We start from the raw sequence: 53,663 nt of genomic DNA on the forward strand, positions 1-53,663 counted from the left end.
GGGTGGGTTGGGTGCTGTCGCTGGTGAGGGCGAAGAAGACGTCGTCGAGGTCGGGCGTGTGCACGGTCAGCTCCTCCGCCTCGACACCGGCCGAGTCCAGCCAGTCCAGCAGGGAGCGCAGTTCACGCTGGCTGCCGTCACTGGGAATCCGCAGCGACAACGCCTCGCCGTCGGCAGCGGCCCCGGCCAGGGCCGCGGCGGCGCCCTGGTAGGCGGCAGGATCGGTGAACCGCAGCCGCACGTGCCCGCCGGGGACGAGCCGCTTGAGCTCCTCGGCACTCCCCTCCGCCACGATCCGTCCCCCATTGAGCACCGCGATACGGTCGGCCAGATCATCGGCCTCGTCCAGATACTGCGTGGTGAGGAAGACCGTCACCCCCTCGCCCACCAGATCCCGGATGATGCCCCACATGGTCTGCCGCGAACGCGGATCCAAACCCGTCGTCGGCTCGTCCAGGAAGATGATCCGCGGCCGGCCCACCAGCGTCATCGCGAGGTCCAGGCGCCGCTTCATGCCCCCCGAGTAGGTGGCCGCCGGCTTCTTCGCGGCCTCCACCAGAGCGAACCGCTCCAGCAGCTCGGCGGTCACCCGCCGCCCCTCACGCCGGGTCAGATGGTGCAGGTCCGCCATCAGCAGCATGTTCTCCTCCCCCGTGATCAACCCGTCCACAGCGGAGAACTGCCCCGTCACCCCGATCGCGGCACGCACCGCCCGCGCGTCGGCCACGACGTCGTGTCCCGCCACGCTGGCCCGGCCGCCGTCCGCGGCGACGAGCGTGGAGAGGATCTTCACGGCGGTGGTCTTGCCCGCGCCGTTCGGGCCGAGTAGGGAGAACACCGAGCCCTGTGGCACCGCCAGGTCGATGCCGTCGAGAACCTTCTTCTCGCCGAAGGACTTGCGCAGTCCGCTGGCTGCGATGGCGCATTGATGCGCTGCCGTTGTCATGCGGCACAGCCTGCGACGAGGCGGGTTCAGCGCGGTTTCAACCCGGTTTCAGCGCCTTGCGCCCTGCGGCCGTCGGCCGCAGGGCGGTCCCTCAGCGGCCCATCTCCTCACGCAGCGCGGCGACGAAACCGTCCACGTCCTGTTCGCTGGTGTCGAAGGAGCACATCCAGCGCACGTCTCCCGCCGCCTCGTCCCAGAAGTAGAAGCGGTAGCGCTTCTGGAGGCGTTCGCTCACGTCGTGCGGAAGGCGGGCGAAGACGGCGTTGGCCTGCACGGGGTAGAGGATCTCCACTCCCTCGACCCCCCTGACGCCCTCGGCCAGCCGCTGCGCCATCGCGTTGGAGTGCCGCGCGTTGCGCAGCCACAGGTCCCCGGCCAACAGCGCTTCCAACTGCACCGAGATGAAGCGCATCTTGGACGCGAGCTGCATCGACAGCTTGCGCAGGTGTTTCATGTGGCGCACCGCGTCGGGGTCGAGCACGACGACGGCCTCACCGAAGAGCATGCCGTTCTTGGTGCCCCCGTAGGAGAGGATGTCGACCCCGGCCGCGTTGGTGAAGGCGCGCATGGGCACGTCCAGCGCGGCTGCCGCGTTGGCGATGCGCGCGCCGTCCAGATGGACGCGCATGCCGCGCTCGTGCGCGTGGTCGCACAGCGCGCGTATCTCCTCCACCGTGTAGAGCGTGCCCAGTTCGGTGTTCTGGGCGATCGAGACGACCTGCGGCATGGCCCGGTGCTCGTCGTCCCAGCCGAACGCCTCCCGGTCGATCAGCTCGGGGGTGAGCTTGCCGTCCGGGGTGGGGACGGTCAGCAGCTTCAGTCCGCCGACCCGCTCGGGGGCGCCGCACTCGTCGACGTGGATGTGCGCGCTGTCGGCGCAGATCACCGCGCCCCAGCGGTCGGTCAGTGCCTGGAGCGCGACGACGTTGGCCCCGGTGCCGTTGAAGACCGGGAAGGCCTCGGCACGGCGCCCGAAGTGGCTGCGGACGATGTCCTGGAGGTGCCGGGTGTAGTCGTCCGCGCCGTAGGCGGACTGATGGCCGCCGTTGGCGAGCGCCAGTGCCGCCAGGATCTCCGGGTGCACGCCCGCGTAGTTGTCGCTGGCGAAGCCGCGGACATCCGGGTCGTGGCGGAGCCTGGCGTCGGTGGTGGGCCGCGCCGGGGGCTGGTCGGGGCGGTTCAGGTGCGGGGCGTCAGCCACAGGCGGGTTCCGTTCAGCTCTTCGGCGGGTTTGGTCCAGGTGTCGGCCACGGCCTTGGCGAGGTCGCCCACGTCCGTGAAGCCCGCGAACTTCGCGTTCGGCCGGTCGGCCCGCATCTGGTCGTTCACCAGCGCCTTCACCACCAGGATGGCAGCGGCGGCCGGCGGCGGGCTCTCGCCCCCCGCCTTGCGGAAGGCGTCACCGAGCGCGAGCGTCCACGCCTCTGCTGCCGCCTTGGACGCGGCGTAGGCGGCGTTGCCCGCCGTGGGCTTGCTGGCACCGAGTGCGCTGATCAGCAGGAACCGTCCGTCGCCCGCCCGCTTGAGCGGGGCCTCGAAGGCGAGGGAGGTGTGCTGGAGAGTGCGGATGAGGAGGCTGTGCAGGGTGTCCCAGTCCGCCAGGTCGGTCTCGGCGAACGAGGACGACCCCCGCCAGCCACCCACCAGGTGTACGAGACCGTCGACGCGGCCGTACTCCTTCTCGGTCTTGGCGGCCCAGGCACGGGTCTCCTCCAGGTCGAGCAGGTCCACGGTGTCGCCCGTGACCGTCGCTCCCCCGTGGGCGAAACGGGCGGCGTCCACGGCCTGTGCCAGGCGCCCGGCGTCCGCGTCGCAGCCCACGACCGTGGCGCCCTCCTCCGCGAGCCGCAGCAGCGTGGCCTGCCCCGCGGGGCCCGCCGCCCCGGCGACAGCGATCACCCGGCCGTGGAGGCTGCCCTCACCATTGCCCTCGTAACCGCGCCGTGTCGTCGTGTCCGTCATCTCCGTCGCCTCCTCGCGTTCCCGGCCTTCCGCCGCACCGCCCGGTCCACCGCTCACGCCGCGGTGGCCTGGATCCGACTGCCGGCGGTGATGCCCTGAGTCGATGCGATCACACTCCGCAGCTTCTTCGCGAGGGCCTCGTAGAACATGCTGAGCGGAAACTCGTCGGGCAGCACCTCGTCGACCAGCTTGCGCGGCGGCAGGCTCAGGTCGAGGGCGTCGGGCCCCTTGGCCCAGGTGGAGCCGGGGTGCGGGGCGAGGTAGCGGGAGACCAGCTCGTACGCCTTGAACCAGTGCACCAGCTTGGGGCGGTCGATCCCGGCGCGGTAGAGCGTCTCGATCTCCTCGCGGAGGGCGACGGTGACCCGGCGGGCGCGGTCCCAGTCGATGGCGAGCTTGTTGTCGGTCCAGCGCAGCGCGTCGTGCTGGTGGAGGTAGGCGAAGAGCAGCTGGCCGCCGAGGCCGTCGTAGTTGCGCTTGCGCTCGCCGGTGACGGGGAAGCGGAAAAGCCGCTCCAAGAGCATGGCGTACTGCACGTCGCGGCCCTGCGGCAGGCCGTCGGCCTCCAGTTTCACGCCCTCGTGGAAGGCGGTCAGGTCGCAGCGCAGCTCTTCGAGGCCGTACATCCAAAACGGCTGCCGCTGCTTGATCATGAAGGGGTCGAACGGCAGGTCGCCGTGGCTGTGGGTGCGGTCGTGGACCATGTCCCACAGCACGAACGTCTGCTGGCAGCGCTCCTGGTCGGCCAGGAGTTCGCGGGCCTCCTCGGGGAGTTCGAGGCTGGTGACGTCGCAGGCGGCCTGGACGACGCGGCGGAAGCGCGCGGCTTCGCGGTCGCAGAAGATGCCGCCCCAGCTGAAGCGCTCAGGGGCCTCGCGCACGGCGATGGTCTCCGGGAAGAGCACGGCGGAGTGAGTGTCGTAACCGGAGGTGAAGTCCTCGAAGGTGATGCCGCAGAAGAGCGGGTTGTCGTAGCGGGTGCGCTCCAGCTCGGCCAGCCAGTCGGGCCACACCATGCGCAGCACGACCGCCTCCAGGTTGCGGTCCGGGTTGCCGTTCTGCGTGTACATCGGGAAGACGACCAGGTGCTGGAGGCCGTCGGCGCGGCCCTGCGCGGGCTGGAAGGCGAGCAGGGAGTCGAGGAAGTCGGGCACCCCGAAGCCGCCGTCGGCCCAGCGGCGCAGGTCGGTGACCAGGGCCCGGTGGTAGCCCGCGTCGTGCGGCAGTAGCGGGGAGAGCTCCTCGACGGCGCTCACGACGCGCTCCAGGTGCTCCCTCACCGCCTCGGGTGCCGGGGCGTCCTCGGCGTCGAAGTCGATCGAGCCGTCCTTGGACTGGGCGGGTCGTACGGCCTCGACGGCCGTCTTCAGCGCGGCCCAGGCGGGGTGCGCGGCCACACTCTCGGCATCGGCGCTCGCGGACGGCGAAACGCCGCCACTGGAAGGCGCGGGCGAAAGGATTTCCGTCATGTTGACCCCTCCACAGGAGAAACTCGCGTAAGGAAACCGTATACGCGCCGCCATCTCCTCTCAAGGGGAGGGCGCAGAAGATTATCCTGTGCCACCGGGGGTACCACCGTCATTCTTGCGGCCAATGGCGAAGTGGGCGCACGCCTTTCCCAGAGCCGGTGGGGTCCCGCCGGCCTCCGGCAGGTGAGCGGCCGACCCCGCGGAAGACGAGAGGCGGGGGCGGCCACCCGGACGTCCGGTGCGCGGTCACCGGAAGGCGGGCCGACCGCTAATCTGGCCGCGGCGTCCGCACGCCACCGCCTTACGCCGCACGAAAGCGAGACCGCACCGTGCCACTGCTCACCGTCGGACACCGCGGAGTGATGGGCGTCGAGCCCGAGAACACCCTGCGCTCCTTCGTCCGCGCCGAACGCGAGGGACTCGACGTCATCGAGCTCGACCTGCACCTGAGCAAGGACGGCGCGCTGGTGGTGATGCACGACGCCGACGTGGCCCGCACGACGGACGGGACGGGCCCCATCGGCGAGCTCACCCTGGCCCAGCTGCGCGAGTTGGACGCGGGACAGGGCGAGCGGGTGCCGATTTTCGAAGAGGTCGTCGACGCGGTCCGCAGCCCGCTCCAGGCCGAGATCAAGGACCGTGCCGCCGCGCGCGTGCTGGCCGACACCATCCAGCGGCGCGGGCTGCACGACCGTGTGACGGTGATCTCCTTCCACGCCGAAGCGCTCCGCGAGACCCGCGAACACCTGCGCGACATCCCGCTCGTGCTGGTGGCGGGCCGCTCCTCCCCCACCGCGCCCGAGCGCGCCAGGGAACTGGGCGCGGGCATGGTCTCGCTGGAGCTGCGGCACGTCGACGCGGACATCGTCGGCCGCGCCCACGCCGCCGGGATCAAGGTGATCAGCTGGACCGTCAACACCGACGAGGACCTGGCCCGGGTCCGCGAGCTGGGGCTGGACGGCGTCGTCACGGACATGCCCGGCATCCGGGCGGCAGCCGGCGCACCGGCCTGACGTCGGGGCACACGGCCACGGCACACACGCCAGGGCACACGCCACACGCCACACGCCACACGCGCCAGGGCACACGGCAGGGGGCGGCGCACCGTCGCCGCGCCCCCGCCGGTGGTCGCCGCGCCCCCGCCGCCGGTGGTCACGTCACCCCAGCGGCTTGACCAGTTCCTCGAAGACGAGGTCGGGCCGCCGCGGGATGCCGAAGCGCTCGTCGCCGTAGGGGAAGGGGCTGAGCTCGCCGGTGCGGGCGTAGCCGCGCCGCTCGTACCAGGCGATCAGGTCCTCGCGCTGCCTGATGACCTGCATCCGCATCCGGGTGGCTCCCCACTGGCCGCGCACCGTCCGCTCGGCCTCCGCGAGCACGGCCCGGCCGACGCCGCCGCCCTGCAGGCCGGGGCTGACCGCGAACATGCCGAAGGACGCTTCCTCGCCCCGGTGCTCAAGCTGGCAGCAGGCGACGACGGCGCCCTCCCGCTCGACCACCAGCATGATGCTCTCCGGATCGCGGACGGCGGCGCCGACACCCTCGGGGTCGGTGCGCTGCCCCTCCAGCAGGTCGGCCTCGGTGGTCCAGCCCGCGCGGCTGGCGTCACCGCGGTAGGCGGACTCCACGAGCGCGGTGAGCAGGGGGGTGTCGGCGTCGACGGCGTGGCGGAAGGTGAGGGGCAGCTCGCCCCGTTGTGCGGTGTCGCTCATGTCGGCCGACCATATCCGGCACGCCGCGCGGGAGCGCCGCACCGGTCCGCTGCGGCACGGCGCGGCGCCGCACAGCCGCTCCCGGCGCGGGCGGGTCGGAACTACAGTGCCGTGGCATGGTGCATGTACTGAGCAGCCGGATCCTGCTGCGGCCCACCGATCCCGACAGGTCGCGGGCCTTCTACGGCGAGACGCTGGGGCTGGAGATCTCCCGCGAGTTCGGCACGGGCCCCGAGCGGGGCACCGTCTACTTCCTTGGCGGCGGTTTCCTGGAGGTCTCCGGGCGGAGCGAGGGGCCCGCCGGTGAGACGCTCCAGCTGTGGCTCCAGGTCGCCGACGTGGCGCAGGCGCACGAGGAGCTGCACCGGGCGGGGGCCGAGGTGCTGCGGCCACCGCTGCGGGAGCCCTGGGGCCTGGTCGAGATGTGGATCGCCGACCCCGACGGGCACCGCATCGTGCTCGTCCAGGTCCCCGACGACCACCCGCTGCGCTACCGGCCGGGGATCTGAGGGCCCGGCCGCCCGGCCGTCCCCGGGTCCGCTGCACAGCCCGCCGGTCTCACGCCCCGGACGTCCGCAGCAGTGCCCCCGTCACCTGCCACCCCCACCGCGACCGCGTTGGGAGTGGCAGGTGACGGGTGGCCGCGAACGGCATGGATCATGGCGTCGCGCCGGCCCGGCACCCGGTGCGTGACCCCGGCCGTCAGCGGATCGGCATGCCGGACAGGGTGCGGGCGATGACCAGGCGCTGGATCTCGCTCGTGCCCTCGAAGATGGAGTAGATCGCGGCGTCGCGGTGCATACGCTCCACCGGGTACTCACGGGTGTAGCCGTTGCCGCCGAGGATCTGGATGGCCTGCGCGGTGACCTTCTTGGCCGTCTCGCTGGCGAACAGCTTGGACATGGAGCCCTCGGCCGACTCGAACTTGCGGCCGCTCACGCCCATCCAGGAGGCGCGCCACACCAGCAGGCGGGCGGCGTCGACGCTGGTGCGCATGTCGGCGAGCTGGAAGGCGACGCCCTGGTTGTCGATGATCGGGCGGCCGAACTGCTCCCGCGTCTTCGCGTAGTCGAGCGCGACCTCGTACGCGGCGCGCGCGGTGCCGACGGCCATCGCGCCGACGGCCGGGCGGGAGGCCTCGAAGGTCGCCATGGCGGCGTTCTTCACTCTCCCCCAGCCTCCGGCCGGGGGGACCCCCACGCCCCCCTTCTTGGCGCGCTCCTTGGCGCGGGCCAGGCGCTCGTCCAGCTTCTCCTTGCCGCCGAGCAGGCAGTGTCCGGGCACACGCACGTCGTCCAGGACGACCTCGGCGGTGTGCGAGGCGCGGATGCCGTGCTTGAGGAACTTCTGTCCCTGGGACAGGCCCGGGGTGCCGGGCGGGACGATGAAGGAGGCGTGGCCCTTGGAGCCGAGCTCCGGGTCGACGCTGGCCACGACGACGTGCACGTTGGCGATGCCGCCGTTGGTGGCCCAGGTCTTGGTGCCGTTGAGCACCCACTCGTCCGTGGCCTCGTCGTAGACGGCGCGGGTGCGCATGGCCGCGACGTCGGATCCCGCGTCCGGCTCGGAGGAGCAGAAGGCGGCGACCTTCACGTCACTGGCGTCGCCGTACATCTGGGGCACCCAGGTGCCGATCTGCTCCTCGGTGCCGTTGGCCAGGACGCCGACGGCGGCCAGGCCCGTGCCGACGATCGACAGGGCGATGCCCGCGTCGCCCCAGAACAGCTCCTCCATCGTCATGGGAATGCCGAGCCCTGTCGGGTCGAAGAACTGCTGGGCGTAGAAGTCGAGCGAGTAGAGGCCTATCTTGGCGGCCTCCTGGATGATCGGCCAGGGGGTCTCCTCGCGCTCGTCCCACTCTGCTGCCGCGGGGCGCATCACGTCGGCGGCGAATCCGTGGAGCCAGTCGCGGACTTCCTTCTGGTCGTCGTTGAGGTCCAGTGCGAACTCGGTTTCGGCCATCGTCGGGTCCTCCGCCAGTCTCAATCGGTCGTTACCATCGGTAATCCTCAGTCTGTTACCCGCCAGTAGCCGATGTCAACTCCCGCTCATCGCCCCGGTGCGCACCTCATCCGCGCACGTGAGCGCCGTCGGAGGGTGTTACGTTGCGGCGTTGGGAGCACGCACGAGGGGGCGGGAGACGCACATGGAGACCACACGCCAGGACGACCGGGTCAACCCCACCGAACAGCGGCGCAGGGAACTGCTCGAAGCCGCCGACCGGGTCGTGCTACGGGATGGCCCCGGCGCCTCCATGAACGCGATCGCCGCCGAGGCCGGCATCACCAAACCCATCCTCTACCGGCACTTCGGCGACAAGGGCGGCCTCTACCGCGCCCTCGCCGTCCGGCACACCGACGCCCTGCTGGCCTCACTGCGCGCCGCTCTGGACGCACCCAGCGAACGGCGCGAGCGCGTCGAGGCGACGCTGGAGACGTATCTGACCGCCATCGAGGCCCACCCGCAGGTCTACCGCTTTCTGATGCACCCGGCGGAGGACTCCCCCGGCAGTGAACGGGGCTTCGACGTGGGACAGCACTCGGCCCCCCTGCTGCGCCGGCTGGGCGAGGAGCTGGCCACGGTCATCGCCGAGCGGCTCGACCTGGGGCCGGAGAGCGACGAGTTGGCCCGGGTGTGGGGACACGGCATCGTCGGAATGATGCATGCGGCCGGCGACTGGTGGCTGCGCGAGAAGCCGTGCGCGCGCAAGCAGTTGGTGCGTCACCTGGCCGACCTGCTGTGGGGCAGGCTGGCCGCCGCGGGCGACCGCGTGGGCGGTCCGGGCTTCTGAGGCCCGGCTGCCGTGCTATCCGTCATCCGTCCGCGCGCCGCACCGCCACCCGTCGGCGGGCGACCACTACCCCTCCGCGGGCAGCGGTGCGGACCACTCCGCCCTGCGGACGGCGCGCAGGGTGCGCCACCGCGCCAGCCCGCCGAGCCGGTCGGTGTAGAGGCCACCGGAGAGGTGGTCGTGCTCGTGCTGGAGGCACCGCGCGAAGAAGCCGGTGCCCTCGATCCGCACCGGGCTCCCCGTCACGTCCTCCCCCTCGACGACCGCCACGTCCAAGCGCGGCGTCGGGGCCTCGAGCCCGGGCAGCGACAGACAGCCCTCCGGCCCCCGGACGGTCGGCCCCTCCGTGTGCACCAGCCGCGGATTGACGACATGGCCCCGGTGGCGGCGGTCCTCGTCGTCCGGGCAGTCGAAGACGAACACCCGCAGCGGAACACCGACCTGGCAGGCCGCCAGTCCGACACCGCGGGCCGCGTACATCGAGGCGAACAGGTCCTCCACCAGCGCGTCCAACGGCCCCTCCGCCTCGGTGACAGGGCGGCTGGCGGCGTGCAGCACCGGATCGCCGTACGTCCGCAGCGGGCGTACGGCGCCACCAGAGCCCGGGATACGGCCGCGTCGCATGGCCGACACCCTACGTGGGGCGCCAGACCGGTGATCTTCGCAGGGTGGCGCGGTCCTGACCCCGCCCGTATCTCGGTAGGCTTCTCCTCTACGCGAGGGGCAAGGAGGTTCAAGGACGATGGCAGGCAATGCGGAGCCACTGTCGCCGCGGTCCAAGCTGGCCGTGACGGCGGGCAAGGCGGCCGCGGCGGTGTCGCGGGCCGCGGGCCGCGGCAGCGGGTCGGTGATCGGCGGCAAGGTCGCGCTCAGACTCGACCCGGACCTGTTGCAGCGGCTGGCCCAGCACCTGGACGTGGTGCTGGTGTCCGCCACCAACGGCAAGACGACGACCACCAGGCTGATCGCCGAGGCGCTGCGCGCCAACGGCGAGGTGGTCTCCAACGCGCTGGGCGCCAACATGCCTGCCGGCATCACCTCGGCACTGGCCGGCGGATCAAGCGCCCGATACGGCGTGATCGAGGTGGACGAGAAGTACCTGTCCGGCGTGGCCCGGGACGTGACGCCCAAGGCCATAGCGCTGCTGAACCTCTCGCGTGACCAGCTCGACCGCGCGGCCGAGACCCGGATGCTGGCCGAGCGGTGGCGCGAGGGCCTCTCGGGCCAGAAGGCCGTCATCATCGCCAACGCCGACGACCCGCTCGTGGTCTGGGCCGCCTCCTCCTCCCCGAACGTGGTGTGGGTGGCCGCGGGACAGGAGTGGAAGGACGACGCCTGGTCCTGCCCGGCCTGCGGCGGCGTGATGCAGCGCCCCGGCGACGACTGGTTCTGCGCCGAGTGCGGCTTCCGCCGCCCGACGCCGACCTGGGCGCTGTCGGGTGACCACGTCCTCGACCCGCACGGCTCCGCCTGGCCGATCCACCTGCAACTGCCCGGCCGCGCGAACAAGGCGAACGCGGCGACCTCGGCCGCCGTCGCCGCCGCCTTCGGGGTGCCGCCGCAGACGGCGCTGGAGCGGATGTACGCGGTCAAGGCCGTCGCGGGCCGGTACGACGTGGTGCAGTACCAGGACCGCGACATCCGGCTGCTCCTGGCGAAGAACCCCGCCGGATGGCTGGAGACCTTCTCCCTGATCGACCCGCCGCCCGCCCCGGTGATCCTGGCGGTGAACGCCCGCAGCGCGGACGGCACCGACACCTCCTGGCTGTGGGACGTCGACTACGGGCGCCTCGCCGGGCACCCGATCTGCGTGATCGGCGACCGCAAGCTGGACCTCGCGGTGCGGCTGGAGGTCGCGGGCGTGCAGTTCCAGGTGTGCGAGGACGCCGCGGACGCGGTGCGCAGGTGCCCGCCGGGACGGATCGAGGCCATCGCGAACTACACCGCGTTCCAGGACCTGCGCCGCGCCGTCGGCAACTGATCACCCGTATCTTGGGAGTCCGGACGGCCACTCGCGCCGACCCCCGGCCGTCCGGCCCCTTCGACCCCGCGCAAGGAGAATCGGCGGCATGAGTGACACGAGTCTGCGTCTGGTGTGGGTCTATCCCGACCTGCTGAGCACGTACGGCGACCAGGGCAACGCGCTCGTGGTGGAGCGGCGGGCGCGGCAGCGGGGGCTGGACGTCCAGCGGCTGGACGTCCGCTCCGACCAGCCGATCCCCACCTCAGGGGACATCTACCTGATCGGCGGCGGCGAGGACAGGCCGCAGCGGCTGGCCGCCGAGCGGCTGCTGCGCGACGGCGGGCTGAACCGGGCGGTGGACAACGGCGCCATCGTCTTCGCCGTGTGCGCCGGCTACCAGATCATGGGCCACGAGTTCGTCAACGACCTCGGTGAGCGGTCGGCCGGGCTCGGGCTCCTCGATGTGACCAGCAGCCGCGGCGAGGCCGCTCGCTGTGTCGGCGACGTCCTCGGGGACTCCGACGAGTACCTGGGCCTCCCCCAGCTGACCGGCTTCGAGAACCACCAGGGCATCACCCACCTCGGCCCCGGGGTGCGCCCGCTGGCCCGGGTGCGGCTCGGCAACGGCAACGGAACGGGCGACGGCACCGAGGGCGCCTGGCGGGACACGGTCTTCGGTACGTACCTGCACGGTCCCGTGCTGGCCCGCAACCCGCTGATCGCGGACATGTTGATCAAGCTGTCGCTGGACGTGAACGCGCTGACGCCCGTCGACGACACGTGGTACGACGCGCTGCGCCAGGAGCGGATCGCCGCGGCGACCCAGCCGGCCTGAGCGCCCCAGCCGGCCTTGAGCAACCCCGGCCGGCCTGAGCGCCCCCGGCCGGCCTGCGAGAGGCACCGGGCTGGGCGCCCCGGCCGGTCAGGGCCCTGGGCCCAGGCCCCGGGGCCCAGGGCCCTGACGAGGCCGGTTTCCCACGACACCGCCCGTGGTGGGTGCCCCGCCGAGGGTGTCCACCACGGGCGGTTCTAGTCTGGTGCGGGCGTATCGGTCGGTTGCGGGAGAGTTCGGATGGATCACGGCGGACACGGCATGACGATGGATCTGCCGCCGTTCACGGTCGCGCGGGGACTCGCGTTCACGGGTGAGCCGTTCTTCCTGGTGGGGTGCCTGCTGGCGCTGGCCCTCTACGGCTGGGGAGTGGTGCGGCTGCGGCGGCGGGGCGACGCGTGGCCGGTGGGCCGCACCATCGGCTTCGTCACCGGCGTGCTGACCGTGGCCCTGGTGATGTGCACGGGGCTGAACGAGTACGGCATGGTGCTCTTCAGCGTGCACATGGTGCAGCACATGGTGATCAGCATGCTGTCGCCGATCCTGCTGCTGCTGGGCGCCCCGGTGACGCTGACACTGCGGGCACTGCCGTCCGCCGGGCGGGGCCGCAAGGGGCCGCGGGAACTGCTCGTGGCGCTGCTGCACAGCCGCTACCTGCGGGTGATCACCCACCCCGCCTTCACGATCCCGCTGTTCATCGCGAGCCTGTACGCCCTCTACTTCACCCCGCTCTTCGACTTCCTGATGGGCTCCATGGTCGGGCACCTCGCGATGATGGTGCACTTCCTGGCCGTGGGCCTGGTGTTCTTCTGGCCGATCATGGGCGTGGACCCGGGACCGCACCGGCCCGGCTTCGTGATGCGGATCCTGGAGCTGTTCGCGGGCATGCCCTTCCACGCGTTCTTCGGCATCGCGCTGATGATGGCGTCGGAGCCGATGATCGAGACGTATGCCGACCCGCCCGCCTCCCTGGGCGTCAGCGCGCTGTCGGACCAGTCGGCCGCGGGCGGCATCGCCTGGGCGTTCAGCGAGATCCCCTCGGTGATGGTGCTGGTTGCCCTGGTGTTCCAGTGGTACGTCACCGAGCAGCGCCACGCCCGGCGCCGGGACCGCAGGGCGGACCGGGACGGCGACCGGGAGCTGGCGGCCTACAACGCCTACCTGGCCTCCCTCAGGACCCGGGAGCAGTGAGAACGGCCGAGGCCGGTACGCCGCCGTTCAGGCGGGCACCTCGGGGGCGCGCCGCAAGGGATCTACGGGAGCGTTGAGGCGCGCAGTGGCGCACGGGGCCGCGGACGGGCGACCATGGTGGCCTGGCCGCGGCCCCGGTGCGTGCGCGACCCGTACACCGCGGGGCCGCCGGGAGGAGGACAGTGCTGTGATGGCTGGTCTGACGCGGGTGCCGGCGTCCGCGAAGGCGATGACCGTGTGCACGGTCGTGGGCCTGGTGGTGGTCACGGCGTACACGGTGGCCCTGGGAAGCAGCGGGTGGCTCTGGTTCTGCTGGGTGGTGCTGGCCCTGGTCACGCTGGGCGTGTACGCGACCCGGAACTGAGAGCCCCCGCCGACGGGGAACGCGTCGGCGGGGCAGGACCGAGGAAACGCGCCACACACGTCGCGCCGGGCTCCGGCGGCCCCGCGAGGCCGCCGGAGCCCGGCGCGGAGGTCTCCCCGAAGGGAGCACGGCCCGGCGGGTCAGCCGCCGGCGCCGAACTCGGCCAGGAACGCCTTGTCGAACGCCTTCAGATCGTCGGGCTTACGGCTTGTGATCAGCTTGTTGTTTCCGCCGTCGCAGACCTTGACCTGCTCGTCGACCCAGTTGCCGCCCGCGTTGCGGATGTCGGTGCGCAGGCTCGGGTACGAGGTCAGTGTCCGGCCCCGCACCACGTCGGCCTCGACCAGGGTCCACGGCGCGTGGCAGATCGCGGCGACCGGGAGCCCCGCCTCGAAGAACCCCTTAACGAACGCGACGGCCTTCTGATCCGTGCGCAAGAGGTCGGGGTTGGCCACACCGCCCGGCAGGACGAGTCCGTCGAAGTCGGAGGGATCGGCCTGGGCGACGAGCTGGTCGACGGGGAAGGTGTCGCCCCGGTCCAGATGGTTGAAGGCCTGGACGGGCCCGGCACTGGTGGACAGCAGGATGGGCGTGCCGCCTGCCTCCTTGACTGCGTCCCATGGGTCGGTCAGCTCGATCTGTTCTGCGCCCTCGGGCGCGACGAGAAAGGCAACACGCACGTGACCTCACGTCCTTTCCGTCATCTCGCGTGCGTCCCTGCGGGTCCCCGCTGGGCGCGGACGTATGCGTGAGACCGGCACGCCGAGTAGGGGTGTGACCGAGACACGCGCCACGGAGGCAACGGGATGGTCTTGAAGCCCTGATGCGCTCGGATTTACGTGCGGCGACGTCCAGCGGTGTCTCGCTCGGCGACGTACCGGGCGACGGAGTCGACGCCGGGCCGTGCGTATCGCTCCAGGGGGCGGACGGAGGCGTGGCGGGAGCGGGCCGCTGCCGCAGTAAATCCGGCATCTACTGCGGCACCACCCTGGCGAGCCGACCGGGCACAGCGCGAGCAGGGAGCCCAGGCGGTAGCGGCGGCCCCGGATACGGCGCGGATCGGGTAGTTGGCCCAACACGTCCGCCAGGCAGGCGAGCTGTGACGGTTCCGGTTTGGGGAAGGCGGAATCAGTGCCTGCGCGGTGGTGCTGCAGGACACGGATCAGGGGGGGACGGCACGCGAACGCGACCTCTGTTCGTGAGCAAAGGCTTGGCCAATGGCTCTGCGCATCGGACGTGGCTGTCTTCGCAGGCCACGTGCCATCGGCCTGGTGGGTCGATGCGGTGACCAACAAGGAAGGCGGCGGTGCCGCTTTCTGTGGCGTCGAAAGGTCAGGCGTGGAGCAGGTCGGTTGAGACCGTCCAGAGGCGCTTGGCGGTGGCGGGATCGAGCGCCCATTCCTTGACGCCGTGCGGATACTGCGCGAGGTCAGCGTTGTTCGTCACGGTGTGGGCCTCTTGTGCATCGTCGAGGTAGTGGCCTCCGGAGTGTGCGAACTCCGGGGCGACGGCCGCGACGATGCTGGTGGCAGCCCCCTGCTCGACCGTTTTGTAGGTGAAGACTCCGGCGGCTTCGGCCGCGTCGAGCGACTCCTTCTGTTGCGTTGTGAAGTTCCGCTGCAGTCCCGTCGCGACACCACCGGGGTTCACCGCATTGGCAATGATGCCGTCGGACGCCCAGCGGCGACTCGCCTCGACAGCGAATAGAGAGTTCGCCGTCTTCGACTGGGCGTAGGCAATCTGCGGATCGTAGCTGCGACGCTCGAAGTGGAGGTCGTCGAAGTCGATGCCGGCACGCATGTGCGCCGTCGAACTGACCGAGACGATCCGTGCTCCGTCGCGGTCGGCCGCTCCCCAGAGCCAGGGCGCCATGAAGACCGGTGGTCAGGGCGAAGTGCCCAAGATGGTTCGTCGCGAATTGCAGCTCCCAGCCCTCACGTGTGCGTTCGAGGCCGCCAGTGACTACGCCCGCGTTGTTGATCAGCAAGTGCAGCGGGCCGCCCCACGCGTCTACAAATCGCGTGATGGTGGTCCGGTCGGCAAGGTCGAGCCGGACGACACGGGGCCGTATGCCCCCGGTCGACTTCTCGATCGTCTCGGCAACGGCGTCCCCCGCCGTCGCGTTCCGGACAGCGAGCGTCACCTCCGCCCCGGCAGCGGTCAACGCGCGAGCCGTCTCGATTCCGATTCCGGAGGAAGCTCCCGTCACGACCGCGCGGACGCCGGTGAGGTCGACGCCCCGCAGTACCTCGTCCGCAGTGCTGGAGGCGGTGAAGGGCGTGGAGATGGGTTCGCGAGTAGTCATGGCGGCGACTATACGCACTAGTCTTGATTTGTATAGTTCGATTCCCGCTCGTATACTCGGCCCCATGAACAGTCCCGATGCCGGTAAATCGCCGTCGACAGTCGCCGACACCGGCCGTCGGACCATGGTTCTGGACTCCGCCCTGGCCACGTTCGCGCGATTCGGTTACCGGAAGACCTCGATGGAGGAGGTGGCGCGGGCGGCGGACATTTCCCGGCCCGGGCTGTACTTTCTCTTCTCCTCGAAGGAGAGCCTGTTCCGCGCCGCCGTCACCCAGGCGTTGGAGCGCGACATCACAGCGGTCGAACACGTCCTGGCCGACACCGGCCGCCCGCTTGCGGAGCGCCTTCTCGATGCGTTCGACCAGTGGGCGGGCCGCTATATCGGCCCACTGACGCGCGATGCGGCGGTGGTCATCGAGGACAATCCAGGCCTCCTGGGGAAGATCATCGAGACCACGCCGCAACGTTTCGAGCAACTGATCACAGACGCGATCGCCGTCGAGGCAGGACAAGCGGCGGCCCGCCCAGTCGCCCAGACGATGATCAGCGCATCGACCGGCCTCAAGCACCAGGTCGCATCGCGGGAGTTCTACCTCGAACGCCTGAAGGTCGCCATCGATCTCCTGACGCGCTGAAGACGCTTACCGAAGCCGCGGTAGAGAGCCCGGCCGAACAGCCAGGTTGGCGCGCCCCGCCAGAAATGGGGCACCGGTCACATGCTCAGTGCGACAGGACAGCGGCCTCCGGGCCGGCGGACCGCGTGTCTCCCGTCTCCACGCGGAAGGGGTATGTCCCGGCTGCGGTGAACGCGTCGTGGATCGGCCTGATGAGCGAGGTGAGGCGACGGACGCCGGCGTCGCCGATCGGCGTCCACAGCGCCGCGCAGTGCTCGTCGGTCTCGACCTCGATCTGCTCGCGCGCCGCGATGCCGGCATCGGTAGCGGTGCCGTCGGCGTCGAGCCAGCCGCGTGCGACGAGGCGTTCCGTTGCCGCGGCCACCTCCTCGTCGTCCCACAGCCGGGTGGCACGCGCGATGGCTTCCGGGAAGTGACCTGTCGCGGTTTGCAGCACGTTGCAGTCACACGGCCCGAGGCCGCCCGCTGCGAGCACGGTGAAATGCGCGTCGCCGCGCCACTCGCGCAGCACCGTGATGTGCTGCCACAGCGCGACGAGCGGATCGCCCGGGAGGGGGACCGAGGCGTTGGCGGCGGCCATCGTCTTCCCGGCGTAGTCGGCGCTCGCGACGACCGGGTCGATCAGCGAGCGTGCCTCGGCGATCTGGTCGGCGGTGAGGCTCACGCCGACGCGCCGCAACGCACGACCGACGGCTGTGAAGCGAGCGGCCTGCCACTCCTGTGGCGACGCTGCGTCCCAGACGCCTGCCATGGCCCGCACCGACCGCGGGCTGAAGTTGTAGAAGGCCGCGAGCGTGACCTGCCATGGGACTGCGCCCATGGGGGCTGACCGGAACGCGAAGTACGCCGGTCCGTACTCGGTCACGCCCAGCTTGGCGGCCTCTTCCGGTGCCTCGGGGATGAAGTAGACGAACAGGTGGGCCGCGTTGACGGTGAGGCTGACCTCCCGAACGGCGTTCAGGTCCATGTCGGCGCGAGCGAAGGTGTTGGCGTGATGCATCGTGGTGGTCTCCCGGCAAGTGGAATGATCAAGGTCGTTCGTGGTGCGTCCGGTAGGTCAGGACGGCTCCGTCGCGGTGATCCGTGCGGAGATCGCGCCGAGTTCCTGCACTTCGATCCGGACCGTGTCTCCGGGTGCCAGATAGGGGCGGCGGCCGGACATCTCCTGGATGCAGCCGGTGCCCACAGGGCCGCTGGCGATGATGTCACCGGCTCGCAGTGAGGTGCCGCGCGACGCGTGCGCCAGCATCTCGCCGAACGACCAGTGGATCTCGTCCCAGCTGCCGCCGCCGTAATGCTCATCGTTGACGTACCCGTCCATCCGCAACGCATAGCCTTGGCCCGAGCGGTAGGGCTCCAGTTCGTCGGGGGTGACGAGGAACGGGCCGAGGCTGGTCGAGGCGTCCTTGCTCTTGGACGGGCCGTACACGAACCCCATCTCGCTCGCGGAGATGTCGCGTGCGCTCCAGTCGCAGTAGACCAGGTAGCCGGCGATGTGATTCTCCGCCGTGGCGGCGTCGAGGTCCGAGCAGTCCCCGGCGATCACCGCGGCGACCTCGACCTCGTAGTCCCACAGCTGAGCGCCCGGGGCGATGGCGACCTCGTCGTGCGGTCCCTTGATCGCCGCCGGGTTGGAGAAGTAGAAGAGCGGATACTCGTACCAGACCGGGCTGACCCTGCCGTCGCCGACGGCTGCCTTCCCCGCGTTACTGATGTGACGTTCGAACGCGGCGAAGTCCCGGACCGCCGGGGGTACCGGTATCGGTGCCAGCAGGTCGGCGGTGGCCGGCTCGACGATTTCGGTCGGTTCCCTGGTTGCGGCGGCCTCCAGCCCGCCTTCGGCGCGCAGCACCTCCAACAGGCCCGTACCCACGGCGTGGATCTTGTTGTCGCGCATCACGCCGCAGCGCGTGGAGCCGTCGGCGGAACGGTAGCTGACCCACTTCATCGGGCAAGCACCTCCCGCGTGCGGTCGTGGAGGCGTCGTGCGTCGGCGCGGGAGGATGCCTGGAAGTCCGGGATCTCCTTGACGGCGGTCTCCGTACGCCTGGGGCGCTGGAACCGGGCGCCGGACACGGCCTCGGCCCTGTCGGTCCCGACGGCCACGACCCGGCCCCCACGCCCGGTGCCGTCCGTGCCCCCGCTCGTCATCACGCGGCCACCGTCCGCGCGAACTTGACGATCTCCTCGACGAACAGCTCAGGCTGCTCCAGGGCGGCGAAGTGGCCGCCCGCGGGGATGTCGTCGTTGAAGTAGCGCAGGTCGCGATAGGCGCGCTCGGCCCAGATGCGCGGGGTACGCGTCAGTTCGTCCGGGAAGACGCTGACCCCGACGGGAAGGTCCAGCTCGGTCGGAGCGAGCGGCTGCCGGGCGTACTCCCAGTACAGGCGGGCGGAGGAAGCAGCGGTGCCGGTGAACCAGTACAGGGAGATGTGGTCGAGGATCTCGTCGGGGGTGAGGGCGTCGGGCCGGGCCCAGTCGAGGAACTTTTCGTAGATCCAGGCGGCCTGCCCGGCCGGGGAGTCGGTCAGGGCGTAGCCGATGGTCTGCGGCCGGGTGCGCTGCACGACGTGGTATCCGGCATGGACGGCAAAGAAGCGGCTGCCCTGTTCGAGTGCGGCCTTCTCCTCAGGGGCCGGGTCGTCGCCGACCGGCGGTGCGGCGAGGAACTCGGGGAAGTTGACGTGGATCGCACGCAGGCCCGTCAGGCGCTGCGCCCCCATGCGGGTCGCGACGACACCGCCCCAGTCGCCTCCCTGGGCCAGGTAGGAGTCATAGCCGAGGCGCCGCATGAGCACGCCGTACGCGCGGGCGATCCGGTCCGGGTCCCAGCCTGTCGAGGCGGGTTGGTCGGAAAAGCCGTAGCCGGGCATCGAGGGGACGACGAGGTGGAAGCCGTGCTCGGTGAGCGGGCCGACGGTCTTGAGGAACTCCAGAAACGAGCCCGGCCATCCGTGCAGCAGCAACAGGGGGGTGGCGTCGGGGCGGGGTGAGCGTACGTGCATGAAGTGGAGGCCCAGACCGTCGATGGTCGTGCGGAACTGGCCCTGCTCGTTGAGCCGCCGCTCCAGATCGCGCCAGTCGTACCCGGCGGCCCAGTACTCCAGCAGCTCCTCCAGGCGCTCCCGCCGCACCCCCTGGCTGCTGTCCGGCACTGTCTCCCGGCCGGCGAGGCGTACCCGGTGGAGCCGGTCCTTCAGATCCTCCAGGGCACTGTCCGCGATGTCGATACGAAACGGTGTCACGCTGTCCGATGTCATGGTCACCACGGTGCGGCGGCCACGAGCGCGCAGTCCAATGATTGTTCCGGTACAGGTAATACGATCCGCGTATAAGGCCAGTTAGAGTGGGGTGGTGTCCGAACACTTCCCGGCCCCCGTGGATCTCGATCTCCGGCTGGTGCAGTGCTTCACGGTGGTCGCCGAGTACCAGCACTTCGGCCGTGCCGCCGAGGCGCTGCACACCACCCAGCCGTCGCTGAGCCGGCAGATCCGCCGCCTCGAACAGCAAGTGGGCGTCCGCCTGCTCGACCGCACCACGCGCGGCACCCGGCTGAGCGAGGCCGGCGAGGTTTTCCTGTCCCAGGCCCAGGGGCTGCTGCGCGCCGCGGCCGAGGCGATGGCCCGCACCCGGGCCGTGGCCCGGCCCAGCAGCATCACCGTCGGCTACACCAAGGGGCTGGTCATCACCGCGGCCGTGCGGGCCCTGCGGGACCGCGATCCCGATGCCGAGGTCCACACCCGCCTGCTCGCCTGGAACGACTCGCGCGGCGCGCTGCTGGAGCACCGCGTCGACGCGGTGGTGACGCGTCTGCCGTTCCCCACCGACCGGCTGCGCGTCACCGTCCTCTACGACGAACCGCGCGTGCTGGTCGTGTCCCGGGACCACCGTCTGGCCGGCCAGGAGTCGGTCACCCTCGGCGACATCGCCGACGAGCCGATCCCCCACGTACGCCAGTCCGACCCGTTGCTGAACGCCTACTGGCGGCTCGATCCCCGGCCCGACGGGCGGCCCGCGCCCGACGGCCCCCTGGTCGAAGCCCTTGAGGACAAACACGAACTCATCGCCGCCGGGCAGGCCGTGGCCATCGGGCCGCCCCTCGACCACGCGACCGGCCTGCATCCCAGCCTCACCACCGTCCCGTTGCGCGGGGTCGAACCGAGCCAGGTCGTACTCGCCACGCGCTCCGGGGACCGCGGCCGTCTGGTCACCGCTTTCCGTAAGCATGCCGAAGCTCTGCTGACCGGAGTCCTGCGGCGGTCAGATCATGGTCGCGCGGCGGGCTGAAACCGACGTCGAGTTGCGGGTCGTACGCCTCGGGCTGGATGCCGAGTCCGTGGGTGCCGTACGCGCCGAACCGGTTGATGTGCTCGGTCAGGTGCGGCGAGATGTGCGCCAGGACTTCCGGGTCGCTCTCCCCTCCCTCCTCCAGCAGCTGCCGCACGATCTCCGCGATGTCCAGGGCGTTGCGGAAGATCACCGCGTTGCCCCTTTGGCGCGTATCCCGGTCGCGCACCGAGTACGCCAAGCGGCCGGTCAGCCCTGGGAGCGGCCCGTGTGCCGGAAGAGCCGGGCGGCGCCCGCCAGGCACAGGGCCGCGCATCCGACGGTGACGGCGGCCCCCACCGCGACCTCGCCCGTGGAGAAGTCGCCGTGGAAGACGTCACGGACGGCCTCGACGGTGTAGCGGAAGGGGACGGCGCGCGAGACGCCGTCCAGCCAGCCGGGGGCCAGGTCCATGGGCAGCAGCAGGCCGGAGAGCAGCATCAAAGGGAGCACGGTCGTGTTGGCGATGGCGGCGAACTCGGGCGTCGTCCTCACGCGCATGCCCAGGCCGTGGGAGAGCGCCGCGAGCGCGGCGGACAGCACGGCGACGAAGGCGAGGCCCGCCGCGATCCCCCACAGCGGGGCCCGCAGTCCGAAGGCCAGCCCGAGGAGCACGAGCAGCACGGACTGTGCCACCAACTGCACGACGTCCCGCAGGGTGCGGCCGAGCAGCATGGCGAGCGGGCTGACGGGGGTGACCCGCATCCGGTCGACGACGCCGGTGGTGCGCTCGACCAGCTGCCCCATGCCCACGTAGGAGCCGCCCAGCAACGCGAGCTGGATGAGGACGCCGGGCACGAGCGTCTGCCACGACGAGCCCTCCCGTCCCAGGTCGAGGTGTGTCAGCAGCGGCCCGAAGAGGGCGAGGAAGAGCAACGGCTGGAGCATCCCGAAGTACAGGCTGGTCTTCGAGCGCAGGGTCGCGCGCAGGCAGCGGCCGAAGACGAGGCCGGTGTCGGCCCAGAGGTGTCCGCCCTCTCGTGGCGCGAGGGCAGCGGGTGGCGAAGTGGCGGTCTGGGTGGCCATGGCGATGAGTGCTTCCGTCGGTGAGGCGACCGCGGTCGGTGTGTGAGACGCGTCGGGGCCGCTGGGGCGGGCGGGGGTCAGATGGCGACGGGTTCCCGGCTGGGGCCGCGTCCCGTGAGGGCGAGAAAGGCGTCCTGGAGGGAGGCGCCGGGCCCGGGCCCGTGGTCGCGCTTGAGCGCCTCGGGTGTGCCCTCGGCGACGGTGCGGCCGGCGTCCACGACGACGACCCGGTCGGCGAGCGCGTCGGCCTCGTCCAGGTAGTGGGTGGTCAAGAAGACGGTGGTGCCGTGGTCGCGACGGATGCGGCGCACCAGGTCCCACAGTTCGGCGCGGGCCCCCGGGTCGAGTCCGGTGGTGGGCTCGTCGAGGAAGAGGATCTCGGGGCGGTTGACCAGGCCGAGGGCGATCTCCAGCCGGCGCCGCTGGCCACCGGAGAGAGCCGTCGTCGGCCGGTCGAGCAGGTCCGTCAGGCCCAGGTCTTCGGCGAGTTCGGCGGCGCGGCGCCGCGCCTCGGGTTTGGCTGCGCGGTGCAGCCGGGCCTGGGTGACCAGTTCTTCGCGGACGCCGCAGCCCGGGTCGAGACCGCCTGCCTGGGCCACGTAGCCGATCCGGTACCGCACGGCGGCCGGCTCGGTGAGCAGGTCGTGACCGGCGACGCGGGCCGTACCGCCGGTGGGCCGCAGGAGCGTGGTGAGCATGCGCAGCGTGCTGGTCTTGCCCGCGCCGTTGGGGCCGAGGAATCCGATGATCTCCCCGCGCCGCACCGTGAGGTCGAGGCCCCGCACGGCATGCACAGGGCCGGACCCGAGGGCGTAGGTGAGGGCGAGCCCGCGGACGTCGAGAGCGGGCCGGTCGGAAGGGCTGGTGGGTGCCATACGAGGAGAGAAACACAGTCGACTGCGAAACTGCAACCCAATTCAGTTTTGCAGTTGAGTTAGACTTCTTCCATGAGTGAGGGCCTGCGGGAACGCAAGAAGCGGCAGACACGGCGGCGCATCCGCGAGGTCGCCATGCGGCAGTTCGTGGAGCGGGGCTTCGACAAGGTGACCATCGCTCAGGTCGCGGCCGAGGCCGAGGTGTCCGTGAACACCCTCTACAACTACTTCGAGGCCAAGGAGGACCTGGTCCTGCCGCCCGACGAAGCCTCCCCCCGGCGGCTGGCCGAGATCGTCCGCGAGCGGCCACCCGGCGCGTCCCCCGCCCGCGCGGTGCTCACCCGGCTCCGCGAGGAGGTACGCGGCCGGGAGCGGCAGCTCGGCCTCACGGACGGCTTCGGGCAGGTCTTCGAGATGATGCGGGCCGCCCCCACCCTCACCGCCCGCCTGGAGGACCTGGGCCACGAGATGACCGAGGCGCTGGCCGCCCAGCTCGCCACCGAGACCGGCACCGACAGGGACGATCCCGCGCTGTGCGCCGCCGCCGGGCAGATCGGATGGTTCCACTCGATGGTCTTCGCCGAAATCGGGCGCCGCCTGGTCGCTGGGCGCACACCCGACGAGATCGCCACCGACGTCCTCCTGCTCCTCGACGCCGTCGAGGAACTGCTGGGCGAACGCGCCTTCACCTACGCCGTACGCGGCGACACCCCGCGAGACGGCACCCCGCGCGACGACGCTCCACACCACGGCACTCCACGCCACGACACTCCACGAGAGGACCGACCGTGTTCCGGGTGACCATCCGAGGAACCTTCACCGGCCTCGACGGCAACTCCCGCGCTGCTCTGCGGGAGACGGCCGAGAGCTTCGGCACGTCGTTCACCGAAGCCGGCACCTTCACCTGCGACAGCAGCCTGACGGCCTTCACCTTCCGCTGCCAGGTCCCACCGCCCCCCGAGGGAGAGGAACCAGACGAGGGGTCCTGGGCCGCCCTCCGCGCCACGGAAGCCCTCGAAGCCCACGGTCACCCTTACCGGGTCCTGCGCATGGCGGTCACGGACATGCGCGACATCAAGGTCCGCCGCAAGGGAGGCAGGGGCGCCGGAGGCGCGCGCGATCCCCGCCGATGACCGAGACCGGCACCGAGCCGAACGAGGCGGAAGCGGAAGCCGCCCCGCTTCGCCTGGCTGCCGGACACAAGGCGGATGAATCGGCATCTGCGCAGGTCATAGCCTGCGTGTGCCAGCTGCGGACGATCGGCGGCAGATTTTTTCCCCGGATGCGGAATCCATCTGTTTGAGGCGGACGCCTCGGGTACCCGCCGCCTCAGACAGAGAGCACAACCGAATTCCACGAGGAGGGATTCATCATGGCCGAGAACCAGGGCAACTTCGCGAACGACCGTCAGCGCGCCTCCGAAGCCGGCCAGAAGGGCGGCCACGAGAGCAGCGGCAACTTCGCCAACGCCCCCCAGCGCGCCTCCGAAGCCGGCCAAAAGGGCGGCCACGAGAGCAGCGGCAACTTCGCCAACGACCCCCAGCGCGCCTCCGAAGCCGGCCAAAAGGGCGGCCACGAGAGCAGCGGCAACTTCGCCAACGACCCCCAGCGCGCCTCCGAAGCCGGCCAAAAGGGCGGCCAGCACAGCGGGGGCGGCCAGGGCGGCAGCTGAGTCGCTGGACAGGCGGAGAAGAGCAGGGGCCAACCCTCCTGCCGTGCCTCCTGGGACCGGTGGGGCCACGGCGTTCGGCCCACCGGTCCCCTTGTGTGTCGGCTGTGTGTCGGCACGCCTCGACGCCCGCTTCGGCATCCGCACCGACTCCGTTCCGCGCTGCCCGAACCGGGCGGACCCGTCCGCTTCAGCGCTGGTAACGGCCGACGAGCGTGCCGCTGGCGAGCTGCTGCTGTTCCGCCACCCGGCGGACCTCGTCGGCGTCGGCACCGTCGGCCGACGAGAGCGGCAGCGGGCCGGGAAGCGCGTAGACGCGGAAGAAGTACCGGTGTGCGGAGTCACCGACCGGCGGCTGCGGCCCGCCCCACCCGGTCTCACCGAATCCGTTCGTGTGCGCCGTCCCGCCGGAAGGGACCTGACCGCTCTCGCATCCCGTACTGCTCGGATCGATGCCGGTGACCAGCCAGTGGAGGAAGGTCCCGGTCGGCGCGTCGGGGTCCTCGCACAGCAGGACCAGCTCTGTCGCACCGTCCGGAACACCCGACCAGGACAGTGGTGGAGAGACGTTCTCCCCCGCCTTGGCGAAGCGGTCGGAAAGGTACGCGTGGTCGTTGAACGCCGCGCTTCTCAGCTCGATACCAGCCATGCGCTCGGCGGTACCCGCGCGGCGACGGCGGCTACCCGATTCCGGCGCGCCCCACCGAAACGGCCTCACGGGGTCGGCCGGGCGTCGGGCACCCGCCAGGGGCACGGGCGCGAAAGGGACGCGAAAAGGGAGGAGTGTGGGAACGCGGTACGGGAAACCGTCAGAGTCCGACGGCAACCCGCATACCGGCACCGGGCCGCGCTTCCTAGCGTTGTCGAGGTACCGCGGGGTGTGCCCGCGGTGCTCCGCCCACCACCGAGGGAGACACGATGGCCTCCATATCCATGCCACTGCAGCTGGCGCTGTCCAAGGAGCCCGCGGGCGGCATCGCGGGGTGGGCCGCAGGGCTGGTGGAGACCATGGGCGGCCCCGGAGCGGGTCTGGCCATCGCGCTGGAGAACCTCTTCCCTCCGTTGCCCAGCGAAGTCATCCTGCCGTTGACCGGCTTCGCCGCGGGGCAGGGCGTCCTCAGTCTGACCTCCGCGCTGCTGTGGACGACGCTGGGTTCGACCCTGGGCGCCCTCGTCCTCTACTGGATCGGCAGGCTCATCGGCCGGGAGCGGATGCACGCGCTGTGGGCGAGGCTTCCGCTGGTGAAGGCCTCCGATCTGGAGCGCACGGAGGCCTGGTTCGCCAGGCACGGCACGAAGGCCGTCTTCTTCGGGCGGATGGTGCCGATCTTCCGGAGTCTCATCTCCGTGCCCGCCGGTCTGGAACGCATGCGCATGCCGGTGTTCGTGCTGCTGACCACGCTGGGCAGCCTGGTGTGGAACGCGGTGCTCGTCCTGGCCGGTTACTGGCTGGGGGATCAGTGGGATCTCGTCGAGACGTACGTCGGAGCGGTGTCCAAGGCGGTCGCCGTCCTGGTCGTCGCTGCCCTGGTGCTCTACGCCGTCGTCCGCTTCCGTTCCCGCGGCCGTCATGCCGCCCGCTCCCGCAGTGGGAACACCCAGTGATCGATCTTGTCCCAGGCCTGCCGCCCGGCTACTCTCAGCGCCCGTGACAACGGGGGACGCGGGGGACGCGGGAGACGCAAGGTACGCGGCACAGACGCGGGACGCGACGTCCGCCGCAGCAGCCGGAAGCCGCGCGGAACCGACGACTCCGAGCCTGCCGCGCCGCACCGTCGGCGTGCTGGCGGGCTGCGCCAGCGCACTGCCCGGGCTGGGGTATCTCCTGCTCGCGGGCGTCCCCCTCGGCCCCCTGCTGCTGTGGCCCCGCACCCGGCGGCGTGCCCTGGCCGCCTTCGCCGCCGGGGCCCGACGGCTGGCCGCCGTCGAGCGGCGACGCCGGTCGCTGTTCTTCGCCGACCGCTTCCCCGACGACGACGTGCCCGACGAGCGGATCGTGCGCTACCTCGTGGCCCGTACGAGCACGGGCCTGCTGACCTGTGTGGTGATCGCCCTCCTCGGCGTCGGGGCGACGCTGGCGGCGTTCCTCGTCGTCGGCCTGGTGCGGGGCACACTCGAAGGGTGGGAACTGGCCGGCCAGTGCGTCCTCGGAGGGGTACTGCTCTTCCTCGACATCCAGGGCCTGCTCCGGCTGGACACCGCCGACGGACACCTGGCACGCGCCTGTTTCGGCCCCTCGGAGCGGGATCTCCTGCGACGGCGCATCGACGAACTGGCCGCCAGCCGCGCCGCGGTGCTGCGGGCCGTCGACACCGAGCGCCGCCGCATCGAACGCGATCTGCACGACGGTGTGCAGCAGCGGCTGGTGGCGTTGGCCATGCTGCTGGGCCGCGCCCGGCGCAGCAGTGCCCCCGAGCGGTCCGGCGAACTGCTCCACCAGGCCCACGTGGAGTCGCGGGAGGTCCTGCGGGAACTGCGGGAGGTCGCCTGGCGGGTCTACCCGACCGCGCTGGACGAGCTCGGGCTGCGAGAAGCCCTCGCCTCGGTCACCGAACGGTGCGGGCTGCCCGTGCGCACGGAATTCCACCTGAGCGGTCCCCTGCCCGCCTCCGTGGAGACAGCCGCCTACTTCCTCGTATCGGAATGCGTGACCAACGCCGCCAAGCACTCGGCCGCCACCGGCGTTCTGATCACCGTGCGACAGGAGCAGGAGGGAGCGCTTCTGCTCGTCCGGGTCGAGGACGACGGCGTCGGCGGTGCCGATCCGGCAGGCAGTGGTCTGACCGGGCTGCGCAGCCGGGTGGACGCCCTCGACGGACGACTGCACCTGCACAGTCCCTCCGGGGGACCCACTCTCGTCACAGCGGAGCTGCCGTGCGCGTAATGCTGGCCGAGGATTCGACCCTCCTGCGGGAAGGGCTGGTGCGGCTGCTCACCGAAGAAGGCCACGAGGTTCCCGCCGCGGCGGCAGACGCCGCCGGCCTGCTGCGCGCTGTCGAGGCCGCGCCGCCGGACCTCGTCGTCGTGGACATCCGGATGCCGCCGACCCACACCGACGAGGGACTGCGCGCCGCCGTGGAGATCCGCGAACGGTGGCCCGGGGTCGGCGTCCTGGTACTGAGCCAGCACCTGGAACGGCACTACGCGGCGCAGCTGCTGACCGCCGGCGCCGAGCGGATCGGCTACCTGCTCAAGGACCGGGTCGCGCAGGTCGAGGAGTTCCTCGACGCGCTGGAGCGGATTCACGCGGGCGGTGCCGCCATCGACCCGGAAGTCGTACGGCAACTCGTGCTCCGCTCCACGCACACCGACCCGCTGGCGCGGCTGACCCCGCGCGAGCGCGCCGTGCTCGAAGCGCTGGCCGAGGGGCACACCAACGCGGCGATCGCCGAGCACCTGCACCTTTCCCTGAGCGCGGTGGAGAAGAGCCTGGGCGCCGTCTTCGACAAGCTCGGCCTGCGGCACGCCTCGGGATACAACCGCAGGATTCTCGCGGTTCTCCGCTACCTGGAGTCGTGAGCGTCCGCTGCCGCTGCCGCTGCCTCCGCCGGCCGCCTCCGCTGTCGCCGCCGTCGCTGCCGTCGCCGCCGTCAGGGGCCGGGGGTCAGTCAGTCCCGCGTCGCCGGCGGATCGGCGTAGACGCCCCGCAGCATGCCCGTCGCCTGCCCGACCTCGATGAGGTAGCCGTCCGGGTCACGCAGGTAGCACCGCAGCTCGGCCTTGCGGTCGATCGGCGGTGTCAGGAACTTGGCCCCCTTGGCGCTCCACTCGCGGTGGCAGGCGTCGATGTCGGCCACACGAATGTTCAGGAAGCAGTCGGCCGCCCCCCGGTCGGCGGGCGGTCGCAGTGTGACACCGGGCTTGTCCGGCGTGGGGCCGCCACCGGGGTTCATGATGATCCATCCGTTGGCCAGTTTGACGATGCACGGGTTCTCGGCCAGCACCACCTCACCGCCCAGGACGTCGCTGTAGAACGTCCGCGAGCGGGCTACGTTTGACACCGTGAGGAAATGAGTGAGGACCAGCCCGGTGTCCGGAGCGGGGAGGTCACTGGAAGCCATACGGACTCCGATGCGCGTCGGGGCAGGTCTTTCCATGGTGCGGGCGGCCCGCCCCGGCGCACCGGAAGGACACGTCCCGGGACAACACACCTAGACCATCTGCTGGAACGGCTCACCGACATCTCCGCACCAGCCGGGCCCCCGGCAGACCGGTGCCCCGGCCCAGGCCGCCCTGCTGCCGGTCGCCCAGATCCCCGGGAAACCCACCGAGCAGCGAGCAGCAGGTGCTCAGCGGCCCAGCCTGTGCCGAAGGTAATCCGGGTGGGCCGCACCAACCTCGATGCGGTTCTCGTCGAGGCCGTTGACGATCCGCAGACAGCCGTTGGCGAAGGTGAATTCCACCGCCACGGTTCCAGCCGCCAGGTCATGGTCGGCCGGCCGCCATTCGAGGAGCGCGACCTCGCACAATGCCTGCCCGACGAACGGTTCGAGACGTTCATCGCTATGAGACCACTGGGGCGTGAAATCGACGTACTCCCAGCCCGTGATGGTTGCCGCGGTGTCGATCGTGTCCCAGCCGATCGAGAGTTCGTCGAGCTTCCAGTGGCAGACCTCCACCTGGACACCGTCGAGGTCCAAGACCACCGGGCAGTCGGCGTTCCAGTCCCCGTCCTCGGCGAACCGCACCAGCGCGAACCGCGTCAACCGTCTGCCGGTGAGCGCCGCCAGGCGTGATCCGTGCTCCTGCCGAATCGCGTCGACTCCGCTCAGGAAGGACGGCTCGAAACCAGAGATCCCCATGCGCACAGCATCTGAGTCTCCCGGACCTCGACCCACCTGATCAACTGCTGCCGGGGGCAGAAAGCCGCACCGAGGATCGACGAGCCGGTGGAAGAAGCCCACCCCAGCCCTACGCTGCCGGCGCCGCGCAGCACGCTGCGCGGCAACACTGCGGGATTTTCGCGATCGATCTCGACGGGAGGACGATCGGCACGGTCATGCTCGACCCGCACGCAGAGCGCCCCGGGCACGTCCGTCCGGACGTCGGGCAGACCGAGATCGGCTACCTGTTCCTGCCGCAGGTGTGGGGACATGGGTACGCCACCGAGGCGTGCACAGCAGCACTCGGCTGGTTCGCCGACGTGCTCCCCGGCGAAGTTGTGGTGCTTCGCACCCAGACCGCCAACGAGCGCTCGATGCGCCTCGCCGAAAAGCTGGGATTCACCGAGGTGGAGCGGTACGAGGAATACGGCGCCGAGCAGTGGTTCGGCATGTGGAGGCCGAACACGCCGTCCGACCGAGCGCCTGCTCGATGACGCGGTCCCGCAATGCGGCAACACCGCTCGCCCGAGCCCAGCGCTGTCGCCGCTCGTGAACATCTCATCAGGCGGGGACTGCCGAACGCCTTTGGAAACCCCGTCGAAGCGCCGGCCGTTCTCGTGCACGCCAGCGTCGGGGCTCGAAGGCCTGCCCGCATCCCCGAGGTCCTGAGGCGGGGCGTGCCACAGGCCGCGCGGCAGCTCTTTCGGCGGGGCGGTCTCGCCTGTCTGTTCCGAACCGGAGGAAGGGCCGCTCCGGCCTCACCTGGGCTGGGGCGGCCCCAAGGGACGGTGCCGTTAGCTCAGCTCCTTGGCTGTGCCTGGCGGCGCCAGGTGGCCCCGTATTCGTCGGTCTGTTTGTAGACAGTGTCGCTCCGGGGTGGGGCGGGCCAGACGGTGAGGAGGTAGTCCTCAAGGGGCTCCTCGGCGACCCCGTCCGGGGCGGTGTCCCGGCCGCGGGCATGCACACGCACCCGGTAGGAGCCCGGGCCCGCCGGAGTGAGTACCGGCAGGTCGGGCGGATCGTCCATCAGGGCCCGGAATTTTGCACCAGCCAAAGGCACGGCGTCCCCGGTTGGGGGCGGCTGCCGAACGTCGGGCTGAAATACCGGAGCCGGTCGCGCTGGCCACGGAAGCGGCCGGGGGTCTGGCCCCGGCGCGCCGGGTCGAGGCCGGCGCCTGGGGCTTCAGATGGCCAGCGCCACCAGGAAGCGCGAGACCATGTTGTAGGCCGATACCGTGGCGACCGCTTCCACTGTCTGCGTTTGCCCGAACAGGCGCTTCAGTTCTTCGATGACCGCAGCATCCACCTCGACCCGTTTCGTGGACTGGTCGGTGAGGGCGATCAGGGCGCGCTCTTCTTCGTTGAAGAGGTCGTTCTCTCCGCTGGGTTCCTTGAGGGCTCGACACTTTTCTTCCGTGCCGCCCGCCTGCAGGTACGCCGGGTAGTGCACCCCCCATTCGAAGTCGGCGCCGTTCAGCACCGCCACCCTGAGCATGATCAGTTCGCGGTATTCCAACGCCAGGTCGAATGCGGCGCGAACCCGGCCCAGCAGCTCGTTCCAGCCGGTTGCGAGCGGGAAGCTTTTCAGCAGGACGCGGTCGATCCCGATGAGTTCGCCGTCGGGTCGGCGAGCCTTCATTCCCGCAAGGAGTTCGGGCGGAGGGGAGGGGAGGGATGTGTCGTGCCACGGGGTGACGCGCACACCGTTCATGTTGCGCTCCTGGAAGGTGAAGGGCGCCCGCCGAGAGGGGCGGGCGGCTGTCGATGAGGCGGGCGGCTCGTGGCCGAAACCGCTGGGCGGCGTACGGACCTGTTCCGGGGCGCGAAGCGAGCGGTCAGGTCCGCGCACCGCATGACGGCTCAGGCGGCCTCGTAGACCCGAACGTCGGGTTCCGTCCGCAGCAGTGGTGCGAGTTCGCCCACGACGTCCCGCGTGAACAGCTCACTGTCCAGGTACGCCTTGGCATCCGCCACGGACCGGAAGCCGTGGAGCACCTGTACGTCCTCGTCGCGGACGAGCAGTTCCTTGCTGGTGGCTCCGGCGATGGTGCCCAGGAACGGCTGCCTGTACTTCTCGTACACACCGGCAGCGGCGGCACGGTTGGCAGGGGCCACCTGGAGGGTGATTTCGAGATACGCCATGGTTATGCCTCACTCACTGACGAGGGGTGGACCGAAGCGATGGTTACCGCAACGTGCGTGCCACGTTAGGCACCGCCGGCGAAGCCCGGTAGAGGAGTCCACTGAACCAGGGCATAAGCAGTCCGTATACCTAGAGACGGGTGGCCGCGAGGCTGTCGGCCAGGCTCAGCAGATCCGCCGCGAGCGGGGAGCCGGAGCTCCAGACCGCTTCGAAGGAGATCTGCACCTCGCGCCCTTCGTCCATCAGGGGACGGTGGGGTCCGTCGGGTGAGGCCAGCTTGGAGCGGGGGACCATGGCCGAGCCCAGTCCGAGCTTCGCCCAGTCCTCCAGGACCCGGTAGCTGGCCGCTTCTCCCGGATAGGTGTGCAGGGGCATCCCGTGGGCCTGGAAGAGCTGGGTGGTGAACGTGGTCAGGCCGCAGGTGTCCGGAACGAGGATGAACTGCTCCTTGCCGGCCTCTTCGAGCTCGACAGGTTCCGGTTCGACGGTTTCGGGGCTGACGACGACGACCGGTTCGACGTCGATGACCCGGTGCTCGTAGCGCGGCATCGCGGCCACCGCCGGAATGAGGATGATGTCGAGTTCGCCGGCGCGCAGCTCGGCGCGCAGGGTGTCCATGTCTGCCTCGCGCAGTACCAGATCGCGGGTCGCGGGAAACTCGCGGACGATCCCGAAGGACCGCGCGACCAGGTCAGCGGCGATCAGCGGCGACACCCCCATCCGGATCTTCCGCTCGCCGGGTTCGGTCAGCCGCCGCGCTTCCGCCGCCACGGCGTCCAAGGCGGCCAGTGCGGAGGAGATCAGCGGCAGCATCCGCGCACCGAAGGCGGTCGGGGTCACCCCGCGCGGAGAGCGGTCGAACAGTTTGCCTCCCAGCCGCTCCTCCAGCTTGGCGATCCCGTTCGACAGCGCGGGCTGCGTCACCCCGTACGCTCGGGCGGCGGCGCTGAACGACTTGGTCTCGCCGACCGCGTGCGCATACCGCAGCCCCTCGGGGTTCAGCCGGTCGGTCATAGCCATCGTCTATCCCCACATTCACCGTTCTGCCCTACCCTGCGCGCTGCCCTCTGCCTACGGTGGGCCACCGTCCACCCAACATAACCAGAACCTATGTGTGAGGTGTCCACTCGGCGTCCGAAGCCGGGGCCGTGCGCCACCAGGTGGCACCGGAAGGAGTGCCGGTACGTGACCGCGCCGCAAGAAGTACGTGCCGTGCCCTGGCAGGCCGAGGCGCGGGTGAGCGCCGTACAGAAGCGCACCGTCCGGCTCCTGGCGGCGGCCCAGGTCGTCGGTGGAGTCGGTATCGGGGTGTCGGTGTCCATCGGCTCGCTGCTGGCCGAGTCCGTTGCCCGCAGCGAGGCCTACGCAGGCCTGGCCCGCACCGCCATGACGGCGGGCGCCGCCGCGGTCGGTATCCCCCTGGCGCTCCTCGCCCAACGGCGGGGGCGTCGGGCCGCCCTGAGTACCGGGTGGCTCACGGCTGCTGTCGGCGGCGGCCTTCTCATCGCCTCTGCGGTGCTCACGTCCATATCCCTGCTGGTCGTGGGGATGCTGCTCTTCGGTGTCGGGAGCGCGACGAACCAGCAGAGCCGCTACGCGGCTGCCGACCTGGCCGCCCCGCTGCACCGTGCCCGGGCCCTGTCCATCGTGGTGTGGGCAACCACGCTCGGTTCCCTCATCGGCCCGAACCTCGCCGATCCAGGCGCCTGGGTGGCCTCCGTCCTGCGCCTTCCCCCGCTGACCGGGGCGTTCGTTCTGGCCGCCCTCTGCATGGCGTTGGCCTCGCTGCTGCTGTGGGCCGGGCTTCGCCCCGATCCGCTGGTGCTCGCCCGGCGGCAAGCGAACGCCGCGGGACAAGCGAACGCGGCAGGACAAGCGAACGCCGCAGGACCAGCGAACGCGGCAGGACAAGGGAACGCCGCAGGGCCGCCTGGGGCCGGGTCGCGCGTCCACGCCGCACCGCGCGGACCGGCCGAGGCGCGGGACCCGCGAAGCGGAACGGTGCGTACGGCCTTGCGCCACCTGCGGCGCTCGCCGCGCGCCGCCTTCGCGTTCGTGAGCATCGTCGTGGCCCACACCACCATGGGGGTCATCATGACCATGACCCCCGTCAGCATGTCCGAGGACGGAGCCGCGCTCACCGTCGTCGGCATCACCATCAGCGGGCACCTGCTGGGAATGTACGCACTGTCGCCCGTCGTCGGCTGGCTGGCCGACAGGGTGGGCCACCTGCCGGTCGCGGTCGCCGGGCAGGCCGTGTTCCTCACCTCCGCGCTGCTGTCGGGCCTGAGCCACGGCTCGGTTGCCCTGATGATGACAGGGCTGTTCCTGCTGGGCCTGGGATGGTCCTTCAGCTTGGTAGCGGGCTCCGCGATGCTGACCGAGGCCACGCCCACCGCTGACCGGCCGAGCGTGCAAGGCACCACGGACACCGCGATGTACGTCGTCGCGGCCATGGGCGCGGGCCTGGCCGGGCCCCTGATGCACAGCTTCGGCTTCGGCGGACTCAACGCCGCCGCGGCGGCTCTCGTCCTCCCCGTGATGCTCTTCTGGCTCCGCCTGGCCCGGTCCCGTTGACCGATGACCACCCGTGAACGCAGCGCTGCCGCGGTCGGACGCCCCGTCCGGCCGGACAGGTGAGCGGGGCGGCGAGGGCGTGCGCGTGCCAGTGGGTACGGGCGCCGGGGATGCAGCGCACCAGAGCGGCGGTGGGCCGCGGGAGGGGAGGGCGCGGTGCGGCGGTGTACCGGCAGTACACCCCTCGCCTGGGCCCCGGGGTCGTACGGTCGAAGGGCGGACGGCCGGCGAGAGGGCCGCGGCATCCGACGGCCGGCCTTCTCACCGCGCCGGCGCGTGGTGTGGGACACATTTTCCGGTCCGACTTTGGTGTGGTCTCGTCCGGGTGATACGCAGGATCCACGTGCTTAGGCCTCAGGCACACCCACGGGAGCGGACCGACGGTGGTCGGCGCTCTTGGCGTGTGCCCTCTTCCCTCCCGTGATCCCGCCAGCACTGCCCACGGGAGTGGCCGATGTTCTTGCGCTCCACTCGCGCACGTCCCCATGAAGACCCCCATTGCCGGCATCGCCGTGCCGGCCCGGTGGCAGCCGCTTCGTGGAACGATGCGGCGATGCGGGCGTGTTGAGGCCGGCGCGGCTCGCTCAGCACACCCCGCACCCCTTCTGGCGGCTCGTCGGCGGGCGTCTTGGCCCAGCGCCGCGAGGCCGTCCGGCAGCAGGAGGTGTCGGCCGAGCCGGGCTCGGCGGTTTCGGCATCAGGTCAGGAAACGCAGGAGAGGGAAGGACTGTTGATGAGTGTGACCGAGGCTGCCGTGCGGGAGCGTCTTTGTGAGCTCTTGGCGCAGCGGGGGAACGACATCGCCGACCGGTGGGTGCAGTTGCAGACGCAGCGGGCGTCGCTGAGCGAGGGGCTCGTGCAGGAGGAGTTGCACGAGGACGCGGACGCGCTGGTCGCGGCGTTGAGAGGCGGCATGGCCAGTGACCTGCCGGTGGAGCAGGTGGTGACCTCGCATCGTGAGCTGCGCGAGACGGTGACCGACCTGTCGCTGCGGCGTGCTCGTGCGGGCGGGACGCCGACGGCGACGTCGTTGTCGGTGCTGGCGCTCAAGGAGGCGCTGCTGGAAACGGTGCAGGACGAGGCGCTCTCCACTGGTGAGATGTTCGCGGCCGCGCTGTTGCTCAACCGGCTGCTGGACTCCGCCGGCGCGCTGTCGTTCGAGACGTATGTGGAAGGCCGGGAGGAGATCATCCGCCGGCAGAGCCGTCAGCTGCTGGAGGTCTCCACACCGGTGGTGCAGCTGTGGCGGCAGGTGCTCGCTGTTCCGCTGGTCGGCACGCTGGACACGGCACGCAGTCAGGTGGTGATGGAGGCGTTGCTGGAGGCGATCCAAAAGCACGAGGCGACGGTGGCCATCGTCGACATCACCGGGGTGCCGACGGTGGACACCTCCGTGGCGCAGCATCTGATGCAGACGGTGCAGGCCGTGCGGATGATGGGGGCCGACTGCGTCATCAGCGGTATCCGTCCTGCCATCGCCCAGACGATCGTCCAGTTGGGCATCGACCTGTCGGACATCCTCACCCGCGCCAACCTCGCTGACGCGCTGGCGACCGCGATGCACCTGACGGGTGAGAAGTCGGCCGCGCACGCCTCACCCTCCCGGACGGACCAGGGCCCGGCGGGCTCGCGGGCGGCGCTGTGATGGGAGGTCCGGTACCGATCCTGCGGCTGGGCAACACGCTGGTCACCGGCCTGCTCAGCGAACTCGACGACACCTCGGCCGTCGCGCTCGCCGAGGAGTTGACGGCCCGCATCGTCTCCGACAGCGCACGGGGGGTGCTGATCGACATCTCCCGGGTGGAGATCATCGACTCCTTCGTGGCGCGGGCGCTGATGGAACTGTCGACAATGGCGCAGCTGCTGGGAGCGCGGGTGATCGTGGCGGGGATGCGTCCGGCGGTGGCCATCACCCTGGTGGAACTGGGCATCGAGCTGAGCGGTGTGGAGACGGCGTTGAACGCGGAGCAGGGCATGGCGGCCCTCGGCTGGCACCAGTTGCCCTCCGAGACACGGGAGCCGTCGGCGTGAAGACCTTCCGTGGTGAGGAAGCCGAGCGGCCACGGCCTGCCGAACACGTCTCCGTACCGGGCGAGTCGGCCGGCCCGCCGGCCGTCCGGGGGCGGGCCACATCGCAGGAGGGCCCCTCGGCGCACCGGGGCCGGGCGCGCGCCGCGGACGCGGAGGATGCCGCGACCTACCCGGTGCGTACCGAGGAGGATCTGCTGTCGGTGCGTCATGCCGTGCGCGCCGCCACGCTGGAGGCCGGTTTCGGTCTGGTCGACCAGACGCGGGTCGTCACCGCCGCCAGCGAACTCGCCCGCAACGCCTACATTCACGGAGGCGGTGGTGCGCTGACCATCGAGTTGCTGCACCGCGCGGGCAGGAAGGGGGTGCGGTTGACGGTGCGGGACGAGGGCCCCGGCATCGACGACCTACAGGGCGCCCTGGTGGACGGTTTCACCACCGGGTCGGGGCTGGGGCACGGCCTGGGAGGAGCACGTCGGCTCATGCACGAGTTCGACGTGCGCTCCGAACCCGGGCACGGTGCGGCGATCACTGCTGTCCGCTGGATCGAGCAATGACGCGGCCCGCACCCGACCATCCGCCGACCGCGCAGGTACGCATCGACCACTACAGCGCCGTCCACCTGACCGCCGACCTGGCCCGGCAGACGGCACGGCGGTGCGGCCTGGGCGGGTCGCTGCCGGACCGGGCCGCCGCCGTCGCCAGCGAACTGGCCAGCAATCTGGACAAGCACGCCACCGACGGCATCGTCTACCTCCAGCCCCTCCCCCGGGCCGAAGGGCTGGAGGTCGTGGCAGTCGACCGCGGGCCGGGGATGCGCCATCTGCAACGGTGCCTCACCGACGGCTACACCACGACCAACACGCTCGGCACGGGCCTGGGAGCGGTCAGGAGAGTCGCGGACACGTTCGTGATCCGCACACAGGTGCCGGACGGCACAGCGGCCTCCGCCCGGCTGACCGCTCCAGGCCGGCCGGCGCGGCAGCCGACGGCGGAGGCGGGCCGGGAAGGCCGGTTTCCCGAAGGGGAGATCGGCTGGGTGTGCCTGCCCGCGGAGAGGGAGGAAGCCTGTGGTGACGGCGTAGCCGTCGAGGCCACCGCGGAGGGACTGACGGCGGTGGTCGTCGACGGGCTGGGGCACGGGGAGGCCGCCGCACGTGCCACCCGCGCCGCGCTGCGCACGTTCCGCGGCGCCCCGGGCCGGCCGCTGACCGCCCTCATGGAAGAGACGCACCGTGCCTTGCGGCACACCCGCGGCGCCGCCGTCGGTCTGGTCCGTCTCGAATCGGGGCGCCTCCACTTCTGCGGCGTGGGCAACATACGCGTGGTCGTGCTCGACCCCGGCCTGCCGCCGCGCCGGATCGAGAGCCGCCCGGGGATCGTCGGATGGAATCTGCCCACCCCGCGGACCAGCACCGCGGAACTGGGAGCCGGCCGGCTCGCCCTGCTCCACTCCGACGGCATCGAGGCGCGCTGGTCGCACGCTCCCTCCCCCTTCGTCACGCGACTGCCCGCCCCGCTGCTGCCGGCCGTCCTGGCTCACCGGCACCGCCGCCTGAGGGACGACGCCAGCGCACTGGCACTGACAGGAATGCGATGATGCGAGAAAGCCGACCTCTGACCACGGTGGGCGGCGTACGGCGTGCCGTGCGCCGCCTCGCCCGCCGCCACGGGCTTCCGGCCGAGACACGCGCCCGGCTGACGGTTTCCGTCGCCACCGTCGCCCGCACCGAACTGGCCAAAGGCCGCCGCGTCCGCATCAGGGTGGCGCCGGCCCGCCAGGCGGACGCGCGGGAGAGCGACGGGGCGGTGTCGGTCGCGTCGGTCGCGCTGGTCTCGACAGGCGTGTGCGAGACCAGCCGGCAGGACCTCGACCGACTGCCACTGCCCGCCACGGCGGACGCGGCAGGCGCCGTCACATGGCTCCTCCCCCTGGCCGCAGCGCCGCACGAGCTTCCGGCAGCGCCGCACGAGCCCCCGGCAGCGCCGCACGAGCTTCCCACGGCGCCGCGGGAGGCCGGGCAGCACACGGACGGTGACGCGGCCGAGGAGGAACTGCGCACGGTGCTGGAACGCCGGGACGCGCTGGAGGCGGAGCACCGGCGGCTCAAGGACGAGTTGGAGGAGACCAACAGCGGTGTGCTCGCCCTCTACGTCCAGCTGGAGGAGCGCGACGAGCAACTGCGCCGGGCCCACGGCAAGATGCTCCGCGAGCTGGAGGACGCGCTGCGGCCCGCGCCGCTGACCGTCCCCGGTCTTGAGCTGGCCGTCCACTACGCTCCCGCCGACGCCGACGCGCCCACCGGCGGCGACCTGTACGACTGGTTCCGCCTCCCCGACGGCACCATCCACATCACCGTCGTCGACGCCCTGGGCCACGGTGTCCGCAGTACCGGAGCCGCCCTGAGCGTCACCCACACCGTGCGGACCCTCGCGCTGGAGGGCCACCAGCCGCACACCATCGTCCAACGAGCGAGTGAAATACTGGCCGGGATCGACGCCCGGCTGATGGCCACCCTCCTCCTGGCCCGTGTCAACCCGGACACGGGGGAACTATTGCTGGCCAACGGCAGCCATCCTCCGGCACTGGTCGTCCGGGAAGACGGCACGACCGCGTACCTCCACATTCCCGGCCGCGGCGTGGGCTTCCCCCTGCCCGGCAGCGAAGACGTCCTGCGCACCCGCCTCGCCCCGGGCGACCTCCTCGTCCTCTACACCGACGGGCTGACCGAGAGCCGCAGGGATCCGCTGGAGGGCGAACGCCGTCTGGCCGCCTCGGCGGCACAGCACGCGCACAGACCGATCGGAGAGATCCCCGAGGCGATCGCCGACGACATGCACACCGTCATACTCCACCCGGACGACACCCTTGCCCTGACTGTGCGGACCTCGTCCTGAGCGAGCCGGCCGGCCCGTTGTCCGGGCGCACGTCTCTCCACCCTCACAGGGACGCGTGCGCCACACGGCGGGCGGGCACACACAGGGAGTAAGTGAGTGAAGGAGGCGTTTTCCGTGTTGTCAGTGCGGTCGGACGAGGCAACCGTCGCGGACGCGCGTGACCTTGCCGGGGCCTTCGTCGCGGGACACTCCGGCCATGTCGACAGGACAGCGGTGGAGACCGTCGTCAGCGAACTGGTCACCAACGCCGTCCGCCACACCGCCGGCTGGTGGTCCCTGACTCTCAGCCTGCGCAACGGGGTACTGACGGCCGCGGTCCATGACACGAGCCGCACACCGCCGGCCGTGCGGGAAGGCGCGCTGGACGGATCGGGCGGGTGGGGCCTGCACCTGGTGCGCCGCCTGGCCGGCGCCGTGGAGACCCGCATCGAGCCCGAAGGCAAGACGGTGACGGCCCGCTGGCCCGCGTTGGCCCCGCAAGCGCGCTGACACCGACGTGCGGGCCCGGGTGCCGGGGCTGCCGGACCGCGTGCGCGTCAGTGATCGATCAGTCTCTTGCCACGACTGATCCGGAATCGTAAGTTCTCCTCTCGAAGCCGAACGTTGGCAGGCGCACCAGCGCCGCCAGGGCGCCGAACGCTGCCCGGTCGCGTGGAAACGCGTCCCAGGAGCCGACGACGCCGGGGCCTGCGGGCCGTGGCCGTAGGAGGAACCGCACCGTGCCGGACATATCCAGAAGGGGCTTCACCGCCCTGTCGCTCGTGCCGGTCGGTGCCTCGGCGCTGAGCGCGGCGCCCGCGCACGCCGCATCCCACGCGACGGGCACGGACACCCCGAAGCCGCGGGAAGCGGCCGGGAATCCGCACGGTGGCGGGAATCCGCACGGTGGCGGGCCGCACGGTGACCTGACCGACCTGCTGGACCTGCGTGGCTTTCCGGCTGCGGCCAAGCCGCCGGAGAACAACCCGCTCAACGCGTTCGCCGATCTGGGCGCCTGGCACGCGTACGGCCTGCCGGACACCGGGGGCCGACGGCACCTGGGTACGGGACTCGCCTTCAGCGGGCCGCTGTACCTGGCGGAGGAGTACCCCTGGTACCTCAGTCGGGCCTTCACCCGGTTCGGGCTCACCGACGAGCGCACCGGGAAGCGGGTGGACCTGCGCGACGATCCCACACCCAGCGCGTACAGCGCCCCCGGACGGCTCACGCAGCAGCGCACCGTCTCGGAGTTGGAGATCACCCTCACCCTGCGCTACGCCAGCGACCGCACCGCATCGGTCACCGCCGAGGTGCGCAACCACGGCACCGGACCGCGCACCGTACGGGCCGACTGGTCCGGAACCCTGCTGCGGCACACCGAGGAACCGGTCCGCAGCGCACCCCGCCTGACCGCCACCGGCACCGGCGTGGCCGTGCGCTTCGCGCGGGTGCGCGACTACGACCAGTACCTGACGACCGGCCAGACGCGCTTCGAGGTACGGCACGCGGACGCCGTGGACACCACCGTGCACGCCGACCGCTACCGCACCACCGCCCGCCGTCCCCGGCGGCTCGCCCCCGGCGAGCGCACGGTCTTCACGTGGACCGAGAGCTACACGTTCACCGAGGCCGAGCGGCTGGCCGACGCCGAGGCGGTGCGCTCCGCGCTCGACCGTCCTGAACGGGTCGCCGCGCGCGCCGAGGACCGCTGGGCGGACTATCTGAAGCGGGCGCTGGCCCACGTGCCGCCCGCGCGCCGCCGCCCCGCGGCCAAGGCCGTGCAGACGTTGCTGACCAACTGGCGGAGCCCGGCGGGACTGCTGAGAAAGGACGTCCTCACCCCCTCCCTCACCTACACCGGCTTCGCGGGCGGCGCCTGGGCCTGGGACTCGTGGAAGGAGGCCGTCTCCACCGCCCTGTTCGCGCCCCGTCTCGCCGCTCAGGCGATCGAGGCCATGTTCGACCACCAGATCACCGAAGACTCCGCCCAGCGGCCCCAGGACGCCGGAATGATCCCGGACGCCGTGTTCTACAACAACACGCGGCAGGGCAGCATCAACTGGAACGAGCGCAACTCCAAGCCGCCGCTGGCCACCTGGGCGGTCTGGGAGGTCTACCGGCGCGGCGGCGACGCCGCTTTCCTGCGCCGGATGTATCCCAAGCTGACCGCCTACCACGCGTGGTGGTACCGCAACCGCGACCACGACGGCAACGCCCTGATCGAGTACGGCGCCACGGTCGATGCGGCCAACGACTCCGCACAGGCGCGCCGTGCCGCCGCCGCCTGGGAGAGCGGCATGGACAACGCGCCGCGCTTCGACGACGTGGCCGTCGCCGCCAACAAGGACGCCGACGGCACGACGGTCGGCTACTCCCTGCGGCAGGAGTCCGTCGACCTCAACTGCTACCTCTACGCCGAGAAGCAGTACCTGGCGCGCATCGCCCGCCTGCTGGGCCGCCCGGCCGAAGCGGACCGCCTCATGCGGGAACGCCGACAGCTGGGGAAGGACATCCGCACCCACATGTACGACCGGCGGACGCGGTTCTTCTACGACCGCGCCCCGGGCGGCGGCCCCCGCACCGACGCCGGCAAGGGCATCGAGGGAGCGGTCCCGCTGTGGGCCGGGGCGGCCACCACCCGGCAGGCCGCGGGCGTGCGGTCAGCGCTCACCGACGACGCGCAGTTCGCGACCCCGCTGCCGTTGCCGACCGTCTCACGCGACAACCCGGCCTTCGACCCCCACGGGTACTGGCGCGGCCTGGTATGGCTCGACCAGGCGTACTTCGCCCTCGTGGGCCTGCGCGCCTACGGCTACCACCGCGACGCCCACCGGATCACCGAGCGGCTGCTGACCCACGCCCGGGGGCTGCTCGGCGAAGGGCCGATCCACGAGAACTACGACCCCCTCACCGGCGAGGGCCGCAACGCCAGCAACTTCTCCTGGTCCGCCGCGGCGCTCTTGGAGCTCCTCCGCATGTCCTGAGAACCCCCGCCACGAGAACGCCCGCCGGCCGAAGCCAGGAGGGCGGCTTCCGCAGGAAGTTCCACCGCCGGCTCACGTGGGCGACGACGACCGCTCCCCTTCACTCGTCCTGGGAGGTCTCCTGCATCGGCTCCTGGGCGTCCGGGGCGGCGGCGGCATCCTCGGACGCCCGCTGTTCCCTGCTGCGGGACGTCACCGCCGCGGTCGCCCCTGCCGCCGCGGCGGCGAGGGCCGCGGGCACCATCCAGGTGCGGTTCAGACGGTGGCCGCAGACGTGGTCCAGGGAGATCCTGCCCGGCCCGGCCACCGCGAGGCCGGCGCCGACCAGGCCGTACAGCGCGGGGAGTTCGTAGCCGCCCGAGGTGTTGAAGAAGCCGTTCGGGGCGTGGACGGCGGCAGCTCCGGCCATGCCGCCGACCACCGCCGCACCCCCCGCGGGGGTGGCGAGGCCGAGGCCGAGCAGCGCCCCGCCTCCGGCCTCCGCGAGGCCGGAGGCCAGCGCGCTCGCCTTGCCCGGCTTGTAACCGAGCGACTCCATGAACTGGGCGGTGCCCTCCAGACCGTGGCCCGAGAACCAGCCGAAGAGTTTCTGGGCGCCGTGGGCGAACAGCACGCCGCCCGTGCCCAGGCGCAGGGTCAGCAATCCGAGATCGCGACGGTCGAAGCATGTCACGGCAGTACCTCCAGGGGGCAGGGGGCTGGTACCTGCGAGCGCAGCGGGTGCCCTCTCACAGACGTCCGACGCCTGGCGTCACAGTCGTACGACGCCCGGCACCACAGTCGTCCGACGCCCGGCATCGGACGCGCCCGCGCCGTTCGTGCGGGTGACCGGCCCGGAGCGGTCCCGGAGCGGCCCGGAGCCGCGGCCGGTCGCCCGCACGGTCAACGGCGCTCGTTCCAGCGGTTCGGATCGGTTTCGAGGGCCGGCCTGTCCCAGCCGCCGCCTTCGGCAGCCGCCTCGTAGGTGGTCTGCAGGAAGGCCATCAGTGCCGCGTCCGGGTCGTCGGCTGTGCGCACGGCCTCGTAGGGCAGCAGGTACTGCCCGTTCTGCGGGCTGTAGTGGGCGGCGGCGGGTTCGACGGGATGGGAGCGGAAGCCGTCGGGTTCGGGGTAGGCGTACGCGTAGAAGGCGCCCTCCTCTCCCCCGCCTGGCCAGAAACCGCAGCTGCTCAGTTCCCGTGAGTAGCCCTCGACCATGACCCAGTCCCCGCAGTTCGGAGCGCCGCCCGGGTGGGTGGGGGCGTCGCGCCCGGAGAACCGGGTGCAGGCCAGGTCCATGGCACCCCAGAAGAAGTGCACCGGGCTGACCTTGCCCAGATAGCGGGCTCTGAAGGCGCCCATGACGCGGTCGGCCTGCAGCAGTTGGCGCCAGAACAGGTGCGCCGCTTGTGCGTCGTAGGAGGCGTGCCGGAGGTCCTCGGTGAAGGGGATCGCCGGTTCGACCTCGTTCGGGTGGTCCTGGATCGGGGCTTCGATGCCCAACTCGTCCAGGGCCCGCATCGTCTCGTGGTGGAACCGGGCCACCGGCTTGGGCGCCAGGGGAACGTGCCGGGTCCCGCCGTCGCTGCTGCGGAGGTGCAGCCGGTGGTCGACGAAGTCGAACTCGATCTCGAAGGCTCCGGTGCCGTACGGGATGCTCGACGTGGTCAGCCCCCGCGCGCTGACGTAGAAGGTGACCTGCCACCAGTGGTTGACCAGCGGTGCGTGCGCGAGCCGCACCTTGCCGACGATCTGGGTCCACATGTGCAGCGTGTCCCTGGTCTCGGACCAGTCCGCCACGCGCAGGCGGGGCCATGCCCGGCTTCTGGGAGGTGTCTGGGTCACCGTTGCGCCTCCTGGCTCGGCGTCACGAACGCGCCGCCCCCACGGCTCTCCCAGGTTCGGCCCCGCTCGCAGCGGGGGCAACTCGGTGGCGTTCCCGCTCACGGCAGGTCGAGCCCCCATCGGCTGTGTGTGACGGTGCCCGGGCCGCGGGGTAGGGGAAGGCCCTCGCCGAGCCCACTCACCCGAGCCCACTCGCCCGAACGCACCGGCCCGCTTTACGCTGGTAACAGCCGCTTTGGACGGTAGGTGCCGACATGCCCGAAGTACTGATAACTGTCATCGTGGTCGTCGCCGCGCTCGCGCTCCTGGGCGTCCTGTCGTCGGTGCGCGTCATCAAGCAGTACGAACGCGGGGTGGTTCTGCGCCTCGGACGGCTGCTCGGAGAGGTACGACGGCCGGGGGTGACGCTCGTCGTTCCGTTTGTCGACCGGCTACGCAAAGTGAACATGCAGATCATCACCATGCCCGTCCCCGCGCAGGAGGGCATCACGCGGGACAACGTGACCGTGCGCGTGGACGCGGTCGTCTACTTCAAGGTGGTGAACCCGGCGGACGCGGTGATCCGGGTCGAGGACTACCAGTTCGCCGTCTCGCAGATGGCCCAGACCTCGCTGCGGTCGATCATCGGAAAGAGCGACCTGGACGATCTCCTCTCGGACCGGGAGAAGCTCAACCAGGGCCTGGAGCTGATGATCGACAGCCCGGCCGTCGACTGGGGTGTGCAGATCGACCGGGTCGAGATCAAGGACGTGTCGCTGCCGGACACCATGAAACGGTCCATGGCGCGCCAGGCCGAGGCACACCGTGAACGCCGGGCCCGGGTCATCAACGCGGACGCGGAGCTCCAGGCCTCCAAGAGGCTGGCGGAAGCAGCCGAACAGATGTCCGTGCAACCTGCGGCCTTGCAGCTCAGGCTGTTGCAGACCATCACGGCCGTCGCCGCCGAGAAGAACTCCACCCTGGTGCTTCCCTTCCCCGTCGAACTTCTGCGCTTCCTGGAGCGCGCGCAGCAACCCGAGGCGGCGGGCACGGAGTCCGCCGCGCCGGGCGATGCCCTCTCCTCATCGCAGGAGACGACGTCGCCCCCGGCGGGGGCCGCGGAGACGGATGTGCGGCGACGTGCGGCCCGGCGCGGTCCGCAGGAGGAGATCGCCCGCACCTTCCGGTCCACTTCCCAGAGCCGGAGGGCGCGCGCCGAGAAGGCTCCGTCGGATCCCGCCGGCCTCTTCTCGGGGTCCCTGCCCCCCGACCCGGCCGCTCCGCTGCGCGATCCGGCCATGGTGCTCCCGGAGTTGCGGGTGACCGGACTTCCCACGGCGGCGGACACCGTCGAGCGCGACGCGGAAGGCCGGTCACCTGAGCCCACCGTCGAGCGCGACGAGGAGAGCCGGCAGGACGAGCCGGCTGAGCCGGAGCGTTCCGGACACGGCCGCCGCCGTCACCGCCCCGGCAAGCGGGCCGCCTGACACGCCGCGTGCGCCCTGCCGGACTTCGCTGCCCGGGCGCCTTGCGGCGGGTTTCGCGGAAGGCGCCGCATGCGGAAACCCTTCACCCTGCGGAGGGGCTACGATCGTTACCTGGATCACACGACGATCACACGACCTGGCAGGTCGTCGGCACGTCAGCAGGGAGTCAGCATGGACCCGATCGGACCTGCTCACGGGCGGTCAGGCATACGCGCGGCCCGGACCCGCCGGGCGAGCTCACCGGCCTGCGGCGCGCCCGCAGCCGAGCCGCTCGCGTAGGGCCGGAGGCGACCCGTGTTCTACTACGTACTCAAGTACGTGCTGCTGGGGCCGCTGTTGCGGCTGGTCTTCCGGCCCCGGATCGAGGGGCTGGAGAACGTCCCGTCGGACGGCGCCGCGATCGTGGCGGGGAACCATCTGTCCGTCTCCGACCACTTCGTGATGCCCGCCATCCTCAAGCGCCGCATCACCTTCCTCGCCAAGGCCGAGTACTTCACGGGTCCTGGTCTCAAGGGGCGGCTGACGGCGGCCTTCTTCCACAGCGTGGGGCAGATCCCCGTCGACCGCTCGGGCAAGGGAGCAGGGCAAGCCGCCATCGACGAGGGTCTGCGGGTGCTGCGCAGGGGCGAGTTGCTCGGCATCTACCCGGAGGGCACCCGCTCGCACGACGGCCGCCTCTACAAGGGCCGGGTCGGTGTCGCGGCGATGGCACTCGGCGCGGGGGTACGGGTGGTGCCGTGCGCGATGGTCGGCACGTTCGAGCTCCAGCCGCCAGGGCGCAAGTTGCCGCGCATGGGGCGGGTCACCATCAGGTTCGGCGAGCCGCTGGACTTCTCCCGTTTCGCGGGCATGGAGCGGGAGCGGACGGTGCTGCGTGCGGTCACCGACGAGATCATCCACGAGATCCTGCGGCTGTCGGGTCAGGAGTACGTGGACATGTACGCCCCCGACGCGAAGGCGGCGCAGGCCGAGGAGCGTGCCCGGGGCAAAAGGCCGAAGGGACGCGCGCGAGGACCGGCGAGCGGGACCGGCCCCACCGGGCGGCGGGAGGCGGGGCGTTGACGGGCCTGAGCGTCACGGCGAGTGCGCCGTCAGCGTAATCGTCAAGGGCGAAATCCTGCTGACCGCACGGGGGTTGGGGGCCTAGCGTGCCGTCATGGCGAACGGATCACGAGCCCTGGTACTGGGCGCGACAGGTCAGATCGGGCGGCCGGCGGTGCGTGCACTGGCCGAAGACGGATGGGAGGTGACGGCTGCGTCCCGTGGCGGCGCGCGGGACGCGCGGTGGCCGTCACAGGTGCGCGCCGTCGCGCTGGACCGGGACGAGCCCGGCGCGCTGGAGGCGGCGGTGGGTGACGGCTTCGACCTGCTGCTCGACGTGACGGCCATGACGGCCGCGCACGCCCGGCAGATCGCGGGCCTCGCCGGTCGGCTCGGCTCGGCGGTCGTCCTCTCCAGCGCCGCCGTCTACGAGGACGAGAAGGGCCGCAGCTTCGCCACCCAGAACGAGCCGGACGGCTGGCCCCGCTACCGGGTGCCGGTTGCCGAGACGGACCGCACTATGCGGCCCGATGAGGAGGCGTACGGCGCCCGCAAGGTGCTCATCGAGAACGAGCTGACGGCGCTGGGCGACCGGTTGCCCGTCACGATGCTGCGGGCGAGCGCCGTGTACGGCCCGTACTGCCGCACTCCCCGTGAGGTGTACTTCGTCAAGCGGTGGCTGGACGGGCGCCGGGTGCGGTTGCTGGCGTACAACGGGGAGAGCCGCTTCCACCCCGTCCATGTCGACAACATCGCGGAGCTGGTGCGGCTGGCCGGACGCCGGCCCGGGTCACGGGTGCTGAACGCCGCCGATCCCCAGGCGCCGACAGTCGCCAGGATCGCGGAGATGCACGACGAGGCGCTCGGCTGGAAGTGCGAGACGGTGCTGGTGGACGGCGCGCCGCCCGCGGACGCGCCGTCGGTGGGCCTCACCCCGTGGACGCTGCCGCACCCGCTGGTGCTGGACATGACGGCCGCCGAGCGGGAGTTGGGCTACCGGCCGGTGACCACCTACGAGCAGGCGCTGCCCGCCACGGTGGAGTGGCTGGCGGACCACGTCCGGGGCCGGGACGTCGCCGAGGCGCTGCCGAAGCTGGCCACGGCGTACGAGCCGCTGGAGCAGCTGTTCGACTACGCGGCGGAGGACCGCTGGCTGGCGGCACACGGAGGACACGGAGGGTGAGAAACAGCTGAGGGGGCGGACCGGAGCAACTCCGGTCCGCCCCTCGCGGCTGTCCGCCTTCAGCGCGCGTCCCTCACGGACGGCGTCACGGAGTGCGGGCGGGCACGGCCGCGGCCTTGGCCTTCGCCGACGCCTTGGCCGCGGACTTGACCGGCTGCGGCTCGGCGTGCGGCGAGCAGGTCACGTCCTTGGCGTCGACGGTGCCCTTGAGCAGGTAGGCGTCGACACGCTTGTTGATGCAGTCGTTCTTCAGGTTGGTGATGCCGTGCGAGCCCGCGCCCTTCTCGGTGATCAGTCGGGAGCCCTTGAGCCGCTTGTGCAGCTCGACACCGCCCGGGTAGGGGGTGGCCGCGTCGCGGGTGGCCTGGATCATCAGCACCGGGTGCGAGGTCTTGGCGTGGATGTTCAGCGGCTTGTGCTGCTTGAGGGGCCACACGCCGCACGGGTAGTTCATCCAGGCGTTGGACCAGGTCAGGAACGGGTACTTCTCGTGCAGCCGGGTGTTGTCGCGGTCCCAGGTCTTCCAGTCGCGCGGCCACTGCGCGTCGTTGCACTCGACGGCGGTGTAGACGGCGTTGCTGTTCTCGCTGGCCTTGTTGCCCTCGACGTCCGACATGTCGGGGCCCGCGGCCTCGATCAGCGGCTTCTCGTCACCGCCCAGGTAGGCGGCCCACACCGAGGCGACCTCGGCCCAGGCGGAGTCGTAGTACGGGGCGCTCTGGAAGAAGCCCAGCAGCTCGGAGGGGCCGACGACGCCGCCGATGGGGTCCTTCTTCGCGGTGGAGCGCAGCTCGCGCCACTTGGCCTCGATCTTCTCGGGCGTCGCGCCGATGCCGTAGACGTCGTCGTGCTTGGCCACCCACTTCTTCCAGTCCTCCCAGCGGGTCTGGAAGGCGACGTCCTGGTCGAGGTTGACGTCGTACCAGATCTTCTTCGGGGAGGGGTTGACGATGCTGTCGGTGATCATCCGGCGGATGTGTCCCGGGAACAGCTCCGCGTAGACCGCGCCCAGGTAGGTGCCGTAGGAGACGCCGAGGTAGTTGAGCTTCTTGTCGCCGAGCGCGGCACGGATGACGTCGAGGTCGCGGGCCGTGTTGGGCGTGGTCATCTGCGGGAGCAGGGCGCCGCCGCGCTCCTTGCAGCCGTCCGCGTACTCCTTGGCGAGCTTGCGCTGGGCGCGCTTGTCGGCCTCGCTGTCGGGCACCGGGTCGGCCTTGGGGGCCTTGACCCACTCCTGGGGGTCGGCGCAGGAGATGGGCGCGGAGTGGCCGACGCCGCGCGGGTCGAAGCCGACGAAGTCGTAGGCGGTGGCGGCCTTGGCCCACAGCGGGTTCTTGTCGGGGATGCGGTTGGGGAAGGCCATGCCGGAGCCGCCGGGGCCGCCCGGGTTGTAGACGAGGGAGCCTTGGCGCTTGTCCTTGCCGCCGGTGCTGCGGGCCCGGTCGACGGCGAGTTTGATCTTCTTGCCGTGGGGCTTGGCGTAGTCGAGCGGCACGGTCACCCAGCCGCACTCGACGCCGTCCTTCAGCCCCCAGTCGGCGGGGCAGTCCTTCCAGTCGACACCGGCGCGGGCGGCGCGCGCCGCCGCCTTCTTGACGCCGCGTGCCTCGGCGGAGCCGTGGTGCCCGGTGGCCTGCGCGTGGGTGCCGGTACCGTCCGCGAACGCGTTGGGCACGGATATGAGGCCGGCCGTGAGGGCTCCGGCGGCGAGGGTGCCGGCGGCAGCTATGGCCGCCTTCCGTCTGGTCACGTGTACGTGTCCCCCTTCGGGTGCTGCCGCATGTGTGACGGCGGTGGTCGGTGACCACGGTGGTGGTGTCAGGGGGATCTTTCTCCCTCACGGGTGGTAAGGGACAGGGCAGAGGTTGGTTCTTTACCAAGACGTATCTTTGTGCCGCCGCTCACCAAGAAGCGAAGGTCAGCGCCTCGTCGAGCACCCGCCGCAGCCGTAGCGCGTCCCGCGCCACAGCCGTCACCAGCACCGCCGGGCCCGCCAGCGGGGTGACGGCGGCCGTCTCCCCCAGCAGCCGCGGCTCCTGCGGCTCGTCCTGAAGGGCCGGGTCGACCACGAGGAGTTGGCCCACCGCCCGGTGTCCGCCCAGCACCGCGCCGTCGTCCCAGCCGGGCGCGCCGGGACCGAAGTCGAGTTGCTGGTCGAGCAGTGGACGCCCCGCGCACCGCACCGTCAGACGGCTGCTGAGCCGTCCTGGCTCCTCCCCCGCCCGGCCCAGCACCTGCTCGTCCCGCAGCACGAGGCGGGCGCCGGGCGCCAGCTCGGCGCGGATGCTCTGGCGCAGCTCGCTGCCGCACACGGAGATCAGCGGTTCGGGCAGCCAGTGCAGCAGGCCGCCCTCGTGGACGTCGAGGCGCACGTCCCAGTGGGCCGGGTCCGCGGTGCGGCCTGGCAGGGCGAGGGTGGCGGCGCTGCCGTCCACCCGCAGCGCCGCGCCCGCCTCCACGCGGGTCTCGATGGCCAGCCGGTCCCCGCCCAGGGGTGCGCTCATCGCCCCGACGAGGGTGACCCGCGCCCGCGAGGGGTCCGACGAGCGGGTGCGGCGCACGGCGAACGGCCCCTCGCCGCTGCGCAGCGGCAGCGCCGTGCCGCCGCGTCCGTCGGGCGCGGCGGTGATCCGGGCGCGGGCCCGCACACCGGTGACGGGCAGCGCTGTCGCCGTCGTCATGCCTGGTGACCGGCGCGGGCCGCCGCCTGCTCCGGACCGGTCTCGGGCTCCGCGTGGAGCGCACCCGCCGCGGCCGTCCAGTCCGCGAGCCGGGCGCGCACCCAGTCGGCCACAGGTCCGACACCGGGCTCGCCCCGCAACGACTGGAGGATCACGGGCAGTTCGCCGCGCTGCTGCTTGGCGTCCCGCGCCATGCCGTCCAGGTCGGAGCCCACGTAGGGGGCCAGATCGGTCTTGTTGACGATGAGCAGGTCGGCCGTGGAGACGCCGGGGCCGCCCTTGCGGGGGATGTCGTCGCCGCCCGCCACGTCGATGACGAAGATCTGCACGTCCACCAGTCCCTTGGAGAACGTCGCCGTCAGGTTGTCGCCCCCGGACTCGACCAGGACCAGGTCGAGCGGGCCGATCTCGTCCTCCAGATCCTCCACCGCCTCCAGGTTGGCGGAGATGTCGTCCCGGATCGCGGTGTGCGGGCAGGCGCCCGTCTCCACCGCGGTGATCCGCTCGGGCGGCAGCACGGCCTCGCGGAGCAGGAAGGCGGCGTCCTCGCGGGTGTAGATGTCGTTGGTGACGACGGCGAGCGAGAGCCGGTCGCGCAGCGCGCGGCACAGCGCCGCCACGGTCGCGGTCTTGCCGGAGCCGACAGGGCCGCCCAGTCCGACGCGCAGCGCCCTGCGGCTGCCGTCGGCCCGGACGGCCGAGGCGCTGTGCCGTTCGGGGTAGGTGGTGGAGTGATCGAGGTGCACGGGGTCCTCCTGGGAGTGCGGGGTTCGGATCGGGGATGGCGGAGTGAAGTGAGGGGTGGTGGCCGGCGTTCCGGGGCGGCGGAGGGCGGGACGCCGTGCGGCGGAGAGCCGACGCGCCGCCCTCAGGATGCGAAGGCCCTCAGGAGGCGAAGAGGCGTACGGGCCAGGCCGCGTGCTGCTGTGCGGTGATCTCCAGCAGCGGCGCCGAGGCGGCGGGCAGCTCGTCGACGGGGCCCCGGGCCGCGGCCTCGGCCTGTTTCGCCACCTCCTCCATGTCGGGGGCGAGGCGGGCCAGCACCGCGGTGGCGTCGAACGGGTCGAGACCGAGCAGCCGGACGACCGCCGTCGCCGGGCCGCTCACGTTCTCGTACCCGGCGGCGTGCGCCGCGTCCAGCGGGGTGAGGCCCGCGGAACGCGCCGCCAGGCCCAGCACCACAGGCTGGTGCGCGCCCTTGGGGCGGGCAGCGGCCAGCGCGTCGAGGTCGGGCCCCGGCCAGGTGGCCCGGGCCGCGCGCAACATCTGCCGGCCCAGCCTGCGTGCCGTGCGGCGCAGCGCCGGCGAGGGCGTCCGGGCGTCGGCGGCCTCGTCCAGCGCGAGCGGGTCGGCCCCCGCCGCGGCAGCCGCCGCGAGGGCCGCCGCCGTCAGCCCTGCCGTGTGGAGCCGGCCCGCGCAGAAGCGGTGCAGGCTCGCCGCGTCCCGGATCCGGCCCGCCTTCACGGCGGCTTCGGCACCCCCCGAGTGGGCGTGCCCTCCCGCGGGGAACCTCCCGTCGGCGAGCACCAGCAAGGTGGCGGCGCCAGCGCGCATGGTGTGAACCTCCAGTCGTCTCCCGGCGCTCGACCGCGGGGAGAGGGTGTCGCTCAGAACAGGAAGTACCGCTGCGCCATCGGCAGGGTCTTCGCCGGGGACGGGTCGACAGGGTCGCCGTCGATGGTGACGGTGAAGGTGTCGGGGTCGACGCGTACGTCGGGGCGGGCGTCGTTCTGGCGCATGTCGGCCTTGGTGACGGGGCGGGTGTCGCGGATGGCGACGAACCGCTTGGTGAGGGCCAGGCGTTCGGGCAGGTTGTCGTCGAACGCGGTCCGGGTCACGAAGTTGACGGAGTTGGCGCCGGGGGCGCGCCCGATGGCGCCGAACATCCGCCGCGGCAGCACCGGCTGCGGGGTGGGGATGGACGCGTTGGCGTCCCCGATCTGCGCGTAGGCGATCTGTCCGCCCTTGACGACCAGTTGCGGCTTGACGCCGAAGAAGGCCGGGTCCCACAGCACCAGGTCGGCGAGCTTGCCGGGCTCCACGGAGCCGATCTCGTCGTCCATGCCCTGCGCGACGGCCGGGTTGATGGTGTATTTGGCGACATAGCGACGTGCCCGCAGGTTGTCGGCTCGCCCGTCCCCGGCCAGGGCTCCGTACCGCTCCTTCATCACGTGCGCGGTCTGCCAGGTGCGCAGCACGACCTCGCCGATGCGGCCCATGGCCTGGGAGTCGGAGGAGATGATCGAGATGGCGCCGAGGTCGTGCAGCGTGTCCTCGGCCGCGATGGTGCTGGGCCTGATGCGGGACTCGGCGAAGGCGAGGTCCTCGGGCACGGCCGGGTTCAGGTGGTGGCAGACCATCAGCATGTCGAGGTGTTCCTCGATGGTGTTGACGGTGTGCGGTCGCGTCGGGTTGGTGGACGAGGGCAGGACGTTGGCCTCGCCGACGACGGTGATGATGTCGGGCGCGTGCCCGCCGCCCGCGCCCTCGGTGTGGTACGCGTGGATGCCGCGCCCGGCGATGGCGGCCAGGGTGTCGCCGACGAACCCCGCCTCGTTGAGGGTGTCGGTGTGGATGGCGACCTGGGCGCCGGTCTCGTCGCAGACGGACAGGCAGGCGTCGATGGCGGCCGGGGTGGCGCCCCAGTCCTCGTGGATCTTGAATCCGACGGCGCCGCCGCGCAGTTGGCTCATCATCGCGGGGCGGGAGACGGTGTTGCCCTTGCCGAGCAGGCCGACGTTGACCGGCAGTCCGTCCATGCCCTCCAGCGTGCGGGCCATGTGCCAGGCGCCGGGTGTGACCGTGGTGGCCTTGGAGCCCTCGGCCGGCCCGGTGCCGCCGCCCACCAGCGTGGTGATGCCGGAGGCCAGCGCCTCGTCGATCAGTTGCGGGCAGATGAAGTGCACGTGCGCGTCGATCGCGCCCGCCGTGAGGATCTTGCCGTTGCCCGCGACGATCTCGGTCTCGGGACCGATGACCAGGTCCGGGTGGACGCCGTCCATGGTGTCGGGGTTGCCGGCCTTGCCGAGCGCGACGATACGGCCGTCGCGGATGCCGACGTCCGCCTTGACGACGCCCCAGTGGTCGAGGACGAGCGCTCCGGTGATCACCGTGTCCGGGGTCCCCTCGGCGCGGGTGACCAGCGACTGCCCCATGGACTCGCGGATGACCTTGCCGCCGCCGAAGACGGCCTCGTCGCCCGAGCGTCCGGGGCCGCCGGACAGGTCGTCCTCGATCTCGACGACGAGCGCGGTGTCGGCCAGCCGTACGCGGTCGCCGGTGGTGGGGCCGAAGAGGTCGGCGTAGGCGGCGCGGGACAGCTCAAGCATCGAGGGGGCCTCCAGTGGCGGAACGGAGCCCGGCGACGACGCGCCGGCCGCCGATGGGTACGAGGGCGACGTCGACGGGGATGCCGGGCTCGAAGCGGACGGCGGTTCCGGCCGCGATGTCGAGGCGCTTGCCCCGCGCTGCCTCGCGGTCGAAGTCGAGCCCGGGGTTGGCCTCGGCGAAGTGATAATGGGAGCCGACCTGAACGGGCCGGTCGGCGGAGTTGAGCACGGTCAGCCGGGTCACGTCGGCGCCCGCGTTGACCGGCACCGGCTCTGCGGCGTAGAGGATCTGACCGGGAATCATGGTGTGGGGCTCCTCGTCGGCGCGGTCAGGCGATCGGCTCGTGGACGGTCACGAGCTTGGTGCCGTCGGGGAACGTCGCCTCGACCTGCACGTCGTGGAGCATCTCGGGTATCCCCTCCATGACGTCGTCGCGCGTGAGGACGGCGCGCCCCGACTCCATCAGCTGCGCGACGGTGCGCCCGTCCCTGGCGCCCTCCAGGACGTGGGCGGTGATCAGCGCGGTCGCCTCGGGGTGGTTCAGGCGCAGTCCGCGGTCCTTGCGCCGCTGTGCCACGTCGGCGGCGACATGTATGAGCAGCCGCTCCTGCTCGTGCGGGGTCAATTGCATACTCTCCACC

At 71.4% G+C, this 53,663-nt stretch carries 58 protein-coding genes and 1 pseudogene; 27 read left to right on the forward strand and 32 right to left on the reverse strand.

What is annotated here, in order from left to right; all coding sequences use genetic code 11:
- The 4 genes from AB8Z75_RS01465 to AB8Z75_RS01480 form a co-directional block, all read right to left on the reverse strand.
- A partial coding sequence (locus tag AB8Z75_RS01465; protein WP_369199475.1) for an ATP-binding cassette domain-containing protein occupies positions 1–946 on the reverse strand: 946 nt, incomplete at its 3' end.
- Between the two features lie 91 nt (positions 947–1,037).
- Positions 1,038–2,147: a low specificity L-threonine aldolase gene (locus tag AB8Z75_RS01470; RefSeq protein WP_369199476.1), complete on the reverse strand. Its 1,110-nt coding sequence runs from the start codon at positions 2,145–2,147 to the stop codon at positions 1,038–1,040.
- Positions 2,126–2,908 carry an SDR family NAD(P)-dependent oxidoreductase gene (locus AB8Z75_RS01475; protein ID WP_369199477.1) on the reverse strand — a complete coding sequence of 261 codons (783 nt, stop codon included), beginning with the start codon at positions 2,906–2,908 and terminating at the stop codon, positions 2,126–2,128. The genes AB8Z75_RS01470 and AB8Z75_RS01475 overlap by 22 nt, the downstream gene beginning before the upstream one ends.
- Positions 2,909–2,961: 53 nt before the next feature.
- Complete coding sequence (locus AB8Z75_RS01480) at positions 2,962–4,377, reverse strand: DUF6421 family protein (protein ID WP_369199478.1); 1,416 nt, start codon at positions 4,375–4,377, stop codon at positions 2,962–2,964.
- Positions 4,378–4,706: 329 nt separating this feature from the next.
- Between AB8Z75_RS01480 and AB8Z75_RS01485 the strand changes: the two genes are divergently transcribed.
- Positions 4,707–5,390, forward strand: coding sequence for a glycerophosphodiester phosphodiesterase (locus tag AB8Z75_RS01485; protein WP_369199479.1), 684 nt, complete (start codon positions 4,707–4,709; stop codon positions 5,388–5,390).
- 144 nt (positions 5,391–5,534) lie between these two features.
- Here the strand turns inward: AB8Z75_RS01485 and AB8Z75_RS01490 are convergent, their stop codons facing one another.
- On the reverse strand, positions 5,535–6,086 hold the full coding sequence (locus tag AB8Z75_RS01490) for a GNAT family N-acetyltransferase (RefSeq protein WP_369199480.1): 552 nt from the start codon (positions 6,084–6,086) through the stop codon (positions 5,535–5,537).
- Positions 6,087–6,202: 116 nt separating this feature from the next.
- On the opposite strand from AB8Z75_RS01490, the gene AB8Z75_RS01495 reads away from it, so the two are divergent.
- Positions 6,203–6,595 (forward strand): VOC family protein, encoded by a 393-nt coding sequence (locus AB8Z75_RS01495; RefSeq protein ID WP_369199481.1) that lies wholly within the window; start codon positions 6,203–6,205, stop codon positions 6,593–6,595.
- Between the two features lie 193 nt (positions 6,596–6,788).
- Here AB8Z75_RS01495 and AB8Z75_RS01500 read toward each other — a convergent pair whose 3' ends face one another.
- Positions 6,789–8,048: an acyl-CoA dehydrogenase family protein gene (locus AB8Z75_RS01500; RefSeq protein WP_369199482.1), complete on the reverse strand. Its 1,260-nt coding sequence runs from the start codon at positions 8,046–8,048 to the stop codon at positions 6,789–6,791.
- A gap of 184 nt (positions 8,049–8,232) precedes the next feature.
- Between AB8Z75_RS01500 and AB8Z75_RS01505 the strand changes: the two genes are divergently transcribed.
- Positions 8,233–8,877, forward strand: a complete 645-nt coding sequence (locus AB8Z75_RS01505) for a TetR family transcriptional regulator (protein ID WP_369199483.1) — start codon at positions 8,233–8,235, stop codon at positions 8,875–8,877.
- 66 nt (positions 8,878–8,943) lie between these two features.
- Here AB8Z75_RS01505 and def read toward each other — a convergent pair whose 3' ends face one another.
- The gene (gene def, locus AB8Z75_RS01510; protein ID WP_369199484.1) at positions 8,944–9,501 is read right to left on the reverse strand and encodes a peptide deformylase; all 558 of its coding nucleotides are present in this window, start codon (positions 9,499–9,501) and stop codon (positions 8,944–8,946) included.
- Between the two features lie 118 nt (positions 9,502–9,619).
- On the opposite strand from def, the gene AB8Z75_RS01515 reads away from it, so the two are divergent.
- The 4 genes from AB8Z75_RS01515 to AB8Z75_RS01530 all read left to right on the forward strand — a co-directional run bounded on the left by AB8Z75_RS01515 (position 9,620) and on the right by AB8Z75_RS01530 (position 13,227).
- Positions 9,620–10,858, forward strand: a complete 1,239-nt coding sequence (locus AB8Z75_RS01515; RefSeq protein ID WP_369199485.1) for a MurT ligase domain-containing protein — start codon at positions 9,620–9,622, stop codon at positions 10,856–10,858.
- 88 nt (positions 10,859–10,946) lie between these two features.
- On the forward strand, positions 10,947–11,675 hold the full coding sequence (locus tag AB8Z75_RS01520) for a type 1 glutamine amidotransferase (protein WP_369199486.1): 729 nt from the start codon (positions 10,947–10,949) through the stop codon (positions 11,673–11,675).
- 237 nt (positions 11,676–11,912) lie between these two features.
- Positions 11,913–12,863 (forward strand): cytochrome c oxidase assembly protein, encoded by a 951-nt coding sequence (locus AB8Z75_RS01525; protein WP_369199487.1) that lies wholly within the window; start codon positions 11,913–11,915, stop codon positions 12,861–12,863.
- A 190-nt stretch (positions 12,864–13,053) separates the two neighbouring features.
- Positions 13,054–13,227 (forward strand): hypothetical protein, encoded by a 174-nt coding sequence (locus tag AB8Z75_RS01530; RefSeq protein ID WP_369199488.1) that lies wholly within the window; start codon positions 13,054–13,056, stop codon positions 13,225–13,227.
- A gap of 140 nt (positions 13,228–13,367) precedes the next feature.
- Here the strand turns inward: AB8Z75_RS01530 and AB8Z75_RS01535 are convergent, their stop codons facing one another.
- Both AB8Z75_RS01535 and AB8Z75_RS01540 read right to left on the reverse strand, forming a co-directional pair.
- Entirely contained in the window at positions 13,368–13,907 is a 540-nt protein-coding gene (locus AB8Z75_RS01535; protein WP_369199489.1) for a type 1 glutamine amidotransferase domain-containing protein, read from the reverse strand.
- A 652-nt stretch (positions 13,908–14,559) separates the two neighbouring features.
- Positions 14,560–15,532, reverse strand: a pseudogene (locus AB8Z75_RS01540) (SDR family NAD(P)-dependent oxidoreductase).
- A 124-nt stretch (positions 15,533–15,656) separates the two neighbouring features.
- Here AB8Z75_RS01540 and AB8Z75_RS01545 point away from each other — a divergent pair.
- Positions 15,657–16,169 carry a TetR family transcriptional regulator gene (locus AB8Z75_RS01545; RefSeq protein ID WP_369199534.1) on the forward strand — a complete coding sequence of 171 codons (513 nt, stop codon included), beginning with the start codon at positions 15,657–15,659 and terminating at the stop codon, positions 16,167–16,169.
- An 85-nt stretch (positions 16,170–16,254) separates the two neighbouring features.
- Here AB8Z75_RS01545 and AB8Z75_RS01550 read toward each other — a convergent pair whose 3' ends face one another.
- The 4 genes from AB8Z75_RS01550 to AB8Z75_RS01565 are packed head-to-tail and all read right to left on the reverse strand — an operon-like array spanning position 16,255 to position 19,429.
- Entirely contained in the window at positions 16,255–17,169 is a 915-nt protein-coding gene (locus AB8Z75_RS01550; protein ID WP_369199490.1) for a hypothetical protein, read from the reverse strand.
- A 57-nt stretch (positions 17,170–17,226) separates the two neighbouring features.
- A complete protein-coding gene (locus AB8Z75_RS01555) occupies positions 17,227–18,117 on the reverse strand; it encodes a fumarylacetoacetate hydrolase family protein (protein WP_369199491.1) in 891 nt (296 codons plus the stop codon).
- Entirely contained in the window at positions 18,114–18,320 is a 207-nt protein-coding gene (locus tag AB8Z75_RS01560) for a hypothetical protein (protein ID WP_369199492.1), read from the reverse strand. The genes AB8Z75_RS01555 and AB8Z75_RS01560 overlap by 4 nt, the downstream gene beginning before the upstream one ends.
- Positions 18,320–19,429, reverse strand: a complete 1,110-nt coding sequence (locus AB8Z75_RS01565; protein ID WP_369199493.1) for an epoxide hydrolase family protein — start codon at positions 19,427–19,429, stop codon at positions 18,320–18,322. Before AB8Z75_RS01565 ends, AB8Z75_RS01560 begins: the two co-directional genes overlap by 1 nt.
- 94 nt (positions 19,430–19,523) lie before the next feature.
- Here AB8Z75_RS01565 and AB8Z75_RS01570 point away from each other — a divergent pair, with 94 nt between their 5' ends.
- Positions 19,524–20,456: a LysR family transcriptional regulator gene (locus AB8Z75_RS01570; RefSeq protein ID WP_369199494.1), complete on the forward strand. Its 933-nt coding sequence runs from the start codon at positions 19,524–19,526 to the stop codon at positions 20,454–20,456.
- Here the strand turns inward: AB8Z75_RS01570 and AB8Z75_RS01575 are convergent.
- From AB8Z75_RS01575 to AB8Z75_RS01585, 3 genes are all read right to left on the reverse strand, one after another.
- Positions 20,377–20,649 carry a Tn3 family transposase gene (locus tag AB8Z75_RS01575; RefSeq protein ID WP_369199495.1) on the reverse strand — a complete coding sequence of 91 codons (273 nt, stop codon included), beginning with the start codon at positions 20,647–20,649 and terminating at the stop codon, positions 20,377–20,379. The genes AB8Z75_RS01570 and AB8Z75_RS01575 overlap by 80 nt on opposite strands.
- A gap of 56 nt (positions 20,650–20,705) precedes the next feature.
- On the reverse strand, positions 20,706–21,521 hold the full coding sequence (locus tag AB8Z75_RS01580; protein ID WP_369199496.1) for an ABC transporter permease: 816 nt from the start codon (positions 21,519–21,521) through the stop codon (positions 20,706–20,708).
- A gap of 77 nt (positions 21,522–21,598) precedes the next feature.
- Positions 21,599–22,396, reverse strand: a complete 798-nt coding sequence (locus AB8Z75_RS01585) for an ABC transporter ATP-binding protein (RefSeq protein ID WP_369199497.1) — start codon at positions 22,394–22,396, stop codon at positions 21,599–21,601.
- A 72-nt stretch (positions 22,397–22,468) separates the two neighbouring features.
- On the opposite strand from AB8Z75_RS01585, the gene AB8Z75_RS01590 reads away from it, so the two are divergent.
- The 3 genes from AB8Z75_RS01590 to AB8Z75_RS01600 all read left to right on the forward strand — a co-directional run bounded on the left by AB8Z75_RS01590 (position 22,469) and on the right by AB8Z75_RS01600 (position 24,068).
- The gene (locus tag AB8Z75_RS01590; RefSeq protein ID WP_369199498.1) at positions 22,469–23,197 is read left to right on the forward strand and encodes a TetR/AcrR family transcriptional regulator; all 729 of its coding nucleotides are present in this window, start codon (positions 22,469–22,471) and stop codon (positions 23,195–23,197) included.
- Positions 23,194–23,529: a DUF6204 family protein gene (locus AB8Z75_RS01595; protein WP_369199499.1), complete on the forward strand. Its 336-nt coding sequence runs from the start codon at positions 23,194–23,196 to the stop codon at positions 23,527–23,529. The genes AB8Z75_RS01590 and AB8Z75_RS01595 overlap by 4 nt, the downstream gene beginning before the upstream one ends.
- A gap of 239 nt (positions 23,530–23,768) precedes the next feature.
- Positions 23,769–24,068, forward strand: coding sequence for a general stress protein (locus tag AB8Z75_RS01600; RefSeq protein ID WP_369199500.1), 300 nt, complete (start codon positions 23,769–23,771; stop codon positions 24,066–24,068).
- A gap of 187 nt (positions 24,069–24,255) precedes the next feature.
- Here the strand turns inward: AB8Z75_RS01600 and AB8Z75_RS01605 are convergent, their stop codons facing one another.
- A complete protein-coding gene (locus AB8Z75_RS01605; RefSeq protein ID WP_369199501.1) occupies positions 24,256–24,714 on the reverse strand; it encodes a YbhB/YbcL family Raf kinase inhibitor-like protein in 459 nt (152 codons plus the stop codon).
- Positions 24,715–24,983: 269 nt separating this feature from the next.
- Between AB8Z75_RS01605 and AB8Z75_RS01610 the strand changes: the two genes are divergently transcribed.
- The 3 genes from AB8Z75_RS01610 to AB8Z75_RS01620 all read left to right on the forward strand — a co-directional run bounded on the left by AB8Z75_RS01610 (position 24,984) and on the right by AB8Z75_RS01620 (position 27,584).
- Positions 24,984–25,670, forward strand: coding sequence for a DedA family protein (locus tag AB8Z75_RS01610; protein ID WP_369199502.1), 687 nt, complete (start codon positions 24,984–24,986; stop codon positions 25,668–25,670).
- Between the two features lie 154 nt (positions 25,671–25,824).
- On the forward strand, positions 25,825–26,949 hold the full coding sequence (locus tag AB8Z75_RS01615) for a sensor histidine kinase (protein WP_369199535.1): 1,125 nt from the start codon (positions 25,825–25,827) through the stop codon (positions 26,947–26,949).
- Entirely contained in the window at positions 26,949–27,584 is a 636-nt protein-coding gene (locus tag AB8Z75_RS01620) for a response regulator (protein WP_369199536.1), read from the forward strand. The genes AB8Z75_RS01615 and AB8Z75_RS01620 overlap by 1 nt, the downstream gene beginning before the upstream one ends.
- A gap of 89 nt (positions 27,585–27,673) precedes the next feature.
- Here AB8Z75_RS01620 and AB8Z75_RS01625 read toward each other — a convergent pair whose 3' ends face one another.
- Together AB8Z75_RS01625 and AB8Z75_RS01630 are read right to left on the reverse strand one after the other, a co-directional pair.
- The gene (locus AB8Z75_RS01625; RefSeq protein ID WP_369199503.1) at positions 27,674–28,126 is read right to left on the reverse strand and encodes a VOC family protein; all 453 of its coding nucleotides are present in this window, start codon (positions 28,124–28,126) and stop codon (positions 27,674–27,676) included.
- Between the two features lie 228 nt (positions 28,127–28,354).
- The gene (locus AB8Z75_RS01630; protein WP_369199504.1) at positions 28,355–28,867 is read right to left on the reverse strand and encodes a hypothetical protein; all 513 of its coding nucleotides are present in this window, start codon (positions 28,865–28,867) and stop codon (positions 28,355–28,357) included.
- Here AB8Z75_RS01630 and AB8Z75_RS01635 point away from each other — a divergent pair.
- Positions 28,798–29,382 (forward strand): GNAT family N-acetyltransferase, encoded by a 585-nt coding sequence (locus AB8Z75_RS01635; protein WP_369199505.1) that lies wholly within the window; start codon positions 28,798–28,800, stop codon positions 29,380–29,382. The two genes, AB8Z75_RS01630 and AB8Z75_RS01635, sit on opposite strands and share 70 nt — an antisense overlap.
- A gap of 305 nt (positions 29,383–29,687) precedes the next feature.
- Here AB8Z75_RS01635 and AB8Z75_RS01640 read toward each other — a convergent pair whose 3' ends face one another.
- The 4 genes from AB8Z75_RS01640 to AB8Z75_RS01655 form a co-directional block, all read right to left on the reverse strand.
- Positions 29,688–29,942 carry a hypothetical protein gene (locus AB8Z75_RS01640; RefSeq protein ID WP_369199506.1) on the reverse strand — a complete coding sequence of 85 codons (255 nt, stop codon included), beginning with the start codon at positions 29,940–29,942 and terminating at the stop codon, positions 29,688–29,690.
- Between the two features lie 129 nt (positions 29,943–30,071).
- A complete protein-coding gene (locus AB8Z75_RS01645; protein WP_369199507.1) occupies positions 30,072–30,599 on the reverse strand; it encodes a carboxymuconolactone decarboxylase family protein in 528 nt (175 codons plus the stop codon).
- A 149-nt stretch (positions 30,600–30,748) separates the two neighbouring features.
- Complete coding sequence (locus AB8Z75_RS01650) at positions 30,749–31,030, reverse strand: hypothetical protein (RefSeq protein WP_369199508.1); 282 nt, start codon at positions 31,028–31,030, stop codon at positions 30,749–30,751.
- A 130-nt stretch (positions 31,031–31,160) separates the two neighbouring features.
- Positions 31,161–32,051, reverse strand: a complete 891-nt coding sequence (locus AB8Z75_RS01655; protein WP_369199509.1) for a LysR family transcriptional regulator — start codon at positions 32,049–32,051, stop codon at positions 31,161–31,163.
- A gap of 165 nt (positions 32,052–32,216) precedes the next feature.
- On the opposite strand from AB8Z75_RS01655, the gene AB8Z75_RS01660 reads away from it, so the two are divergent.
- The 8 genes from AB8Z75_RS01660 (at position 32,217) to AB8Z75_RS01695 (ending at position 41,497) form a co-directional block, all read left to right on the forward strand.
- On the forward strand, positions 32,217–33,608 hold the full coding sequence (locus tag AB8Z75_RS01660; RefSeq protein ID WP_369199510.1) for an MFS transporter: 1,392 nt from the start codon (positions 32,217–32,219) through the stop codon (positions 33,606–33,608).
- A 733-nt stretch (positions 33,609–34,341) separates the two neighbouring features.
- On the forward strand, positions 34,342–35,253 hold the full coding sequence (locus AB8Z75_RS01665) for an STAS domain-containing protein (protein ID WP_369199511.1): 912 nt from the start codon (positions 34,342–34,344) through the stop codon (positions 35,251–35,253).
- Complete coding sequence (locus AB8Z75_RS01670) at positions 35,253–35,639, forward strand: STAS domain-containing protein (RefSeq protein WP_369199512.1); 387 nt, start codon at positions 35,253–35,255, stop codon at positions 35,637–35,639. The genes AB8Z75_RS01665 and AB8Z75_RS01670 overlap by 1 nt, the downstream gene beginning before the upstream one ends.
- Positions 35,636–36,193, forward strand: a complete 558-nt coding sequence (locus AB8Z75_RS01675; protein WP_369199513.1) for an anti-sigma regulatory factor — start codon at positions 35,636–35,638, stop codon at positions 36,191–36,193. The genes AB8Z75_RS01670 and AB8Z75_RS01675 overlap by 4 nt, the downstream gene beginning before the upstream one ends.
- Positions 36,190–37,236, forward strand: a complete 1,047-nt coding sequence (locus tag AB8Z75_RS01680; protein ID WP_369199514.1) for a SpoIIE family protein phosphatase — start codon at positions 36,190–36,192, stop codon at positions 37,234–37,236. Before AB8Z75_RS01675 ends, AB8Z75_RS01680 begins: the two co-directional genes overlap by 4 nt.
- Positions 37,233–38,534 (forward strand): PP2C family protein-serine/threonine phosphatase, encoded by a 1,302-nt coding sequence (locus tag AB8Z75_RS01685; protein WP_369199515.1) that lies wholly within the window; start codon positions 37,233–37,235, stop codon positions 38,532–38,534. The genes AB8Z75_RS01680 and AB8Z75_RS01685 overlap by 4 nt, the downstream gene beginning before the upstream one ends.
- Positions 38,535–38,648: 114 nt before the next feature.
- Complete coding sequence (locus AB8Z75_RS01690; protein WP_369199516.1) at positions 38,649–39,023, forward strand: ATP-binding protein; 375 nt, start codon at positions 38,649–38,651, stop codon at positions 39,021–39,023.
- 230 nt (positions 39,024–39,253) lie between these two features.
- The gene (locus AB8Z75_RS01695) at positions 39,254–41,497 is read left to right on the forward strand and encodes a trehalase family glycosidase (protein ID WP_369199517.1); all 2,244 of its coding nucleotides are present in this window, start codon (positions 39,254–39,256) and stop codon (positions 41,495–41,497) included.
- A 100-nt stretch (positions 41,498–41,597) separates the two neighbouring features.
- Here AB8Z75_RS01695 and AB8Z75_RS01700 read toward each other — a convergent pair whose 3' ends face one another.
- Together AB8Z75_RS01700 and AB8Z75_RS01705 are read right to left on the reverse strand one after the other, a co-directional pair.
- Positions 41,598–42,170, reverse strand: a complete 573-nt coding sequence (locus tag AB8Z75_RS01700) for a DoxX family protein (RefSeq protein ID WP_369199518.1) — start codon at positions 42,168–42,170, stop codon at positions 41,598–41,600.
- Between the two features lie 209 nt (positions 42,171–42,379).
- Entirely contained in the window at positions 42,380–43,321 is a 942-nt protein-coding gene (locus tag AB8Z75_RS01705) for a DUF5996 family protein (protein ID WP_369199519.1), read from the reverse strand.
- Between the two features lie 254 nt (positions 43,322–43,575).
- Here AB8Z75_RS01705 and AB8Z75_RS01710 point away from each other — a divergent pair, with 254 nt between their 5' ends.
- From AB8Z75_RS01710 to AB8Z75_RS01720, 3 genes are all read left to right on the forward strand, one after another.
- Positions 43,576–44,787, forward strand: coding sequence for an SPFH domain-containing protein (locus AB8Z75_RS01710; protein ID WP_369199520.1), 1,212 nt, complete (start codon positions 43,576–43,578; stop codon positions 44,785–44,787).
- A 294-nt stretch (positions 44,788–45,081) separates the two neighbouring features.
- The gene (locus AB8Z75_RS01715) at positions 45,082–45,849 is read left to right on the forward strand and encodes a lysophospholipid acyltransferase family protein (protein ID WP_369199521.1); all 768 of its coding nucleotides are present in this window, start codon (positions 45,082–45,084) and stop codon (positions 45,847–45,849) included.
- Positions 45,850–45,943: 94 nt separating this feature from the next.
- Positions 45,944–47,011, forward strand: a complete 1,068-nt coding sequence (locus tag AB8Z75_RS01720; RefSeq protein WP_369199522.1) for an NAD-dependent epimerase/dehydratase family protein — start codon at positions 45,944–45,946, stop codon at positions 47,009–47,011.
- A gap of 85 nt (positions 47,012–47,096) precedes the next feature.
- Here the strand turns inward: AB8Z75_RS01720 and AB8Z75_RS01725 are convergent, their stop codons facing one another.
- The 7 genes from AB8Z75_RS01725 to AB8Z75_RS01755 form a co-directional block, all read right to left on the reverse strand.
- A complete protein-coding gene (locus tag AB8Z75_RS01725; RefSeq protein WP_369199523.1) occupies positions 47,097–48,761 on the reverse strand; it encodes an alpha/beta hydrolase in 1,665 nt (554 codons plus the stop codon).
- A 151-nt stretch (positions 48,762–48,912) separates the two neighbouring features.
- Entirely contained in the window at positions 48,913–49,692 is a 780-nt protein-coding gene (locus AB8Z75_RS01730) for an urease accessory protein UreD (protein ID WP_369199524.1), read from the reverse strand.
- Positions 49,689–50,438, reverse strand: a complete 750-nt coding sequence (gene ureG, locus AB8Z75_RS01735; protein ID WP_369199525.1) for an urease accessory protein UreG — start codon at positions 50,436–50,438, stop codon at positions 49,689–49,691. Before ureG ends, AB8Z75_RS01730 begins: the two co-directional genes overlap by 4 nt.
- A 139-nt stretch (positions 50,439–50,577) precedes the next feature.
- The gene (locus AB8Z75_RS01740; protein ID WP_369199526.1) at positions 50,578–51,246 is read right to left on the reverse strand and encodes an urease accessory protein UreF; all 669 of its coding nucleotides are present in this window, start codon (positions 51,244–51,246) and stop codon (positions 50,578–50,580) included.
- Between the two features lie 53 nt (positions 51,247–51,299).
- Positions 51,300–53,021 (reverse strand): urease subunit alpha, encoded by a 1,722-nt coding sequence (locus AB8Z75_RS01745; protein ID WP_369199527.1) that lies wholly within the window; start codon positions 53,019–53,021, stop codon positions 51,300–51,302.
- Positions 53,014–53,325 (reverse strand): urease subunit beta, encoded by a 312-nt coding sequence (locus AB8Z75_RS01750; RefSeq protein ID WP_369199528.1) that lies wholly within the window; start codon positions 53,323–53,325, stop codon positions 53,014–53,016. Before AB8Z75_RS01750 ends, AB8Z75_RS01745 begins: the two co-directional genes overlap by 8 nt.
- 25 nt (positions 53,326–53,350) lie before the next feature.
- A complete protein-coding gene (locus AB8Z75_RS01755) occupies positions 53,351–53,653 on the reverse strand; it encodes an urease subunit gamma (RefSeq protein WP_369199529.1) in 303 nt (100 codons plus the stop codon).
- Positions 53,654–53,663: the final 10 nt, after the last annotated feature.

Source organism: Streptomyces sp. PU-14G (assembly GCF_041028275.1).
Classification (GTDB): Bacteria; Actinomycetota; Actinomycetes; order Streptomycetales; family Streptomycetaceae; genus Streptomyces.

Excerpts from the sequence above, each read along its gene's own strand:
- AB8Z75_RS01475 (WP_369199477.1), bottom strand. The coding sequence starts at position 2,908 with ATGACGGACACGACGACACGGCGCGGTTACGAGGGCAATGGTGAGGGC.
- AB8Z75_RS01480 (WP_369199478.1), bottom strand. The coding sequence starts at position 4,377 with ATGACGGAAATCCTTTCGCCCGCGCCTTCCAGTGGCGGCGTTTCGCCG.
- AB8Z75_RS01490 (WP_369199480.1), bottom strand. The coding sequence starts at position 6,086 with ATGAGCGACACCGCACAACGGGGCGAGCTGCCCCTCACCTTCCGCCAC.
- AB8Z75_RS01495 (WP_369199481.1), top strand. The coding sequence starts at position 6,203 with ATGGTGCATGTACTGAGCAGCCGGATCCTGCTGCGGCCCACCGATCCC.
- AB8Z75_RS01500 (WP_369199482.1), bottom strand. The coding sequence starts at position 8,048 with ATGGCCGAAACCGAGTTCGCACTGGACCTCAACGACGACCAGAAGGAA.
- AB8Z75_RS01505 (WP_369199483.1), top strand. The coding sequence starts at position 8,233 with ATGGAGACCACACGCCAGGACGACCGGGTCAACCCCACCGAACAGCGG.
- def (WP_369199484.1), bottom strand. The coding sequence starts at position 9,501 with ATGCGACGCGGCCGTATCCCGGGCTCTGGTGGCGCCGTACGCCCGCTG.
- AB8Z75_RS01515 (WP_369199485.1), top strand. The coding sequence starts at position 9,620 with ATGGCAGGCAATGCGGAGCCACTGTCGCCGCGGTCCAAGCTGGCCGTG.
- AB8Z75_RS01520 (WP_369199486.1), top strand. The coding sequence starts at position 10,947 with ATGAGTGACACGAGTCTGCGTCTGGTGTGGGTCTATCCCGACCTGCTG.
- AB8Z75_RS01525 (WP_369199487.1), top strand. The coding sequence starts at position 11,913 with ATGGATCACGGCGGACACGGCATGACGATGGATCTGCCGCCGTTCACG.
- AB8Z75_RS01530 (WP_369199488.1), top strand. The coding sequence starts at position 13,054 with ATGGCTGGTCTGACGCGGGTGCCGGCGTCCGCGAAGGCGATGACCGTG.
- AB8Z75_RS01545 (WP_369199534.1), top strand. The coding sequence starts at position 15,657 with ATGGTTCTGGACTCCGCCCTGGCCACGTTCGCGCGATTCGGTTACCGG.
- AB8Z75_RS01550 (WP_369199490.1), bottom strand. The coding sequence starts at position 17,169 with ATGCATCACGCCAACACCTTCGCTCGCGCCGACATGGACCTGAACGCC.
- AB8Z75_RS01555 (WP_369199491.1), bottom strand. The coding sequence starts at position 18,117 with ATGAAGTGGGTCAGCTACCGTTCCGCCGACGGCTCCACGCGCTGCGGC.
- AB8Z75_RS01560 (WP_369199492.1), bottom strand. The coding sequence starts at position 18,320 with ATGACGAGCGGGGGCACGGACGGCACCGGGCGTGGGGGCCGGGTCGTG.
- AB8Z75_RS01565 (WP_369199493.1), bottom strand. The coding sequence starts at position 19,429 with ATGACATCGGACAGCGTGACACCGTTTCGTATCGACATCGCGGACAGT.
- AB8Z75_RS01580 (WP_369199496.1), bottom strand. The coding sequence starts at position 21,521 with ATGGCCACCCAGACCGCCACTTCGCCACCCGCTGCCCTCGCGCCACGA.
- AB8Z75_RS01585 (WP_369199497.1), bottom strand. The coding sequence starts at position 22,396 with ATGGCACCCACCAGCCCTTCCGACCGGCCCGCTCTCGACGTCCGCGGG.
- AB8Z75_RS01590 (WP_369199498.1), top strand. The coding sequence starts at position 22,469 with ATGAGTGAGGGCCTGCGGGAACGCAAGAAGCGGCAGACACGGCGGCGC.
- AB8Z75_RS01600 (WP_369199500.1), top strand. The coding sequence starts at position 23,769 with ATGGCCGAGAACCAGGGCAACTTCGCGAACGACCGTCAGCGCGCCTCC.
- AB8Z75_RS01605 (WP_369199501.1), bottom strand. The coding sequence starts at position 24,714 with ATGGCTGGTATCGAGCTGAGAAGCGCGGCGTTCAACGACCACGCGTAC.
- AB8Z75_RS01610 (WP_369199502.1), top strand. The coding sequence starts at position 24,984 with ATGGCCTCCATATCCATGCCACTGCAGCTGGCGCTGTCCAAGGAGCCC.
- AB8Z75_RS01620 (WP_369199536.1), top strand. The coding sequence starts at position 26,949 with ATGCTGGCCGAGGATTCGACCCTCCTGCGGGAAGGGCTGGTGCGGCTG.
- AB8Z75_RS01625 (WP_369199503.1), bottom strand. The coding sequence starts at position 28,126 with ATGGCTTCCAGTGACCTCCCCGCTCCGGACACCGGGCTGGTCCTCACT.
- AB8Z75_RS01630 (WP_369199504.1), bottom strand. The coding sequence starts at position 28,867 with ATGGGGATCTCTGGTTTCGAGCCGTCCTTCCTGAGCGGAGTCGACGCG.
- AB8Z75_RS01645 (WP_369199507.1), bottom strand. The coding sequence starts at position 30,599 with ATGAACGGTGTGCGCGTCACCCCGTGGCACGACACATCCCTCCCCTCC.
- AB8Z75_RS01650 (WP_369199508.1), bottom strand. The coding sequence starts at position 31,030 with ATGGCGTATCTCGAAATCACCCTCCAGGTGGCCCCTGCCAACCGTGCC.
- AB8Z75_RS01655 (WP_369199509.1), bottom strand. The coding sequence starts at position 32,051 with ATGGCTATGACCGACCGGCTGAACCCCGAGGGGCTGCGGTATGCGCAC.
- AB8Z75_RS01665 (WP_369199511.1), top strand. The coding sequence starts at position 34,342 with ATGAGTGTGACCGAGGCTGCCGTGCGGGAGCGTCTTTGTGAGCTCTTG.
- AB8Z75_RS01670 (WP_369199512.1), top strand. The coding sequence starts at position 35,253 with ATGGGAGGTCCGGTACCGATCCTGCGGCTGGGCAACACGCTGGTCACC.
- AB8Z75_RS01680 (WP_369199514.1), top strand. The coding sequence starts at position 36,190 with ATGACGCGGCCCGCACCCGACCATCCGCCGACCGCGCAGGTACGCATC.
- AB8Z75_RS01685 (WP_369199515.1), top strand. The coding sequence starts at position 37,233 with ATGATGCGAGAAAGCCGACCTCTGACCACGGTGGGCGGCGTACGGCGT.
- AB8Z75_RS01710 (WP_369199520.1), top strand. The coding sequence starts at position 43,576 with ATGCCCGAAGTACTGATAACTGTCATCGTGGTCGTCGCCGCGCTCGCG.
- AB8Z75_RS01720 (WP_369199522.1), top strand. The coding sequence starts at position 45,944 with ATGGCGAACGGATCACGAGCCCTGGTACTGGGCGCGACAGGTCAGATC.
- AB8Z75_RS01730 (WP_369199524.1), bottom strand. The coding sequence starts at position 49,692 with ATGACGACGGCGACAGCGCTGCCCGTCACCGGTGTGCGGGCCCGCGCC.
- AB8Z75_RS01740 (WP_369199526.1), bottom strand. The coding sequence starts at position 51,246 with ATGCGCGCTGGCGCCGCCACCTTGCTGGTGCTCGCCGACGGGAGGTTC.
- AB8Z75_RS01745 (WP_369199527.1), bottom strand. The coding sequence starts at position 53,021 with ATGCTTGAGCTGTCCCGCGCCGCCTACGCCGACCTCTTCGGCCCCACC.
- AB8Z75_RS01750 (WP_369199528.1), bottom strand. The coding sequence starts at position 53,325 with ATGATTCCCGGTCAGATCCTCTACGCCGCAGAGCCGGTGCCGGTCAAC.
- AB8Z75_RS01755 (WP_369199529.1), bottom strand. The coding sequence starts at position 53,653 with ATGCAATTGACCCCGCACGAGCAGGAGCGGCTGCTCATACATGTCGCC.